This is a genomic window from Rothia sp. CCM 9419 (assembly GCF_048512815.1).
Classification (GTDB): Bacteria; Actinomycetota; Actinomycetes; order Actinomycetales; family Micrococcaceae; genus Rothia.
This window is the reverse complement of record NZ_JBLXXY010000004.1, coordinates 115,344-173,014: the sequence shown is the minus strand read 5'-3', so window position 1 is coordinate 173,014 and position 57,671 is coordinate 115,344. Positions and strand designations below refer to the sequence as shown.

Here is a 57,671-nt window from a genome sequence, read left to right as displayed (position 1 = left end):
ATGTTCTAAGCGTGTATCTGTAGGGTTCACCCATCGAGTTTCGACAATTTCTGCGGTCAACGAAAAAGATAGCTCTACGATATTTGAAACGTTCGGCGTATATCGAAAAACCTCCGCTTTTACAGTGCGATTCGGCTCGTTCAAAGCAGCTGACTCAAATACTCCAAAATATGTCAGCTCATTTTCGGTACATTTGACGCCTAATTCTTCAAAGACTTCTCGACAAGCGGTTTGTTCCGGGCTCTCGTGAGGTTCAGGTTTTCCTCCAGGGAGCATAAAACCGGTGGTTCCGTTTTTGCGGACTGTTAACACTTCGCCGTTCTGGTTCATCAAGATGACGGCACTCACGTAAATGGGTGGAGGAAAAGTCATAAGTCTTAGCATACCTCGTAACGATTGGGTAGCTGATATGGCTTTTTCTCAAGAGATAAAGTCATATACACGCTTAGTTCTCTGTGCTAGAGGACACATTAGAGTATTGTTGTATACAGCACAACCGTATACAACACACACGGGAGACGAAACCCATGTCCAAAATTATCTACACCCACACCGACGAAGCACCGCTTCTAGCGACCTACTCCTTCAAACCCATTGTTGAAGCCTATACTCGTCAAGCAGGTATCAACATCGAAACGCGAGACATCTCGCTCGCAGGGCGTATTCTTGCTCAATTCCCAGAACGGCTCACCCCAGAACAACACGTCGATGATGCGCTCACCGAGTTAGGTGAACTCGCACAAACCCCTGAAGCAAATATCATCAAGCTCCCTAACATCTCAGCATCATTGCCTCAGCTCAAAGCAGCTATCCAAGAGCTTCAATCTCAGGGATACGATATTCCCGATTATCCCGAAGAAGTACAGACCCCAGAAGACGCCGACAGACGAGCACGGTATGACAAGGTCAAAGGATCAGCAGTAAACCCTGTTCTCCGTGAAGGAAACTCTGACCGCCGCGCACCACTATCGGTCAAAAACTATGCACGAAAAAATCCGCATCGTATGGGAGCATGGTCTCAAGATTCAGCAACTTCAGTTGCCACAATGAGCGCTGGAGATTTCCGAGACCATGAGCAGTCTATCGTGATGGAAGCAGAAGACACACTGCGTATCGAACACGTCGATACCGAAGGTCAAGTGACTGTTCTCAAAGAATCCCTTCCCGTGCGAGCAGGAGAAATTATCGATGGAACGTATATGGATGTCGCAGCACTTCAAACGTTCCTTGCAGAAAGTATTGAACAGGCAAAGAAAGATCACGTACTCTTCTCCGTCCACCTTAAAGCTACGATGATGAAAGTCTCCGACCCCATTATTTTCGGGTACGTTGTTCGAGCATTCTTCGCGGAACTTTTTGAAAAGCATGGAGAAGAACTTAAACGTCTTGGGCTCAACGGAAATAATGGTTTAGGCGCTATTCTTGACGGTCTCGACCAGTTACCTGAACAAACACGCGAAGACATCATGCGCATGATTACTCGCCGATTGGCTGAAGGCCCCGACCTAGCGATGGTCAATTCTGATCGAGGAATTACCAACCTTCACGTTCCTTCAGACGTTATTGTTGACGCTTCAATGCCTGCAATGATTCGCTCCTCTGGTCATATGTGGAACGCTAGAGGAGAAGAGCAAGACACTCTTGCTGTTCTACCAGATTCTTCTTACGCGGGTGTATATCAAGTCGTTATCGATGATTGCACGAAAAACGGCGCCCTTGACCCCACCACGATGGGAACCGTACCTAACGTTGGGCTCATGGCGCAAAAAGCCGAAGAATACGGTTCACACGATAAAACCTTTGAAATTGAGTCAGAAGGTACTGTACGTATCGTCAATTCTGCGGGCGAAACACTCATGGAACACCATGTTCAAGCTGGCGATATTTGGCGCGGATGCCAAACCAAAGACATCCCTGTTCAAGACTGGGTCAAGTTAGCAGTTACTCGTGCCCGTGAATCTCAAACCCCCGCAGTATTCTGGCTCGACGATTCTCGCGCCCATGACCGTGCACTAGCCCAAAAAGTACGTCACTATCTCAAAGAGCACGATACTGAAGGTCTTGAGATTCACATTCTGTCTCCTCAAGAGGCAACACAATTTTCTCTGGATCGTATTCGTCAAGGGAAAGACACCATATCCGTCACAGGAAACGTTCTACGTGACTATTTAACGGACCTCTTCCCTATCCTTGAGCTAGGTACCAGCGCAAAAATGCTCTCCATCGTCCCACTCATTAATGGCGGTGGGCTCTTTGAGACAGGCGCCGGTGGTTCCGCTCCCAAGCATGTTCAGCAGGTCATAGAAGAGAACCATCTACGGTGGGATTCTCTCGGTGAGTTCTTGGCGTTGGCAGCATCTTTAGAACATCTGGCAAAAACAACCGGTAATGCTCAAGCTCAGGTGCTTGCCGATACTTTGGATCGTGCAACAGGAACGTTCCTGACCGAGAATAAGTCTCCATCACGTCGTGTAGGAGAACTTGATAACCGTGGTTCTCACTTCTATCTGGCGTTGTTCTGGGCTCAAGAACTTGCCCAGCAACAGCAGAATACACAGCTGGCAGAAATTTTTGCCCCTGTTGCTCAACAACTAGAACAGCATGAAGGCACCATTGTTGAGGAACTTCTCCAAGTACAAGGTCATTCTGTTGAGCTAGGTGGGTATTATCGTCCACGTTCGTCGCAGGCAGAGACTATCATGCGTCCTTCGACGACGTTCAATCAGGTTCTTGAGACCCTGATGTAAAAGCTCCTTGTTGATACAAGAAACCGTTGCTACCACCATATATGCGAGGTAGCAACGGTTTCTTCTTTATTCTGGCAATAAAACGTTCTGGGATTCTTCTAAATAGCATTTTGCACATAAGGATTCATACCCGACGTGCACACCATCAATAGCGACTTGAGATCCAGAAAAAATAAACTTTCCATCAACGGTACGGCCGTTGAAGAGTGCTTTGCGTCCGCAACGACAAATAGTTTTAAGCTCTTCAAGGGTATGCGCTATTTCTAATAATCGTGCTGAGCCAGAAAATGCTTTTGTTTGAAAGTCTGTACGGATTCCGTAGCACATGACCGGAATATCATCGAGTACGGCAATTCGCATTAAATCGTCAACTTGTGCACTGGTCAGAAATTGCGCTTCGTCTACTAAGAGACAAGAGATAGGAAGCGACACTCCGTTATCTGCTGTTTTTAAACATGCTTGAGTAAAGAGTTCTCGTACGTTTGCTTCCATTCCGATAAGAAAATCTACTTCACGGCTAACACCTAAACGAGAGAGAATTTTTTGGTCGCCTTTAGTATCAACTTGTGGTTTGGCTAGGAGAACTTTCTGTCCTCGTTCTTCGTAGTTATAGGCAGCTTGCAATAGTGCAGTAGATTTTCCAGAGTTCATTGCACCGTAGCGAAAATATAGCTTTGCCATCTCATCTCTCGTTCTTTTAGAATTATGCCTCACTTATTCTAACGGGTATTTGAACACATCAAAGCCCCAGTCTCTTAGACCGTTGGTATATAAGCTCAATGCTGTTCTTCGCCGGATACTACACAGCAAGCACCTACGACACCACACCAAGATGAGCAGAGGGCAACTATACTTATATGTGAGCTGTCCGTAATCCCGAGCTAAAAGAACAGACTAGAGGTGTTCAGATGATTTCTACTAGCGACGTTGAAGCGTTATTGGCGCCCCCTGTTAGAGAGACTGACCCTCTAGACATTATTATGGAGCAGAATAAGTCTCGTTTAACGGAGCTTGTTCCGGTACGTATCGGGCGTATGTCGGAGTCTCCTTTTGCGTATTATCGCGGCACCGCGGGACCTATGGCAGCAGATTTAGCGACCCGTCCCAATTCGGGGGTTTTCCCCTTAATCTGTGGAGACGCACATATTGGAAATTTCGGGTATTTCGCTTCTCCCGAACGTAATTTGCTCTTTGACCTCAACGATTTTGATGAAGCAGGTCGAGGCCCCTTCGAATGGGACCTCAAAAGATTAGCAACATCGGTGTACCTAGCAGCTATAGACAACGGCGAAAACGAGCAGACAGCAACAACTCTCGCTGAAAAAACTTCTAAATATTATCGACGAACCATTTTGCGGATGAATCAGCAAAGCGCATTAGACCGATACTATGAGCGTGTTAACACCGATAATCTTGAAGAACTGATTAAAGAAGAATATCAACCAATCTTTAATAAATTTGAGCGCAAAGCACGTAACCGTAATTCAGAGCAGGCACTTCATAAATTCACTGTCACAGATGACCACGGCAATATCCGCATTGTTGATCAGCCACCACTCACCTTACACACCGATGAGATGAGTCTTGAGGCCATGGGCGAATTATGGCAACAGTACCTTTATTCTGCTCGCCCAGATATCCGTTATCTGCTCAGAAACTTCCGCATGAAAGATCATGTTCTTCGTGTTGTAGGGGTTGGTTCTGTCGGAACGCGTTGCTTTATTACACTTCTTCAAGACCAGCTTGGTAATCCCCTCTTCATCCAAGTTAAAGAAGCACAAGATACGGTGTTGCACACGTACGGAAAAATTGAGCAGACCTCAGAATCTCTTGGCTTTCCTGACCGCCCCATGGGTAACGGCTTCCGCGTTGTCGCCGGACAGAGAGTGATGCAATCACAATCAGATGCATTCCTCGGGTGGATTACTGATGTTCCGACTCGACAAGGAACAACCACCGATTATTATGTGCGTCAGTTCAGAGATATGAAAGGTTCTATCAATATTTCTGCATTAGACGCTGAAGGTCTTAAACAGACAGCGAAAGTGTGCGCATCGCTTCTGGCGCGAGCGCATGCGCAGTCACGTCATATTGACGATATCGCGGTATATTGTGAGGCCGATAAAATATTTGATGTGCATATGGGGCGTTTTGCCCACGCCTATGCACAAATTTGCACCCAAGATTTTCACCGTTTGCACAGCGCAGTTGAGGACGGAAAGTTACCTATTCAATACGCACTCTAACCCCTAATATAAGGAGCCGCCCATGAGCGATTTTGTTCCCTACCTTGTTCTTCCTGTCCTTTGTGGAGTAGGAGCTAAATTCCTAAGACTTCCCCCGATGCTCGGTTTTTTATTGAGCGGAATTATTCTGAACATTCTAGGGTACGAACCAGTAGAGGCTATCTCGAAACTTGGTGATTTGGGTGTGACTCTTATGCTCTTCACCATTGGTTTGAAGTTAGACCCTCGTTTACTTTTTAGAACTGAAGTTTGGCTCACTAGTGCTGTTCATCTTGTCATTACCACGGTGTGTGGGGCATCTTTCATTCTTTTTCTGACTGCTTTGGGCTTAGGTGTTCATGAAGTTATCCCTCTAGAGCAAGCAGCTATTTTAGGTTTTGCGCTCTCTTTTAGCTCTACAGTGCTTGTGGCAAAGACTCTTGAGGAACGTTCTGAAACGCGTTCTTTATATGGGCGCACGGCATTAGGTATCCTCGTTGTTCAGGATCTTTTTGCCGTGTTATTTGTGGCTGTTTCTGGTGAGCATTCACCGACGTGGTGGGCTTTAGGACTAGTTTTCTTAGTTCCTGCTTCGTGGCTTTTCAAAAAAGGTCTTGCGCAGATGGGGCATGGTGAGTTGCTCGTTCTGTATGGCATTGTTCTGGCGTTTGTTCCAGGTTATTGGCTTTTTGACGTGGTTGGTGTCAAAGGTGATTTAGGTGCTCTTGTGATGGGGATGCTGATTGCTTCTCATCCGAAGTCTAATGAGCTTTCACGTATTCTGTTCTCGTTGAAAGAGCTTATGCTTGTTGGTTTCTTTGTCTCCACCGGACTTGCCGGTGTACCGTCGTTGAGCCAGTCATTATTTGCGTTCTTGCTGTTGTTCTTGCTCCCTATCAACACTGTGGCATATACAGCAATTTTGCGGTGGGCGGGTCTTTCTCCACGTACGTCAGTATTAACCTCATTGACGCTGACTAATTTTAGTGAGTTCTGCATTATTGTGATTGCGATGAGTACCAGCGCTGGTTTACTTGACCCATCGTGGACTATTACTTTCTCATTAGCAGTATCGTTGAGTTTTGTTCTCGGAACCATATTAAATATGCGTGGTTCTTCGTTGCCGTCTCGTCTTGCGGCGTTGGTTCCGCCGGTGCCTGTTCATCGACGCCACCCTGAAGAACGCCCCGTTGAGTTGGGTGATGTTCAAGCTGTTATTTTTGGTATGGGCAAGATTGGTCGTGCGACCTACGATGATTTAGTTCAGAACTATCAATTGCCAGTTGCTGGGGTTGATACCTCGGAGCCTCGTGTGAGCGCCCTTGCAGAGCAGGGCTATAACGTGATTGAGGCTGATGCAACCGATGAGAAGTTTTGGGAGCGCGTTACGGACAACCCACAGGTACATCTTGTGATTCTTGCGATGCCGGTTCATGGTACGAACGTTGACGCGATGCGTCATGCGATTGAGGCTCACTCTCATTGTGCTTTTGTGGCGGTGTCTCAATATGCTGATGAGATTAAAGAGCTTAAAGAGTTGGGTGCTGATACTGTGGTGAATCTTTATGACGGTGCAGGTTCTACTCTTGCAGAAGCTGGTTATAAGTCTTTTATTGAGAAGTTCCACCCGCGTACGGGTTCTATCACAACAGCATCTTCAGAGAGCTAGTTTGAGATAATAGAAAAGTCCTGGTCAGCAAATGCTGTCCAGGACTTTTCTCTATTTTAGAGGGTATTAGTGTTTTCTTTTGTCTACGCGTAGGCCGGATACGTCGACATCTTCTAGCGGAATCATGGTAGATTTAGTGACCATTTTGTGGATGAGCCAGACGGCAATAAAGATTGGCAAACCGATATATGCGCTGGTTACTTCAAGGAGCTGTCCGTTGAATACTGCTTGGTAGTTTTGTCCGAGGATAACGATAACGCACATAACGAAAGCGACGATAGGACCTAGAGGGAATAGCGGAGCGGTGTAGGGAAGATCGGCGAGGTCTTTTCCTTGTGCAATGTAGGCACGGCGGAAACGGTAGTGGCTGATAGCGATACCGACCCAGCAAATGAATCCGGAAAGGCCTGAGATGTTAATAAGCCAGGTGTAGGCGGAGCCTTCACCGATAATAGCGGTGAGAAAACCGAAGATTCCAACGGCGGCGGTGGCTAGCAAAGCGGGCATTGGTACGCCACGGCTGTTGACCTTTGCGAAGATTTGAGGGGCTTTTTTCTCGATGGCAAGTGCGTAGAGCATGCGTGAGGAGACGTAGAGTCCTGAGTTGCCGGCGGAGAGAACCGCGGTGAGGATTACAGCGTTCATGAGTCCTGCCGCAAAGGCAATGCCGGTACGTTCAAAGACAAGAGTGAATGGTGAGTATGCGATGTCTGTTGCGTCAGTACGTAGGAGGTTTGGGTCGGTGTAGGAGATGAGGAAGCCAATGACGATAATCGCGCCGATATAGAACAGCATGATACGCCAAAAAACAGATTTAATGGCTTTGGGGACGTCTCGGCTGGGGTTCTCTGCTTCTCCTGCTGCGACGCCAACCATCTCGGTGCCTTGGAAGGAGAATCCTGCAACCATGAAGATGGAGATGATGGAGAGCCATCCGCCGACGAAGGGAGCTTCTCCGTTTGTCCAGTTATGGAATCCTGGGGAAGTTCCTCCGATAATTCCAAAAATCATGGCAACGCCGGCAATGAGGAAGACGATGACGGTAATAACTTTGATGGTTGCTAACCAGAATTCCCCTTCTCCGTAAGCTCTGGAGGAAAGTGCGTTAAGGGCGGTCAGTAGGATGAGGAAGGTTGCTGCCCAAACCCATCCCGGTACTCCTGGTAGCCAGAAGTTCATGACGATACCGGCTGCGACGAGTTCTGCGGCGACGGTGATGGCCCAGTTGAACCAATAGTTCCAGCCCATGGCGAACCCGAAGGAGGGTGAGACGAAGCGTGCGGCGTAGGTCTGGAAGGAGCCTGGTACTGGTAGGTGTGCGGACATTTCGCCGAGGGATTGCATGAGGAGCAATACCATGAGTCCGATAAGTGAGTAGGCGACGATAGCACCGCCGGGACCTGCTGTGGCGATGGTTTCGCCGGAGGCTACGAATAGTCCGGTTCCGATGGCGCCGCCGATGGCGATCATTTGCATGTGGCGGCTTTGTAGGCCGCGTTTGAGTTGCTTTTCTGAGGTGGGCAACTCGTGTTTGGTTTCGGACATAGTTTTGCCTTTAACGTTGTGAGGGGAAATGTGCATCAAAGGTACATAAGAAAATCTTATGTACCTTAAGTTATTTTTCAGATTACCAGTTATGGTCTTTAAAAACAGGGGTATATTTGCGTAATCCTCAGCACGAAACCCATAGAAAACCATAAAAAAGCTTTCACACACCACAGAAAAGAACCGGCAATGTGCAACACACTGCCGGTTCTTCACCCCATATGTTAAAAGCTGATAGCTCTACTTATTTTTGAGTATCTTTACGCACAAACTTTACTGAAGTCTCGTGCTGAACAGTACGAGAGACCGTGCAATCTTTCTCATGAGATAACTGCAAAAGCCGCTCAACCAAGGAAGCAGCTTTCTTGCCACCTTGGTCTTCAGGAAAAGCAAGATCAAAAGCTACCTGAACGTCCTCAAGACGAACAGCACCGTTCTCTTCAACACGCATTGCAGAAGGAGTCACCTTAAAAACCTCTGGTTCAGTGTGTCGAGAAGTCACCACATCAACATCAATGGACGCGCACCCAGCAATAGCAGCTAATAGCAAGTCCACGGGGCTAAGCAGCCCCTCTCCTCGTCCGAACTCAAGAGTTGCACCCTGCGCATTGATTGCACGGTAGTGAGAAACCCCTAAGCGTTCAACCTGAACAGCACGATAGTTTGGGTCCTGTTCACGGGCAGGAGTATTGGTTTTAGTATTTTCTGGTTCACTCATTTTTATCTCCTCACTGGGGAAAACATACAGACTAGGATCTCCTGTCAAATACAACATTAGCTGGTAGCATTCTATTCCAGTTTCGGTAGAACCTCTCTAGAATATCTATATGCCCGATAACACTACGTCATCTCAGCCTGCAGAAGATGAGACACCTCCTATTCACGGAGCTTATCAGCAGACATTCCCCCACGAAACTAGCTTTCAAGAAGCGTTCAGACTCACCGGAATCATCTGGGGAGGATTCGTTATTATGGGCATGGGGTTAGGAATTCTCCTCACCTCTTTACATCTTCCATGGTGGCTTGCTCCGGTGATTTCTTTCTGTGTTTTTGCAGGCTCTGTTGAATTCTTGTTAGTAGGAATGATTGCCTCGCACGCACCGCTACTTTCTATTGCCACCAATACTTTTCTTGTCAACGCACGGCATCTTATCTATGGTCTATCTTTTCCTCTACATCAGGTCAAAGGAAAACTCGCAAAAACATATTCGATATATGCTCTAACCGACGAAATATTCGCTCTGACCGCAGGAAAAGATGCAACAAAGCTACGTTCATCTAGCATTTTATGGATGCAAGCAATGCTTCATGTGTGTTGGACGGCAGGCAGCGCTATGGGCGCTGTTATCGGGGCGAGTTTCCTCTCCCACATTAAAGGTGTTGATTTTGTGATGACAGCACTTTTTATCATTCTTGCAATAGATTCTTATCGAGCAACACACGATCGGGTATGCGCAGTCCTCGCATTGTTCTCTGCTTTAGTAGCGATTGTTTTCTTCCCGACTTCGATGCTCACAGCTGCTCTTTTGTTGTATGTTCTCTTACTGATTTTGCGATATTTTGCTCTCGAATTTGCAGAGAAGAAGGCTCACCATCATGCCTAGCGTTGAATATATGCTACTGGCCGTTTTAGTAGCTAGCGCAGTAACTTTTGTATTACGGGCAGTTCCCTTCGCCATTAAAAATGCGCTTAAAGATTCACCTCTTATTGACCATCTCAGTCGTTGGATACCTTCAGGAGCGATGATTTTATTAGCCGTCTACGCGCTCTACCATATTGACTATTCTTCTTCTGAGAGTTTTCTCCCGTATCTTTTAGGAGCTGTTGTCACAATTATTGTTCATGTGAGCACCCGTAACATGGTGGCGTCAATGGTCAGCGGAACGGTCGTGTGTGTCCTTCTGGCAAATCTTGTTTTCGTCTAAAAGATTCAAGGAGTTAAGACGTTAACGTCGTAGGGTGGTTGTGCAGATGATTTGCACAACCACCCTACGAGCATTATAGGTGAGGGAATATTTTCTTATGCTTTGAGGACAGCGAGCGCTGCTTCATAGTTTGGTTCGTCGTGGATTTCTTCAACGAGTTGTGAGTGAAGAACAACGCCTTGAGGGTCGAGGACAACGACGGAACGAGCTAGTAGACCAGCAAGCGGGCCGTTTTCAAGAAGGACACCGTAATCTTGCCCAAAAGTGGAACGGAAATCTGAAGTTACTACCACGTTTTCGATGCCTTCTGCACCGCAGAAGCGACCTAGTGCGAAGGGAAGGTCTTTAGAAACGCAGATTACAACGGTGTTTTCTAAGGAGGCAACTTCTTTGTTGAAGGTGCGTACAGACTGAGCGCATACACCAGTATCAACAGACGGGAAGATATTAAGAACGATGTTCTTACCTTCGAAGTCTGCACTAGTAATCTCAGAGAGATCTGCCCCGACAACGGAGAATGCTGGTGCTTGTGCGCCAACTGCGGGAAGTTCACCAACGGTGTGGACGGTATTACCTTTTAGTTTTGTTTCTGCCATGGTTCTATTCTTTATCACGTACCTGATAAACGGCAAGGAAAATGGCTAAAGTATCTCTCAAAGCGTCATATTTTTCTGCAGAGGTGTACCTCTAACGGATGTTGTTCTTCTTGCCAGAAACCGATAAGAGTTGTATAGCTTATCTAGAGGAGTACGTCTTAAATGAACTTAGGTCTACCTAAGAGACTCAAAGCTCTCTAAGCTAGAAGTATGAGCAAAACTTATCACTACGAACATAAAGTCCCCGGCGGAAAACTTGTTGTTGCAGACCTTTGCACTGACGGCGCAGAAGTGACCAAAGCACAGATATCAGGTGATTTCTTTATCGAACCTGATGAGGCATTCCTCGCTGTTTCCCCTGCACTTGTAGGGATACCGGTACGAGCAAGCGTGGAAGAAATTAGCGGTTGTCTTGAGACAGCACTTGAAGGGTATCCAAACGCTCAGATGCATGGAGTGAGCTGTTACGATATTGCCTTTGCGGTGCGTCGAGCATTAGCTGAAGCAAAAATCTTTTCTGACTTTGAGTGGGAAATAATTGACCCAGGTGTTCTCCCCACTCCGCTTAACGTTGCTTTAGACGAGTATCTTCTCGAAGAAGTTCGACAGGGGCGACGCAAACCGACCCTACGTTTTTGGCATTGGGATGATTGCGCAACCGTCATTGGTGCATTCCAGTCATATCAGAATGAGTTGCACCCCGAAGGTATCAAAGAACATCATGTGCAGGTAGTACGTCGTGCAACCGGTGGCGGTGCCATGTTTATGGAAGGTGGAAACTGCATCACCTATTCCATCTATGCACCAGAATCTCTTGTAGCAGGTCTTTCTTATGAAGAGTCGTATGAGTTTCTTGATCAGTGGGTGCTTCAGGCGTTAGCGGAGCACGGGGTGAATGCTTGGTATCAGCCTATTAATGACATCACCTCTGATGCCGGAAAGATTGGTGGTGCAGCCCAGAAGCGAAGCCACGGCATTATCCTGCATCATGTCACGATGAGCTACGATATTGACGCCGATAAAATGCTTGAAGTTTTGCGTATTGGTAAGGCAAAAATCTCTGATAAGGGTGTACGTTCGGCAAAGAAACGTGTAGACCCACTACGCCGGCAGACGGGTGCTACTCGTGAAGAAATTATTCAGACCATGAAAGCGGTGTTCGCTTCTCGCTATGGGGCAACAATGGGTGAGCTCACGGCCCAAGAACGTGAACAAGCCCAAAAACTTGTTGATGAAAAGTACGGCACGACTGAGTGGACACATCGAGTACCCTAAAGGTGAGGTAGGCGCTGAGCTGTCATAGGGGTAAAGGCTCTGGGGCGGCAACCTTGTAAAGAAGGTTGCCGCCCCAGAGAATCCTGTTGGTAGAAGGTGTTGAGGTTAGTGCGCAAGCCCTGGGAAAGCGCCGAGCATGCCGGCAATGAGCATCTGCATTCCGATAACACCTAATAGAAGCCCCATTAAACGGGTCATAATATTCAGACCATTTTGACCTAAGAATTTTACGATACCGCTACCGTAGCGGAAGCAAAGATACGTCACCACGCACAAGAGCCCAAAGGCAGCCAAGGTGATGGGGATATCAGTTGAATTTCCTTGAGCAGAATAGTTCATTGCAGTGGCAATAGTTCCCGGTCCAGCAAGTAACGGCATACCAAGAGGCGATATTGCCACTGATAGCATCTGCTCTTTGCTCGCTTCCTGATCAGATTGACTTGGGTGAGCAAAAGAAGAATGGTTCCCTTGTAGCATGTGGTAACCAATCAAGAAGACGAGTATGCCTCCGACAATCCGTAGAGCGGGCAACCCGATACCGAATTCTTCAAAGATGAGCTTTCCAGAAAGTGAAAACACCACGACAATAGAGAAAGCAAAAAGTAGTGAACGGGCCGCCACCGAATTACGTGTTTTAGTGTCGTCTCCTTGAACGAGGCTAATGAACACTGGCAAATTTGACAGTGGGTTCATGATGGCAAAAAATGCCATAAAGATGGTCATGAATTGAGCAAGCATAGTGTTTTTCTGTCGATTAAAATCTTCTTTAGCACCGCTTATTATACCGTTCATGAGCTACCGTCAAGAAGTAACTCTACGCACCTCATTTGAGCATGAGTATTCCGTTTGAGGATTTTTTCTTTTATTCTAGATATTAGGGAATATAACAGAATACTCATCCATATTTTTAGGGGAATATGATGAACGCTCAGAAAAGGACGTTAGGGATTATTATTCTTTTCCTAACATTGTTCGCAACATTTTTGACACCATCTCAAGCAGCTGAAGTAACTGCCCAGACAGTAGATTATTCTATCGTGCAAGCTCTCAATGAAAGTGTTGTACAGCAGACGACCGAAGCTCATGCCACAGTAAGCACGTTTAATACGATGGGAATCGTTTTTGTATTGGCTCTTTTGACACCGTGGCTAGGGGTTGCCCTCTACCGCCGTTTTCATGAGAACTGTATTCCTTAAACACTGAAGATATAAAGATGACGGTAGTAAAGCGCCCCTCTTTATACGGGGTGCTTTACTACCGTCATTTTTATCGGAGTTCTAGAAAAATTCTAGTTTGATTTTTTGACGAACTGAGATTTGAGGTACATCTGCCCTGCGCCTGGAACTTTTGCTTCGATATCGTGACCGTTCACGGGGCTTTCAAGAAGACGAATGCTCTTGACTTTCGTGCCGCTTTTAATATCGGCACCACCTTTGACTTTGAGACCTTTAACAATGGTCACAGCGTCGCCATCTGAAAGTTCGTTACCAACAGCGTCAAGAATTTTAGCAGCCTGTTCGGTGCTCTCTTCGGCGTTTTCTTCGGCAGACCACTCGTGTCCACACATGGGGCAGACCCATAGGGTGCCTTGCTCGTAGCTATATTCTTCGGTGCATTCTGGGCATGCGGGTACGGCGGACATGACTGTCTCCTGTCATTCGTTAATCTGTGTTCGCCCCATTATCCCATAAATTCTTCATCTTCGTTGATACAGGTAGAGGGCGCGCAAACTCCTTGAAGCTTGCGCTCCCCCTACAGATAAAGTCTCGGCGTATAGAGAAACAAAGATTAATCAATAGATTCTAGAGAACGGCCTTCTTCGTGTGCTTTACGTTTAAGCTCACGTACACGAGCACGCTCGCGCTTATTCCTGTCCGTACGAATACGTAGCACCGTATACGCTACAAACAGCGCACTATAAATAACAAGAGAAACATACGTATCAATCAACCACGGCAGGTTCTCGGGTTCATGCAACCGGTCAGAGAACACAAGGAATCGTCGAATAAACACAAAAATCACGTTTGCATACAGCAAGAAGTAGAAGAAATACGATGCTTTATGGAGCTTCTGCCAGTTCGCAGCCTTCATAGAGAAACGAATCTTTTTGAAGGACGTAATAAACAGCGGCAGTCCAACAATAAGCAACAGGAGTGATGTCCAGAAAAGAATGTCATAAGGAACTTCTGCTTCGCCGTGGTCGATGAGCCAGCTCAAACCATAGAGCAGAAGATGGCAGAACGAGGTGATGCACGCAAAGATAGAAAGTTCGCCACGGATAGCATATAGCTCTCTCGTTGCCTTATTCCATGGTTTGATAACACCTTGGAACATCACAATAGTGAAGAATACGAAGCCAACCGAGCCACGCTTCATCTGACTCATAAAAGGCCACCACCATTCATCTACAGGGTAGCTATCGGTTAGTGCCCAGTGAATCCACAGACCCGAAACAATAAAGGTGATGACGGTGATTCCCAGATAATACAAAACTGCGTGAGAACGAATAGAACGACGCAATATAAAGACCAAGGGAACGATGACGGCGAAGCCTATAATCACCAAGTTCTCATGGACTAAAAAGTCTAAAACAGAAAGCATGAAAGGCTCTTCTCAACTCATTTTACAGAACTTAGGCAAGCCTAACATAAGTTATAAAATTTTCAGTGTTTTACTAAATACTACACAGGGAAGCAGAAGGTATACGACGTATACTCACCCACAGCGCGTCAGCAATACCCCAACGACTAAAAGCTATCGCACTGTTTTCATCTGAACAATATTGTCAGCTAACGTTTCAGCATCGTCATGATCATGAGTTACCAACACCGAAGTCACTTTCGCAGCCTGCAAAAGCGATTTAATCTCTTCTCTCACGTTCTGCCTCAAATGAGTATCTAGATGAGAAAACGGCTCATCCAACAAAAGCACCTCAGGTTTCGGTGCTAATGCTCTAGCTACAGCAACACGTTGCTGCTGCCCGCCAGATAACTGATAAGGATAACGATTCTGGTAGCCACCCATACCAACTAACTGCAGCACCTCATCAACACGCTCTTTACGTACTGAACGAGGGACACCTATCAAACCATAAGCAATATTTTTCTCAACCGTCATATGAGGAAACAACGCATAATCCTGAAAAATCATGCCAATATTACGATGCTCAGCCTCCACAAAACACCTCGTATCAGAAAGCACCCTATCCCCCATTCTGATAACCCCAGAATCTGGTTTTTCAAGTCCTGCAATCAGACGCAACACCGTTGTTTTCGCACAGCCACTAGGACCCAAAAGAGCAGTACACTCACCAGAAGGAATCTCTACACTAAAACCATCTAGCTGACGGATACGCGAACCAGGGTACGAAAAAACAATATTAGTGAGTTTGATGGTTGTCATCGTAAAGTCTTATCTTTCTTGTCCGTAGATGAGCCACGTGCCACCAGTAAAAGAACAGGTATAAACGCCAAACCAATAATGAGAAGACTTGCCAACGCTGATTCTGGAATCTGCTCATCATTAGCATATTGAAACACCGTCGTTGAGAGCGTCGAAAAATTATACGGTCGAAGAATTAACACAATAGGAAGCTCTTTAACCATGTCAATAAACGCTAAAAGAAAAGCACCATATAACGCAGTTTTCATCATCGGAAGATCAACACGAACTAATGTTTTGGTTGGCCCGTGCCCCAAACATCGAGACGCTTCAGTAAAACGTGTACCAATACGTTCAAAACCAGATTCTATCGGTTGCATCGACACCGCAAGATAGCGAATCAGATAAGCTAACACAATCATTGCTGGGCTTAACGTCAGAGGAAGCCCCCACGCATTTGCGACCCAAAAAATAAGAGACAAAACAGATAAGGCGATAACCGTTGAAGGAATAGAATACCCAACGACAGTAATGCGAGCCATCAACTTTGAAAACCGTGTAGGCCATATACGTTGATGTTCAGCCACAATCACCGCGCACAAGGTGGTCAGCAGTGCACCCACAAAAGCAACACTCAAGGTGGCGCTAAAAGCTTCGACAATTCCGCTACGACGAATATTATCCCACGATAAAACAGCCCAATACACCATCTGCCCAACAGGAATCACTAAGGCAACAATGAAAGTTCCCCAACACAGTGCAGGAACAATAATTTTGCGCCACCCGTCAAGAGCAACAGCCTGAATAGGTGTGACCTGAGCAGAAGCATACGCATAAGAACGCCGCCCACGAAGAGCCTTCTCCCCCATGCTCACAGAGGTCACCACAATCAGAAGAATAGCAGCAAGTTTAAGACCCGAAGCAACATCGTTAAAACCAAGCCAAGCCTTAAAAATTGCGGTCGTAAAAACATTCAACCCAAAATGAGACACCACACCATAATCGCTCAGCACTTCAAACGCCATCAGCGTCGCACCAGCAACAACAGCGTTACGAGTCAACGGCAAAATGACCCGAAAATACGTGTAAGTTCTTGAAGCACCCAACATACGAGACGCTTCGAGTAACTGACCGGCTTGACGGTCAAGAAAACTTCTGACCACCAAATAAATGTATGGGTACAGAAAAAGTGTAAAAACAAAAATTGCGCCATAGATATTTTGGATATCCAAAAACCCTGGTGGAGGAGTCCACCCTAAATGTTCTCGGAAGAAGACATGTATCGGACCGGTGTACCCCGTCAGCGATACATAAGTGTACCCCCCAATATAAGGCGGGATAGCTAACGGCATCACCAACGCTACCGATAAGAACTTACGCCCAGGGAATTGGTAGGCTGTCACAAACCACGCCAAAGCACTAGCTAAAATAATCCCACATAAAACACTGCTGATAGTTAAAAGAGCAGTTTCGATAAGGTAATCAGCCAGTAGATACTGTTGAATATGCCGCCAAGTATCGTTAACAGGTGAGAAAAGCCCCATGAGCACACCAAGAATCGGCAGCGCCATCACACATACGATGAGGCTACTTCCGGTGAGCCATCCGATACGGGCTTTCACAGTTAGCTGTCCTTTCAACAAGGTTCAAGACAATAACAGATGTGCCGGGCACCGTTTAAGGTACCCGGCACATCACAGTGAATGGTGTTTACTTCCAGCCAACCTGATCAAAGATGCGGGTTGCTTCAGGCTTATCCTTACCAAAGGTTGAGAAGTCTAAGTCTTGAGTGGTGAACTCGCCCCAAGATTTCTGTGGCTCAGGAAGACCAGTCTTAGGATTCAGAGGGAACTCACCGTTCTCTTGTGCAATAAACTCTTGAGTCTTTTCGGAGGATAGGAATTCAAGGAACTTAATAGCATTGTCCTTATTCTTAGCTCCCTTAAGTACGGAAGCATAAGAAAGGTTGAGGTGAGTCTTCTCAGGGAAGATCATGCCTACTTTTTCGGTCACTTTAGCAACCTCGGGGTCAGATGAACGGTTCATCAGAGCCCAATAGTAAGAGTTCATGATAGCGAGATCGCCTTCACCTGCTGCAACTGCTTTAGCTTGGTCGCGGTCGTTACCTTTAGGTTCGCGTGCGAAGTTATCGACAACGCCTTGTGCCCATTCAGTAGCCTTTTCCTGACCGTCAAGAGCAACGAAGCTTGCTAGAAGAGCTTGGTTATATGAAGAGGATGAGGAACGTGCTAGAACTTTACCCTTCCATTCTGGTTTAGTGATGTCCTCATAGGTTTTGATGGTTGAAGGGTCAACGGTGTCTTTGTTATAGGCAATGACACGTGCACGGGAGACAATGCCCATCCAGTTTTCCCCACGATATTTTTCGGGGATGTTGTTTGCAATGGTCTCAGAGGTGGAGTCTGCGATGACTCCTGCGTCGTTGAGCTGTGATATAGATTCTGCGCCAACGGTCAAGAAGACATCAGCTTCAGGGTTGTTGGCTTCTCGAGTGACTCGTTCGATGAGTTCACCAGATTTGCCTTCAACGACGTTGAGTTTAATTCCGGTCTCTTCCTCAAACATTTTGTAGACTTCTTTGTCTGCATCATAGTGACGTGAGGAATAGAGGTTGAGGACTTTGGTATTGCTCTTATCTTCACTGGGAGCAGCCGTAGTGGTGTCAGCGGCCCCAGAGCAACCGACTACTCCGGTTGCGAAAAGGGCAGTGGCAAAGGTTGTAGCCAGAAAGCGACGCATAGAAACTCCTTAGTTTTGTTAGGCGTCAAAGCAAGATGGCTTCATATTATCAACTGTTTTTCAGGTTTGCCTAACCTCAACCCACAAGGCGTGTTGCACATTACTATACCAATAAAACAACTTATGACATGCTCATTCTTTGACACACACCTCTTGCAATTAAACATATTTAGTTGTGATAAAAAGTAAATAAATTTTCTTCATCAACTAAAAATTCCAAGAAAAGCCTGACAACCACTTTCGTCAACCCACAGATGACCAATGGTGTCAGTTACCTAGAAGTTCTTAGCAAGAATCACCCAAGTAATAATCAAAATAAAGCTGAAACATAATAATGTGTTCTAGGATACATAAAATAAACCTAGCCTCAAATATATCGAGATTATTCGCTATCCTCAATTGGTTTCAGCAACTCTGCAAAAACGCTCTGTTCAAGATTATGTTCTCCCTGCTCGTTCAAGTAAATCACAAGTTTCTTCCATTCATTGGCAACTTCATCCGAAGAACTAATATCGCAATACAGACTTTCTAAAGAACTCATACAATTGAAAGCGGATGATACTTGGGAACGGTGCTTTTCATCGTTATATTCAATTGCCTCACGTAGAGAGTTAATACTTTCAGCATCCATGGACTTACCATATCTCACGAGAATCTTCCATTGCGCTCTAGCCTCTACAAAACTGCTAGCCTTTTGCAGGCGTTTGATAACAGACGGTCCAGCCAAACTGTATTCATCGGTAAGCTCTACTAATTCAGCAAAGTCCGCCGCTTCCGCATTCTCAAACATTTTCCTTAAAGCATTAGAAAATTCCTCAAGGCAAGGTACACCATAAATAATCGGTTTTATTTCCAATAAAGATTTAGACAGCTTCACAGATTCCATCTTAACAAAGTATTGCTCCAGCTGAATCTTGTTGCCGTTTCCTAGCGCTGACCAAAATTCTGGAAAACTCCCATACAACCCAAACGCTTTAATTAGCTTTTCAAACCCAAAGGAGCGAGCCCCCAACACGCTCTTCAAAGCATCTTCAAAATCACTCCGAGATTCCTCAGCTATCCAATACACTGCTTCTGAGGACCGTTCAACCACATCGCCACCTTCGTCAGAAGACACACTCATATTAATTAGTGATTTCACGATATTGCTTTTAACAGTACCTCTCGCAGGAGTGAAAAAAATGTCAAGAAAAGATTCCTTGCTATGCGCCCAGTGAAAGCCCCTGAGCTGCTCGTGAAGCTGCTCTATCAGAGCTTTTCCAGCTATCGGCCTCTGTGAAAATACTATTCGATAAGCAGCAGCTAAATGAGCACGAACTTGTTCAGCATCTGGGACGAAAAGGTCTAGATTACTGTCATAGGCAGGATGGGCACAACGGTTACGATCTTTAGATAGACGGTCAAGCTGCTCTTTTTCATGCTTCAAGATAATTTCAAGCTCTTTTTCCGCCTTACTAAGCAGTTCTCTTTCGTAGCTTTGAACAGACGGTACATTATCCTCGTCAAGCCCCTTTATAAGTCTATCGAGAATCTTTTTGGCATTTCTATCACCAGTATCAGAAAGGTATTTAATCTTATAAGTCAAGTCCGACACAACCGCTACCCATAACGACACCAATGATGCACGGTACAAACCGTTTTGGTAGCATTTAACAGCCTCAGCCACCAGTACCCGAGAACGCGGATTTTCAACCGAACGCTGCATTTCTTCTAAATCCAACAAATGCATTCAAATACCTCATAATTAAATATAACTCTATTACGCTTCAAAAATGAAAGATGTAATTCTATTATATCAAATAGAGATCCAATCACCCCTCTACCAGTAGCAGAAGCCACCACTCCATGCAACCTGCGTTGCAGGCTTAGACGTTAAACCTGAACTCGACAACATCACCGTCGTGCATCACGTATTCTTTGCCTTCCATACGTACCTGCCCACGAGATTTGGCTTCTTGCATTGAGCCGGCTGCATCGAGGTCAGCAAAAGATACAACTTCAGCTTTGATGAATCCGCGTTCAAAGTCAGTGTGGATGACGCCAGCAGCCTGTGGTGCAGTGTCGCCTTGGTTGATGGTCCATGCGCGGGCTTCTTTCGGGCCAGCAGTAAGGTATGTTTGTAACCCAAGGGTGGAGAAACCAACACGAGCGAGTTTGTCGAGACCAGATTCGTCTTGTCCGCTCATCTCGAGCATTTCGCGGGCTTCTTCTTCGTCAAGCTCTACCATGTCAGCTTCGAGTTTTGCGTCCAAGAATACTGCTTCAGCTGGTGCAACAAGGTCACGCAGTTCTTGCTGTTTCTCAGCTGATTGCAAGATACCATCATCAGAGTTAAAGACGTAGATGAAGGGTTTAGTGGTCAGAAGGTTGAGTTCTTTGAGGTAGGACAGTTCAATACCTGCGGTTTTTGCTTGAGAGATGACGGTCTCCCCCGCTTCAAGAACTTTTTGAGCTTTACGGTATTCTTCGAGCTGGGCGGGGTCGCCTTTTTTAATTTTGACGGCTTTTTCCAGACGTGGAATAGCGTTTTCGAGGGTCTGCAAATCAGCAAGAATCAGCTCAGTGTTAATCGTTTCCATATCGGAGGCTGGGTCGACTTTGCCGTCTACGTGAATGACGTCGGGGTCGTCGAAGGCGCGCACAACTTGTGCAATAGCCTGTGCGTCACGAATATTGGCAAGGAACTGGTTACCGAGGCCTTCGCCTTCAGATGCACCACGCACAATACCGGCAATGTCCACAAAGGATACGGTTGCGGGCAGGATACGTTCTGAACCAAAAATTTCGGCTAGACGGTTCAGGCGGGGGTCGGGAAGGTTAACAACACCGATGTTTGGTTCGATGGTTGCAAAGGGGTAGTTCGCTGCAAGAACAGTGTTCTTGGTGAGCGCGTTGAAAAGAGTTGATTTGCCGACGTTGGGCAAGCCTACGATGCCAATAGTTAAAGCCACACTAATACCTTTATCTTGTGAAAATTGTTGGAGTCTTGCTCATAAGTCTACTCGCTCTTTAGCGTTCCTTGTTAGTGGCTGGCAGCACCTGAGAGGTTAAGAATCAGCACACCAGCAATAATGAGCCCAACACCAATAACTTTAACGACGCTCAGAGGCTCACCGAGGAACACTGCACCGATACCAACGATGGCAGCTGTGCCTAGCCCGCTCCACATTGCGTAGGCAACACCGACAGGGATATCTTTGACCGCGTGTGATAGCCCAAAGAATGATAGTCCGTATAAGCTCAAGCACCCTAATGTGGGCAGTAGGCGGGTAAATCCTTCGGTAGTTTTGAGCAGTGAGGTTGCGATGAGTTCGGCGCCAATGGCAAGAAAGAGAAAGAGGTAGGGCATGGAATTGTCCTTCAATAAGGGTTATGAGTAAGACGTTGAGCGTAAAATCTTTTCCAGTGTAGCAATAGCCTGCCATGAGAGCCGAAAGTTCGAGGTAGGGTCTCTAACCCTGACATTTGTCATGGAATACTTCGGTGGTATGACACTGGTTGAGCGCCGCCCTAAAACGAGATGATAATTGCATGAAAACACAAAAAATTACTCAAAAAATTTTAGCTCCTCTTCCTAGCCTCATTTTTCTAGGTTTTCCTATAGCCGTCCTTTTTCATATAGCATCCACCCCTTTTGAACATATTATTGGGTGGGGTTTGCTCCTGATCTTTGCCGGAATCTATCTTGGCAATTTTGTGGTTATCGGTAAACATCCAAAGCGTTCATCAGCCACCATCATTCCCCTCATCTATGGTTCGCTTTTACTTTCTCTGCCTATTAGCGCCTTGGCGTGGATATTTGGTGTTGAGATGTTCACGAGCTTCCCTTATTTCGTTGCATTGTGGATGTTTTTGGCTCCGTTAACGGTTGCAATGGGCGTTTCCTTAGTCCTTAGCGTATTTTTTATTGGACTCATCATCATGATTTCCCCTGATTCTTGGCCTGTAGCAATTAGCCCGATGATCGGTGTTTTTGCTATCTATTGTGCTGGGATTGCCGATGTCGTAGGGACAAAGCGTCAAGAACGAAAAACTCAACTAACTGTTGAGAAAGAGCAATCTCGTATTGCCCGAGACTTACACGATTCGTTAGGTCAGACTCTCACCACGATTAATCTCAAAACACAACTCATATCAGCCTTCCTCGATAACGACGCCCCAAAGGCCCGTGAAGAACTCGAAAATATTAAAGAGCTCACCAGCACCGCTCTAGCACAATTACGGTCAACGGTCACGCGTCTTAAAACCCCTGGGCTATCTGGAGAGTTAGAAGATCTCAAAGTTTTGTTCTCTCATTGTGATATTCAGCTTCAGTTACCCGAAAAATCTATGGCAGACCAACGTTATGACATACTCTTTGGGTGGGTGCTCAGAGAAGCCTCAACCAATATTTTGCGTCATGCCAAGGCTTCTACAGTGACAGTTCGTGTCACGGAGAAGACCCTAGAAATTATTGATGACGGAGTCGGTATTGCGAAGACTACCGATGGTCATGGAATACTGGGTATCAAAGAGCGTGTAGCAGAATCCGGTGGCGTAGTATCTATCACCAACGCCACCGATCGTCCGCGGCGCCCTGGTACACGCGTATTTGTTGATATGTCTGGTGCATCAAACTAGATGCACTGCCCAGTATCTGTTCTAAGGAGAGCGTGATGATACGAATTGTTATTGCTGACGATCAACAACTCATCCGTGAAGCTCTGCGCACACTTCTAGAATTACATGATGATTTGACGGTTGTTGGGTTAGCAGCTGATGGTTTTGAAGCGCTAACTCTAGTAGAAGAGGAGCAACCTGATGTTCTTCTACTTGACCTTGAGATGCCGCGTAGCAGCGGGTTTGATGTACTCGAAAAACTCGCACAAGTCCATAGTTCTACAAAGTCCCTCATCATTACGACGTTCTCTCGCCCAGGATATTTACAAAGGGCATTAGAGAATGATGCACGCGGGTTCATCGTCAAAGACACTCCAGCTGAAAAGCTGGCACAGCACATTCGTGCCGTGCACACTGGAGAAAAGGTTATCGACCCTCATCTTGCTGCGCAGTCTTGTATCGTCGGCAATAACCCGTTGACATCACGCGAACAAGAGGTGCTCAGCGTCGCTCATCGCGGTGATTCTATTCAGGCTATTGCCGCAATAGTTCACCTCAGCGAAGGTACCACCCGCAATCATCTGTCTTCTGCTATTGCAAAACTTGGTGCAGCTAACCGGCACCAAGCCTCGCAGATGGCACAAGAACGCGGGTGGATTACCACACACTACACATAAACACAGCGTACGGGAACGTCCATCACCAATAGCTAACATCGGTAGAAAAACACTAGACTAGTAGTTATGACTGATGCGACGTTCCCTCTTGCTCTTACCCTTGTTTTTATCCTTGGACTTTTCTTAGGCTGGTATCTTGGATACCTCAAATCAGGGTCTATCTCATCGTTGCGAGAGCATAATGCCCGTCTTAACGCCCAGCTCACCGCATCTGAAAAAACGCAACAATACCTCACTCAACAAGTTCAGGCGCTACAAGAACGTTCACGAGAAGACGCTGATGTCCTTCAAGCTCTAGCACCGGTCAAAGTGCAACTTGCCACGATGGAACGTTCTGTTCGAGCGATGGAGTCACAACGTTCAGAACAATACGGTGCAGTGTCTGAAGCGCTCAAAGCCTCAGCCCAAGTACAAGAGAATCTACGCACCGTCACACAGGGGCTATCTAGTGCGTTACGTTCATCTAGCGCACGCGGAGTTTGGGGTGAGACGCAGCTCCGTCGAGTTGTTGAAGCCGCTGGTATGACTAGACATGTTTCTTTTCAAGAGCAAGTGAGCGCAACGATTACGCCTTCTCATGAACGAGAACGCATCATCCGGCCTGATATGTTAATTCATCTGCCTGGGGAAAAGATTATTATCTTAGATGCGAAGACCCCGCTTAATGCTTATCTTAAAGCTCAAGAAGCCGGTGACGATGAGAATCTTGCACAGCAGGCTCTTGCTCAACACGTCAAAGAAGTTCGTGCCCATATCGACACTCTTGCTCGTAAGAAGTATTGGACAGGTTTTTCGTCTTCTCCGGAGCTTGTGCTCTGTTTCATCCCGTTAGAGTCTGCGCTATCTGCCGCGTTACAAGCAGATAGTTCACTATTAGATGACGCTTACGCAAAAAATATTGCTCTGGTCTCCCCCGTATCGTTGTTATCTTGTCTGAAGGCTATTTCTTTCTCGTGGCGTCAAGAGACTCTGACCGATAATGCAAAAGAACTTCTATCGCTCTCACAAGAACTTTATGAACGTCTTGGCACCGCGAGCGCACATCTACAGGGTATGGGCAGGTCGTTGAATAAGGCTGTTGAATCGTATAATTCTTTGGTTGGTTCTTTAGAGACCCGCGTTTTTGTGACGGCCCGTAAAATTGCTGATTTAGATTCGTCGTCTATTTCATCTTCTCTGCGCAGTGACCCTTTAGATTCTTTTGCCAAGCCTCTTGGCGCACCAGAATTTGTAGGGCATGACTCCTCGTGGGAAGCTTCTTCTGCTGAGGATGAAGATGATTCGCCGGCTGTGATGATTGAACGCCCTACCCCACGCAATATGACGCCGAATGCTTCTTCTCGTGTTTTCCCGCAACGCACAAACCCCTCAGATGAGCCTTTTGACTATGATTCGTGGAATAACTAAAAGCGTCTGAGGGGTTTGAAAATCCCGCTAATGGGGTTGGTAGGTTTTAGCGGGTAGGTTTAGCTCCACGTCCGCCAAGTTGTCGCCCAGCGTTCTCGTCATTTTTTAGTGCGGCACGAAGTTCTTTGGGCAAGGAGAAAAGAATGTCTTCTTTAGCTGTCTCGACTTCTTCGACTTTGTGATAACCGTAGTCTTGTAAGAGGGCGAGGACTTCTCGCACGAGGACTTCTGGGACGGATGCGCCGGAAGTTAGTCCAACGGTTGCCACACCTTCAAACCAGCTTTCGTCTACTTGATGCGCGAAATCAACGCGTTCAGCTTTTTTTGCACCGTATTCTAGTGCTACTTCTTTGAGTCGAACGGAGTTTGACGAGTTTGCACTACCAACCACAATAACGAGGTCGGCTTGGGGTGCAATTTCTTTAATGGCGCCTTGACGGTTTGAGGTTGCGTAGCAAATGTCGTCGGATGGTGGGTCTTGTAAGGAGGGGAAGCGTTCACGTAAACGTGCTACGGTCTCTAACGTTTCGTCAACCGATAGTGTTGTTTGTGATAGCCACACAACTTTGTTAGGGTCTCGGACAGTGACTTTATCGACTTCGTCGGGTGAGTTCACAATCTGGATGTGTTCAGGTGCTTCGCCGGCGGTGCCTTCGACTTCTTCGTGTCCGGTATGTCCGATGAGCAGAATATCGTAGTCTTGCTTTGCAAAGCGTATTGCTTCACGGTGTACTTTGTTGACGAGCGGGCAGGTGGCGTCGATGGTGTTTAGTTCACGTTCTGCGGCGGCGTTGACGACTGCTGGGGACACACCGTGGGCAGAGAATACGGTGACGGCTCCTTCGGGTACTTCGTCCACGTCGTCTACGAAGATTGCGCCTTGTTCTTCGAGTGTTTCCACTACGTGACGGTTATGTACGATTTGTTTACGAACATAGACGGGGGCACCGTAATGGTCGAGAGCTTTTTCGACCGCGATGACGGCGCGATCGACGCCTGCGCAATACCCGCGGGGTGCAGCAAGAAGAACTTTCTTCTCCCCTTTGATAGGTGCTGCAGCCTCTATCTCTTCACGAGTTCGGCGGGTACGGGGCATTTGAGGCAACCCGAGAGAAACTGTTGAATCAACCTGTGTTGTGGACATAGATACTATGTTACGTGTTTCCGCTATATTCTGACACCTGCTGTGCGCTCTCTCGCACCTAGCGAAACTATGGAAAATGCCACACCCAGCAAAATTAGTACTATTCCGATGACCATCAGAGGAATAGTTAACGAGTTCACATAGTTCGTAGCAGAGTCAGTTATGATGCTGCTGAACCTTTGCACAAAAATTTTACCTATTTCAGAAGAAACTGCTTCATCTGCCTGCGCTAGAGGTTTTGTGCCTAAAAATATGCTTGAGCACCAAGATATTGCACTAAGTGTTAAAAAGATGCACCCCGCATAGATGCTTCGGTTCCTACCCCAGAGGATAACTCCTACAAGCAACGACAAGGCGCTAAGCCCGCAATATAGTTTCCATTGCTGGGCAAAGTGTTTTATCTGGTGGAGGTATTCTGCGGTTCGTGAGTGGGAGCTATCAAGAACAATTAGGTGCTCGCCGGGGTGAAAAATACTGAGTTTGTCGCCTAAGAATTGGCCTAGTTGGCTGTTGACCTGCTCATAGACGGGGTCAATATCAAGGGCGATATTCTGATGTTCTTCCCCCACGTTATAACGGTGGGTACGAGTGACAATATCGTTCCACATATGTTGGTAGGATTCTTGCGAAGTCACCGACTGAGCAGCCTTTTGGATATTCTCTTTGACGCGTTCACGCAACCAATTTTTGATAGACCCGAAAAAACCTTCTTCTTGACCTTCTCCAAGATAATTTTTGACGGTCTGGTCTTTCATAATGTCCGCAACAACAGCGTCAGATAGCGCTTTTTGAAAGGACGAGTCTTGCCCTAATGGGCTCGCTAAAGAACTAAACCCTTGCTCTGAAATGATGTTTTGTTCTGCCCAATATCCAACACCACCAGCAGCACCTAGCACGATAGAACATAGTGCACAAAGTACTGCGATAGTACGACGAACCATCAACCACCAGCTGTAGCTATTATCCTCAAGGTAAGGTATCTGATGATCAGCAGATGCAGACGGTGAACCCGAAATATGCCAATTACCATCGACAGATTTTCCGTAGTCTTGGGCAATCTCATCCAACACAAGTTTTTGCGTCGGAGCATCATCCCCTATGAGTTGTATAGTAGGGTCGTCTTCACCATTAGATGTGTGCTGGTATTGATGATTTCTCATAGGTGCCCCTTCTACATTCTTTCTCATCACTATACTGTGATGCCGTTGGGCAAGAAAATATTTGGTGGACTAGAAGAAGACTCTCAACTCGTGGGAGACTACCTATATGGATATTTCTTTAACTCCGCAGCTGATTCCGGCTGCTGAGGAACGTACGAAGAACCGCCCGCTTCCAGAATACGGCGCTCAAACTGATGAGTATAACCCTTGGCCGGTACATCATTATTCCCAAAAACTTGCCGGTTATATTCATCGGTGCCCAGCAACATGGGTTGAAGGACAAATCATCGAGCTGAATCCCCGCGGTCGAGTCACCTATTTGACGTTACGCGATGTGGAACAGGAAAAATCTATTCCAGTATTGTTGTATTCTTCAGTACTTACAGGGTTATCTTCACCGCTCAAGCACGGACAGCGAGTAGTCGTTCGTTTAGAGCCTAGCTTCTGGGAGAAGACAGGGCGCCTGTCCATGCGCGCTAGTGATATTCGCACAGTGGGCAGAGGAACGCTTCTTGAGCAGTTAGAAAATCTGCGAAAGTCTTTGGCGGACGAGGGTCTTTTCGACCCTGCGCACAAAAAGCCCCTACCTTTTCTGCCTCAACGTGTTGGTCTCATTACGGGACGAGACTCTGACGCTTGCAAAGACGTGATACGTAATGCTCGTTTGCGGTGGCCGGCAGTGCAATTCGAGATACGAGAAGTCGCGGTACAAGGAGCACAAGCACTACGCCAAGTCACACAAGCGCTTGAAGAACTTGATGCTTTAGAAGATGTGGATGTGATCGTCATTGCTCGTGGTGGTGGCGCGATGGAAGACCTCTTACCGTTTTCTGAAGAAGCTCTGATTCGAGCCGTCTATCGGGCACAAACACCAGTTGTCTCCGCTATCGGGCATGAAGCGGATAACCCTATTCTTGATGAAGTCGCGGACCTTCGTGCATCTACACCGACGGATGCCGCGAAACGTATTGTTCCTGATATGGCTCAAGAACGTCTCTATATTACGCAGCTTCAAGCGTCGTTAATGCGGATGGCGTACCAAAAGATTGAGACAGAAAAATATCATCTGGCGCAGGTGCGTTCACGCCCCGTCTTAGTATCTCCCCAAACCACTCTTCTACGTTATGAGGAGGAACTACAGCACCTACGTAATCGGAGTTTTACAACAGCTCACTCGTTGTTGTTACGTTCGCGTGAGGTTCTTTCACAATTGCGTTCACGTGTTCAAGCGTTATCTCCACAGCAGACGCTTGAACGTGGATACGCTTTGGTTCAAGACTCTTCGGGGAAACTTGTAACCAGCGCACAAGACCTACACGAGGCAGATATCGTCACCCTTCGCTTTGCACAAGGTTCTGTCCAATCACAGATTCTCGGTGACGCTAACTCAAAAAAATAATTAGCCGATAAAACTCCCATATTTTGACTCTCTCGAAGGAGAACATCATGACCTCTAAATCTTCAGAAAACATTACATTTGCATCATCTATTTCCAACGTCCCGGTAGAAGACCTTTCGTATGAGCAAGCTCGTTCAGAATTAATGAACGTCGTGACGGCGATGGAATCTGGAACTTCTAGCCTTGAAGAAATTATTGCGCTATGGGAGCGAGGAGAAGAGCTTGCAAACCGTTGTGAGGCATGGTTAGACGGAGCACATCAACGCCTTAACGCTGCACGACAAGAACGCTTAGAACAGAGTTCTTCCGAATCATAAATCAGCGCACTTTGGGATATAAACATCAGGTGGTGGGGTACAGAACCTAGCGTTCTGCACCCCACCACCTGATAGTTCTCTTACCTAGTATTTTCTACTGTCGGTAATCTGCTAAGAAGTTTCCGAGTTTCTCCAACGCTGTTGCTAGTGTTTGCGTATCAGGTAAGAACACTAAACGGAAATGATCTGGTTTAGACCAGTTAAAAGCTGTTCCCTGACTAATAAGAATCTTTGACTCTTTAAGCAGGTCAAGAGCAAATTTTTCGTCATTAGAAATATTGAATTTCTCGATATCTAGTTTGGGAAATAGATAGAGAGCGCCTTGAGCAGGTTGACAGCTCACCCCATCCATGTCGTTGAGCAGATGGTATGAGAGGTCACGTTGTTCTTTGAGTCTGCCACCTGGAAGTATCAAATCATTAATAGATTGGTACCCGCCTAATGCTGTTTGTACAGCGTGCTGTGCAGGCACGTTAGCGCATAGACGCATTGAAGCCAGAAGTTTAATACCTTCAAGGTAGCTTTCTGCAGCCCATTTGGGTCCGGTAATCGCAACCCACCCAGAACGATACCCCGCTACGCGATAGGCTTTTGATAAGCCGGAGAATGTTAGGCAGAGAACATCGTCTTTGGTGAGGGACGCCATGTGCACCATTTTTGCGTCATCGTAGATAATTTTCTCGTAAATTTCATCAGCAAAAATAACAAGACCGTACTCGCGGGCAATATCAACAATTTGGGATAGAACATTTTCGGAGTACACGGCACCGGTGGGGTTATTCGGGTTGATGACGACGATACCGCGAGTTTTTTCTGTAATTTTTGAGCGGATATCTTCAATATCTGGTTCCCAACCATTTTGTTCATCGCAAAGGTAATGTCGGGGGGTTCCTCCTGCGAGCGCAGTGGATGCTGTCCATAGTGGATAGTCCGGCGAAGGAATAAGAATTTCGTCTCCATCATTACAAAGTGCTTGTAGCGTCATGGGGATGAGTTCGGAGACGCCATTGCCGAGGTAGACGTCGTCGGGGTCTAGGTTGAGGATTCCTTCGTTTTGGTAGTACTGGACGATGGCGGTTCGTGCTGAGTAGAGGCCTCGTGAGTCGGAGTATCCTTGGGTGACGGGTAGGTGTTGAATAATGTCACGCATGATGGCGTCGGGTGCTTCGAATCCGAAGGGTGCGGGGTTGCCGATGTTGAGTTTGAGGATTCGGTGTCCTTCAGCTTCCATGGCTGTTGCTTCTTCGAGGAGGGGGCCGCGGATGTCGTATAGGACGTTATTGAGTTTTTGAGATTGTTGATAAGTTTTCATGTTGCTTAGATTACTCTCTTGATGTTTTTAACCAGAATTTTGCAACGTCTTCGTTGCTGATTGCGCCTTGTCCGGAAGTGAGTCGGTTGAATTCTGTGAGATCTGTTGAGCTAAGTCGAGATGACACTGAATCAATTGCTTCTCGTGCGCTTTGAGGTAGTTCTTCTGCTCTAACAATAGGAACTATCTGTTGTGAGATAAAGATACCAGCAGGGTCTTCTAAAACGGTGTAGGCGTTGTCTTCAATTGTTGCTGAGGCGGAGAATATGTCTGCAATATGGACGTTATCTGATGCGAGTTCTTCTGAGAGTTTTTCTTGGCTGTTGATGGGTCGGAAGTTTTTAGGAACGCAGTGGTAGTAGCGTTCTAGCGCCTGCAGACCGTAGGAGCGGTGTTTGAAGCTTTCTGGTGCTCCGAGGGTGAGCTCTTTGCAGTGTTGAGCGATGTCAGCTAGGGATTTGAGTTGGTATTTTGCGGCGGTTGCTTTGGTGATGACGAGGGCGTCACGGTTTTGAGCTGAGGCAGGTTTGAGGGTGCTCAGCCCGAATGGTAACACTTGTTTGATGGCGTTGATGATTTCGTTATCGCTTAGCCCTTTAGCGTTGAGTCCTGTGGGGGTAGGTGTTGGTGTTGGGGTGCTTTGGGATGGTGTCTCGTTGTTTTGTGGTGTGAGTTGGTCAAGGTTCGGGTCGTATTCTTGTGCGGTGGGTACAGATTCTTCTCCGGCAGCTTGATCATTTTCGCCCCAACCGTAGGTGTACATGGCGTTGGGGTTTTCTTCTGATATTTTTTGGCGTTCTTGCTGGATATAGGCGGGGCTAAATTTTCCGTCGTTAGTGAGGTAGAGGAGTAAGTTTCCTGAGTAGTCCGGTGTGATGTCTACGGTGCTGGGGTCGTTATAGGGGATGTCTTCGTTGTTTTCTGGTGTTGGTTCTGGGGTCTGTTCTTGTTCCATCGCTTTGAGGTATCCGGCTCTGTCAGTACCGGTGTCTACAAGTTCAGTTGTGTACCCAGCTTCTTGTAGTGCTTGAGAGTATATGGTGGCGATGAGTGCGGTTTCTTCTGAGATTCCAGTAGAGATACGGATTTTTCCGTAGGTTGGTGCGGAGGGGTCTGCCGTAATTTTTGTAGGGGTTGAACACCCGCTTAAGGCGATAGCGCAGGTGGCGAGTGTGGCTAGCCACGGGGCTTTAGCTTTCATGTGCGGTGCTCCTTTCGTCAGAAGGTTGGGTTTTGGTTTGGTGCTGTTGTACCCAATCTGTGATGTTACGGTATCCCATCATACGGGCGGTGTCTTCGAGGAGGGAGAGTTTGGGAATGTTATCGAGTTCTTCGATGGGTATCCAACGAGCTTGGTCGCTGCTGCCGTTGGTTTCGTGTGTTAGTTCTCCTGAGATAATGTGTGCACGGTAGACCGTTCTCAATGCACAAAAAGGCATTTTCTGGTGTTTTTCGAGGGGAAGGTGGAGTGCATGGACGCCTAGTATTGTATCGGTTTCGATGAGGTATCCGGTTTCTTCAAGGACTTCTCGACGTACGGTGTGTTCGGGTTGTTCTGCTGGTTCCATTCCACCGCCTGGCAGTGTCCACGCGGCACGTTCGGGCGCGTTTTCTGGGAGGAATCTGGTGAGCAGAATTTTTCCTTGTTCAATGATGACAGCGTATGCTGCTGGTCGAGTTTCCATGACGATAGGCATAGTTTCTATCCTATCTGGTTGGTTGTGTGACAAGACATTTTTTCTTGGTTTCTTCCTCAGTTAGGGTAGAGAAGAGATGATTTTGTTGTAGATGACGAGAGGAGTGGTGCAGTGATGTTTATATGGCTGTTTTCTTTAGTGTGGTGGGATTCTATCGGTTCTGTAGAGTTTTGGTTGAGTCATCCTTTACGGATTTTGTTGATTATTCTTTTTGCAGTTGTAGTCCGTAGTGTTTTGGAGTTGTTGATTCGTCAGCTGACTCGTTCTCTTGCCCGAGGTACACGAGTACGGGTTATCCGCACTGAGCATGAGAAGAGTGCAAAGGTCGCTCTTCCCACATTACGTTGGGAAGAGGACGATTCTATTGCTCGTTCACGTCAACGCCAGCGTGCTCAAACAGTTGGTTCGGTACTACGTTCGGTGTCTTCTATTGTGATTTGTGCTGTTGCGCTCGTGATGATTATTGCTGAACTAGGTTTTAATATTGCGCCGGTGCTTGCCTCTGCCGGTGTGGTCGGTGTGGCATTATCCTTTGGGGCACAGTCTTTGGTGAAGGATTATTTGTCAGGTATTTTTATCGTCGCTGAAGATCAGCTCGGGATTGGTGATTGGGTTGATTTAGGTGAGGCCTCTGGCACCGTGGAGTCTGTAGGTTTACGAGTTACGTCAGTTCGTGATACCAGCGGAGTGCTATGGCATGTTCGTAATGGTGAGATTCTTCGCGTCGGGAATTCTTCTCAGGGGTGGGCTCAGACAAATATTGATGTCCCCGTTCCTTATACTGCTGATGTTGAGGAACTCAGTACGTTCCTAGTGTCTCGGGTGCAAACGGCATTATCTTCGGACGAGGTATCGGAGAGTGTTCTTGGCAGTCTTCAATTTTTGGGTGTGGAATCTCTCAGCGGTGAAGCTTTGACCTTGCGTTTTTCGATGAAGACAGCTCCGGGTGAGCAGTGGCGTGTTGGACGTATTTTGCGTCTTGAGTTGAAGAAGGCTCTTGACGAGTATGGTGCGCAGATTCCTCTGCCTCAGCATTCAGTGGTACATAGCACCTCCCCTGCACAGGATTCAGCAGTGGGCGAGGTATCTCCTCAAGAGTAGTGTCGTTCTTTGTTTTAGGTTGTCACAAGAATCATGATGGGGTTAAGCAGAAAGTTTTCTGTTCAACCCCATCTTCTAATCAGTGCCGCGAAACAACGAGTGATTTTCATATTCTCACGACGTATCAGGTTGGTTATGATCTGCGTCGTTGGCGTCGTTTTTTACGGTCTTGTTGTTCTCTTTTAGCATTTGCTACACGTTTTTTGTGTTTTTCACGGGCTTTTTCACGTCGTTTTTGTTCTGCTTGAGCAGCCACGCTTTGGCTACTGCGAGCAGAGTTTTCTTTTCGTCCTCGTGTAATTCCCACAAAGTCTTGGATAATTTGTTCTTCGTGGTCTTCGCGGTTGTAGCGTTTCCAGACTAGTTGTACAGGTGTTTCTTTGATATCTGGAATCACACGGTAGGTGAGGTCTTTACGATGGTGCAGACGCGCAATACTCATGGGGACGATGAGAAGTCCAAGCCCTGCTGCAACGAGTTCAATCGCATCGGCGGTGTTTCTCATCAATGGTAGTTTTTGTTCTGTCTGCTGCCGATAAGGTTCAGAGATTTCTTCCCATTCAGGGACGGTGTGTGCCTGTTGTAGGAGAGTTTCTTCTGCAAGTTCTGCAATGGGGATTTCTTCCAGCAGGGTCAAAACATGGTCAGTGGGAAGAACTACCACGTTTTTTTCGCAGTAGAGTGTGATGGCATGGAATTGGTCTTTTTCGAAGGGGTTTTGGTGAGCTGCTACGCGCGTCAACACCATATGAGCCAATGGAGGCTCACCTTCTAGGCTTTCCCGTGTAGCGTCTTCCTTTAGCGCAAGTTCTTTGAGAGGGCAGAGTTTTCCGTATCGTTCTTGCCATCGAGAAAACCACTTGCCAGGCATAATTCCTGGTACGTACCCGACACGAAGCTCTTGCCCTTCGTCTTTGAGCTCTAGAGGGTGTTCTTGGTCTTTGAGGTGAGCGAGCAGTTCGAGTTGCTGTTCATGAGCGTATGAACCAGTTTTTGTGTGGTTCTCGCTAGTGTGGGCTGTCATAGCTTACAAATTAGCATGTCTTGAGCGGTTATGAAGAGTACGCTTACCAAGATAGATGAACAGTGAGAGAGCTATCAAAAGAATGATTGCTGTGATAAGAACAGTTGGTTGTTGAATCCAAGCCCAGATGACAGCCATACCAACGGTGGAATAGATACAAGCCCACATTAAAGTTCCTACGAGCATGGCAGGAATCCATCGTTTCAAGCTCATGCGAGTAAAGCCCGTGGTGAGAATGACGGCAGTTTGAAAGCCAAGAGTTAAGAAGCATAAGGGAACGGCAAGTACTCCCCAACGGTTGATGAAGTGTTGCGCACGAAGGTACATTGGGGTTTGCATCAGGTGCCGGATACGTGCCAATTTAGCACTACCGGCGGAGGCAATCCAGCCAAGCATGAAAACTAGGCTCGTTCGAATAATCCCCACAATCCAGAAGAAGAGGAGCGCCCAGTGCCATTGTAGGCTTTGTATCCATTCAATCACGGCTATTAGTTTATCCGGTTTTGAGGGTACCGCGTTCGAACATCATATGACTATGAGGATTTTCTCAGTAGCTCACTAGTTTCTTGCCCTTTGAGCGCATTTTTACCCGTAAAACTTAGGGTAGCCTTTGTTCTTTTTTAGGTAATATAAATTTTTTCTTCAAAAGACTAGCCAAGCACTATTCAATTAGGTTATATTTTTATTACCAAATAGTTGAGAGCTTGTGGGAAGCAATCAACAATATGGTTTCGAAGACTTTTCTTCCTGTGTGTGATGCAAGTGCCTAGTCAAGTAGAAATACTTGACTAGGCACTTCTTTTTTAACTGTCTTAACATGCAAAATGAGCCGTTGAAAACAACACCAGAAAATATACGCATCAGGTAGTTTTTCAACGGCTCACAGGGTGAAGAACCTCCCCCCTCCCGATAGGAGGAAGAAAAATCAGGACTTCTTCTTAAATTTCAGTTTCTTCAGCTCCAACATCAACTCAGGAATACGAGAAAGTTCCTTTGCACGAAGCTGAACAATACGAGCATCACAGCCACCTAATAAATACCCGATAGCAAGACGATCATTCTGACGACGAGTCGCACGACGCAAAGCAACCTCTAGCCACGTTGCAATGACTTTTTCATCAGAAAGAATCGACAAAGAATCATAGAAGCCATCACACATGCGCCATAATTTCTGCTCAGAAGTATTGAGTGGCATCCCAGCAGATTCAAAAGCATCCAAACAGTACTTTGCTCCTTGACCAGCACGTCGAATCTTGAAAAGTAACGTATCGCTCTGCTCAGCAGAAACCACCTCATCTACTGAAGGCTTCCAGATATGACGATACTCTTTACCGACATATGCACGAAGAGCTTTCCGCAAGTGCTGAGCAACTTTACGAGTATATTCGTCAGAATCTTCAGGAAGCTGCACAAGAGCTTTGAGATTATTCATTAAGTACACTAAATCTTTTCTCAGCTGAAGATACTCTGGAGAGTCAAGAACACGAATTAAAGCCTTTGACGCAACCTCGCTATCGGAGCTCAGGTATTCGTCAAGCTCCCGACGTGCGGTCTCACTAATAAGCCCCGGGCGAGTGTCAACAGACCACATAAAGGTTGTCAAAATCTCAATATCCCGCGCAGAGGCAAGACCTCCCATCAGATGCTTCAGATAACGAATATCGTCTTGAACTTTTTGGCAAGACGTATCATCACTGATATAGGGCAACACTGCATAGCGCAAAATCGCCTCAACTTGGCGAGCGCTCTTTCTCATACCGTGCACCGCATCAGGTGCATCAGAACGCAGTTTCATTTCCCAAATCATCAAGTCTGAGGTTAAAGAGTGAAGAATCTGACGTAAAAATTTCTGAGAACTCTTCGGCCGAGACGTTTTCTTCTTAGACTTCTTCTTCGCTGCAGAAGAGGCTGTCGTGTTCTTTGTAGAGGCACAACCTTCTAGACCTTGACGTCTCGCTTCAAAACATTCATCTTTACCCAGTGCACGAGCAATCTTTGCAGTAGATTTTGAAAGAGTGATACCTAGATTGGTGAAGATAACTTCACAAGCAGTAAAAATATCTGCGGGACTGACAAGCCCCGAATCAAGTAGTTCAACTTCCCATTCTGTCCAAGAACGTTCAATATCCGTCGAAAAATCTAGTGCACGGACTTTGTCTTTGCAGATTTCGGCAACTTTAGTTCCCTCAGCGTCCACCAATACTGTACGTTCACGTTCTGTCGCAAGAGAGACTGTCTCGTATAAGTCATCACCCAATGTCACGGCACGCACAAACTTGTTGACAGCGGCAGGCATACGCTGGTGGTCTGCCAGTAGTGAGAACCCGATTTCGTGGCGGGCTCCAGCACGGTCGTCAAATTTAATATGCCATCCCTGGTCGTATCCGCCAAGACGGCGACGTAAAGCGACCATATTACGACCTAAGTCAGCGTCTTGAGTGTCAAAATATGTTGCTTCGAGGTGCTCGGTGATACTTTCAGAAACCTCAAAATTTTCCAGAACATTCCAATCGATAGGAGCAATATCTGCTTGGGGGTCAGCCAGCTCATATTTACGTTCTACTTCTAAATGATGAGTTGCCATCGGATCATAGACTCCTGAGTCAGGGGAAGTTAAAAGTAAGGAATAGCACCGTTATTTTCTTGTCTATAACGGACAACACCCACTATCAAAATCATAGCGGGTGTTGGTTCAAAATATTAGGCTCTACGCCGTTTAAGAATCTCGTCTAAGGTCTCTGTAGCTCCGCGCAGTTGCTGAGCTCGTGCCAAGGACTGTGTCTGGCTTTTAGGATATGAAGGTTTCTTGAACGGTTGTGGCTGTTCCCGTTGGACAACAGGAACTTGCAAGTACGTAGGAATGGGTGTTGGTGTTGGCTCCCACGAAGAAACCGCTGGTTCAAAAGGTGGGTCTAGTTTTTCTTTATCAACCAAAATACCGCGTGCAGTGCCCTCAAGCTGAGGACGTTTCGAGGTGTCTTGAGTGCGTAGATAACGTAAAGATTTCGCAGCGTACACGCTAGGTTTTTGGCCTTGACGAGAGACAGGCTTTACCCGTCGTGGTGACGGTGAAGCAGCTGTTGCTGCCGGTGTAGAAGAACTGCGCTTTGCCGCAGGAGAAACAGCAGGTTTTCTCTTCTCCAAAATAACAGGAGAGCTAACTGCCGAAGATTGTGCACGTTGTTTTCTACGTTTTTGAGCGTCTCGTATGGCGAAGAATCTCAACGTTGAGATACAGCTCAAAGAACAGAAGAAGGAGATTCCTCCGATGAGCCACGATCCACTTCCCAGGAGGGCGAGAAGGGCTTCTCCTAGAGAAAAGAGGAAGAAAGCTACAGCCATCACAAAAATGATAATGCGCCCATAACGCAAAGTGTAGGTTGATGCACTTTCAGTTGGGATCCGAGGTGCAGAAGTTAATGTTGGAGACGGCTGTGAGGTTGCATCAAGGCATACATCGTGAGCATAGCGTTCTGCAGAAATCATCGTTGTCAGAGCTTTTCTGTTCAGCATACGAGGCACCGCAAAAATAAGCAGTACTGCAAGAATGACTAAGGCGCTGGTTGCGCCCAAACCACTAAGCTCCATAGTCCACCTCAACAGACCAGCTATCACGTGTTACACCGACGAGATAAATGGTTCTAAAACTTTTTACGTAGATACTAAGAATACGTTATATAACCGCTGGGGAACGTGTAATACACGTTCCCCAACAGCACTAAAATGTATTTTTATTTATTTTTGACGAAGTCTTTGAGCCAGCCGAGAAGATTTGCACCGAGGTCTTCACGTTCGGAAGCAAGAATAACATTCGCTTTAAGATAGCTGAGCTTATCGCCAGTATCGAAACGACGTCCTTTGAAGACAACACCGTAGACGCCTTCAGATTCATCTGCAGCGAGAGTCTGCAAAGCATCGGTAAGCTGAATTTCGTTGCCACGACCAGGTGCAGTATTCTCAAGAACTTCAAACACCTTAGGGCTTAGAACATACCGACCAATGACAGCATAGTTTGAGGGTGCGTCTTCGGCAGAAGGTTTCTCAACAAGTTCAGAAACCTTGAAGAAATCTTCGCCTTCTACCTGCTCAATAGCGGCAGCACCATATGCAGAAATCTGTTCACGTGGAACTTCCATTAGTGCAACAACAGATCCCCCAGTCTTCTGCTGCACTCGAACCATTTCAGATAGTAAATCTTCTTTTTCGTCGATGAGGTCATCACCCAGAAGAACTGCAAAAGGTTCGTCTCCGACGTGGACTTTAGCACGCAACACTGCATGCCCTAGGCCTTTCGGATCGCCTTGGCGAACATAGTGTAATTCTCCAAGGTCATTAGAATCAAGAACAGTTTTCAGCAAGCTATCCTTGCCTTGCTCAGCGAGCTGAATTTCAAGGGTCGGAACACGGTCAAAATGGTCCTCTAACGCTCGCTTGTTACGTCCTGTAATCATCAAAACATCGTTAAGCCCAGCTTTAACAGCTTCTTCAACAACATATTGAATTGCAGGGCGATCTACTACAGGAAGCATCTCCTTAGGAGTTGCTTTAGTTGCGGGAAGGAAGCGAGTGCCTAGACCGGCTGCAGGTATTACTGCCTTTGTGATAGTTTTTTTCGGGTCAGTCATAAATACAACAATACTCTAAGACCGTCGTCTCTTGCAGAAAATGACGAGAGAAAAAATGGCGACAAAACGTTAAAATTATTTCATCACATGAACCTAACAATGAGGACAAGAATATCTTTATGATGGGATAGATATTTTCTATCATTTGTTCTTTCTTCACATTATGAATATGCCTTTTCAACAACACCACTTAGCTGCACACAAAGCAGAACTACGCTCAAAACTCAGGGAACAACGCCGAAATTTTTCGACACGTCACGAAGCTCAAAAAAAATTAGATCATCATCTCAACAAACTCGTTGAAAGTTTGGCCTTACCACAAAACTCAATCATTGCAGCTTTTTTACCTTTGCCCACAGAACCACCTATCATTCAAGGTTTAAAAACCCTAAATAACCGCGGGCACACTATTATTGTCCCGATAACAACACCACAGAAAGCTCTCCTATGGGCTCCGTGGACACCTCAAAGCACCCTACGCACCAATGCTTTAGGAATATCAGAGCCATCTCCTCCATATCAAACATCACAGGCTTTCTATGATGCACAGCTACGACTTATACCTGCGCTAGCTATAGGAGCAGACGGGCGTCGCCTCGGACAAGGTGGAGGATACTATGACAGGCTCCTAGAACAGGACCCCACACCAGAAAAGAACTACGGAACAACCTATTCTTGGGAGATACTCCCCTCTGTCCCAGCAGAGCCATGGGACGCAAAGTTGTTCCATGCCCTCACCGAAAATGGTCTTCACAAATTATCCGTGCAGTAGAATATTCCACGACACATAGACTATTTTGAGGAGAACCCCATGCCGGTTTATCAATACCAGTGTAAAAACTGCGAATACCTTTTTGAAGAACACCAATCGTTTACAGACAAACCACTCACGACCTGCCCTCAATGCAAGGCTGAACAGCTACGGAAAAAATATGGAACAGTAGGAGTAGTCTTCAAAGGCTCAGGTTTTTATACTAACGATAAGAGCAGTTCCTAAAAATATAAGATGTGGGGAGGGACAACGTGATGTGAGCGTTGTCCCTCCCCACATCTTAGATAGACGACCTAAAATCGTGGTGAGGAGGACGTTGTTCTTTCAACCACTGGGCACGATAATCTTCTTCAGAAGAAACATCCTGGGTTTCCTCAGCCGATTTCAGAACACCTAATATTGTGGGCTCTTCACCGTACGAAGGGTCACCAGAGACCACCCGACGATACCCACGCCGTTTTTTAGGAGTTGAAGAATACTGCTCCGCCATAAAAATATTATTCGTCCTCTACACCAAGATACCGGCACATCCGTTCAGCCACCGCATGAGGGTCCGAGAAAACTTCTATAGTCCACAACGTCATATAGTTCCATCCAGTACGAGCTAAACGATCTGGCAGAAGACGAGTTCGTTCTCGAACGCTCATGCTAGCAAACTCGTCAGAACCATCAGAACAAGCAGCAAGAGGAAAATTCAACGCAACAGCCTCTTGAGAGTTTCCGCTCTTACGGCGGCGAGGGCTAGGTGTAGAACCTGCCATCAACGACTCATGCTCAGAATAAGCAACCAACGAAATACCTTGCGTTCCATGCTCACGCAAATGTACACCACGGTTTCCTAAACGACGTACCATATCATTCAGTAACCAGTCCCCCATATCAATTGCCTCAATATCGGCGTTACGGAGAAACTCATTCTGAGGGATTCTATCGGTAATAGTTGCAGTCTGCTCTTCGTGACGAATCTTCTGCCAGTTTTCGTGCTCCCGCAACATCTTATAGAGATCTAAAGCCCCATACTCAAGCAATGCCGGATCGAGATCTTCGATAGAAACGCAGGACATTAAACGGGTCAGGTGACGTGCACGAGTCATCCCTAGTACAAAATATTCACGACCATGAGGTTCAGAAAGCTGACCAAGTTTATGGTTCACAACCCCGTTATGACCTTTGCCCGTACCGAGAGAGAAAATAACAACGTCACGTTCAAGTCCTGAAGCTCTCGACAAATCTACAACACGGAATGGTTCACCGTGCTGGGCGTTGTTGAAGAAAGGTAGCATCTGCGGATATTGAACGAGCAAAGAACGCACAGCTTCGGCAATACGACGCGCATGACGAGTACTCGCTGTCACCACTGCCAAAGACTGATTAGGGTTCTTATACGCATGTTCAAGGACACGTTTAGCGACGCTATCAACCTCAACAGCAGGAGAATCAAGATTTGAGTTATCACTAATCTTTCCAGTGGCGTCAATATACTCAGCGATGAAGGCAGGAATGTCCTCAGATATTTCTTCACCCCAAGGGTAAAAATTCAAAGCACCAGAATAAAAATTATCATTCAAGTAGCTGAATACTGCCGGATCAACAGTCCGCTCAGAAAGAAGAGCTAAAGTCCGTGCAGGGAGAATCTTCGAAAGCGCACTATAAGTACTCTCAATTTTTGGGTTCTTCTCCAAGGGAGCATTCTTTGCCACAGCAGAAACCATGAACGGTGCAGGGAAACCGCTGTGGGGGTCCCCAATAGCAATAACCTGTTCGGTCCTAATGATAGCCGGAAGGTTTGCTGCTAATGGGGTCGATTCTGCGTCAAGAAGAATCACCGCATCAAAACGCACCGTATTAGCCAGTCTGCGAGTCAGTGCAAACGGGCTCGACGTCCATAATGGGTACAGGGCATGAACGAGCGTACTGGAATGTTTGAGAACCGCATCAAAATCAAAGTGATGTCCACGAAGCTGGCTCTTCAGATACGCTGCAGCATCAGGATCTGCAACAATACGATTATTCCAAATATCTCGGATAGAAGAACCTAGTCGCGCCGGAGTTGCCGCAATATGAGCTTGATCAGCGGTACGGAACTCTTCTTCAAGAATTCTCAAGCTATCGCCATCAAGAATTTCAATCTCATCGCTATCCAACATTTTTTCAAGAGCGCTCTGCCACCAAGCAAGTTCAAGTTCTGCACTAACATGTTCTGCTGGAACTTGGCGTTTGAGGAGGTCTGCAAGAAATTCTTCTAGGCCCAGTTCGTAGAGTTCACGGCGAATTTCTTCGCGTTCAGGCAAGGTATATAGTAGCTCTTCGTCGGCGTCTAGCATGGTCAGACGTTCAAGAAGAACACTATATTCAGTGTTTAAAAAGTCATTTCCGTCGGGGTGGTCTTCTAGAACGATGGCAAGACCCGAGAACTCATCTGCTAACTCCGCAAGTTGTTCTTGTAAACGTGTTAGGTTCGCAGGAACCTGTGGTTCACGAGGAGAAACAGCACGTGCAATCCATTCTTCTCGTTCTTGTTGAACGATGAGAAGATTCTCGTGTAGGTCGTTAATATGCACGCCAGGAACAATATATTCTTTCGCCGCTTTGCGAAGACGAGAGCGTTGAATACTGCTCATTTCTATACCGTGTTCACGACGCCATGCGCTGCTTGCGGTAGCAGCAATAAGGTCAGTCACTGGGCGGTCATAAACATCTACACGAAACTTTGTAAGAGTCTGACGAATGCGTTCTAGGAGTTGAAGTTGAGCGTCCCATTCATGGTAGCTTTCTCCCATGCGCAAACCGGTTTGTTCGCTTAGCTGGCTCATCTTCGCGTGCATTGATTGCAGAGAATCTATCAAAGATTTTACGAGACGGTGCGCAGCTTTACATTCTTCTTGATCATAGAGTTTTGCCCGATGCCAAGAAGACAGCAAAGTAGAAGGACGGAACGCGCGTAGTTGCGCAAAACGTTCTATTTTCTCCGTAATTTTTGCGCGATGAGAGAGCGCGTCCATGACGTGACGGTTGAAGCGAACCGTCGTAGTAGGTGCAGGATTTTGCGTCATTAAAGCGGCAAGGGTCTGCAACGCATCGTACACTGAACAACCCCAACGTGATTCCGTAAATTTGAGGGAATTTGTGTGAGAAATAAGTTTATTGCGAGAGGAGACGAGTCGCTCGTACACATCGCTCATATTCGGGCAAGCTGCGTTCTCATTGCGAATAATGGCTTGTACCAGAAGTTCTCGCAACTCTTCTGAAGAATGTTCCTTCAAAAGATCAAAAGTGAATTGGTCAAGGCCAATATTTTTCAGAAGTGACGCAAAGTTTTCGACGGTTGAACTACGCTCCCCCACAACTAGAACAGATTTACCGTCGTGGATAAGAGTTGTAGCAATATTGGTTGCCATCTGTAGCGGCTCGGTACCAGATGGTGCTGTAACAACCAGAGAATGTCCAGAGCGCGCCAAGTCAATAATTTCTTGGGCCGAGGAATCAGCGTCAAAAGCTAACATCTCGCTATGGGGCGCTCTCTGATCAAGGGGAGCTGCAGAATTGTTAACAAAGACTTCTGGGCGTGTAGTGTCTTCAGGCTCTAACGCAAGTTTTGCCAGTTTACGAACAAGAGGTGTGAAAGAGTCTTCCGGAAGTTCTGCCGCATTTTCCTTGATGTCAGCAAATGTAGAAATAAGATATTTTGACTCAATCAACATTCCAGGAACGTGGCCGGTGCTGGTGCGCATACGGTCAATCACAGGTTCCGGGTCAAGTTTTGACATAGAGTTTGCTAATTGCGCAACATCCATGGAACCAAGGTCAATACCGTATTCTTTATGGATTTGACGCACCATAGCAGGGTTTAATTTCGCTGATCCCGATAGACGGATTTCAAAATCTTCACTGGTTGGGTGAGGTGTGATGACAATAGGAGTCAAAAGAACTGGCGCAATAAAACGTTTTTCTGGTGCACCTTGAGCATGGTGAACATCTCGAGAAAGCCAGGAAGCAGTACCTGCAGCAAAATAACCAGCAGAAAGCCCGTGCTGGTTTTCAAGCTCAAAGATTTTACTACGTAAAGCTTGAGCTGCACGCATGGCAGATTCACGTTTGTTTTTATCACGAATAATCGTAGAAAGTCGTGTTTTACGCCCCATCATCAGCTGAGCTAAGCCTGAGGGGTTAGCATCAGTAATGTCGATATGGACATAATCAATCTGATTAAAGTCAAGGAGTGCATCTGGACCGGTATAAAGGTCCATTTGGCGGTTCCACGTTTCTAACCCTTTTTCATAGTCGAGAATCTCTACGACGTTCTCAAGTTGTTCACTCACTGAGGGTGCAGAGGTTCCTAAGGCGCTACTACCGGCAGATTCCCAAGATTGAGCCGGTTGAGGGGTAGCTGATTGTTCGTTCACGAATGAAAGCTCTTTCGATACTGTTTAGGGTGCGGTTTTACTCTAGTTATCCATCATACGGGTCAAGGCCCTCAGGAGTTAAGCCATCGACAAGTTCCAATAAGAAATCATCACCAAAACTGTCAAAACAGAAATCAATGCCATGCCTGCCCAAAGAATCCATCGTTGAGGTGTAGAACATGCTGCAGGAAGAGCACCCCAACGAGAACGAGTGAAGAAAAATGCTAAGAAAACACCCAAGAGGTTTCCTACGAGAAGTTGCTGAACCATTGCAAAAATACCAAAGTTACGTTCAACATAGTCCCCCTCATCTTTGATGAGGTTAAGGAGGCCTGCTAAGAGGATAGTCATACAGGCGATAAGAAAAGTTACCGCAATCAACGGCGCGTTAAGAACTTCTTCTAACGGTAATTGAGTTTGGGAGCTGAGTAAAAAAGTGTATAGAAAATAGCACAGTGGAGAAATAATCCAATACCAAAATAAGTATTTTTTGGTGGAGTCGGGGTCGTTAAGCCGGTACAGAATACTATTCACTATTGATCCTCTGTGTCTAAGAAATTCATGTATTGCCGAACGATATAGTCTAGTAGAACGCTCAACGCAACAAAAGAATGATAGGGGTGTTTGCTATGGTCACCAATATGAGTGGGAGTTGCTTCATAGCGCAAAGAATAGGTTGCATGAGATGAAATGTAGTTCAGACTTTGAGCTGTAATTGCAAGCATCGGAATCTTGCGTGAGGAAAGAGCATTGATTGTTTCTTGTACAGATTCCGTATTACCAGAGAGCGATACCACAATGACGAGGTCGTCGGTGGTCATACTCGAAATACTTCCAGCAAATTCATTTTTAGCAGGAATAACATGCGCAAATTTTCCGCATACTAATAAAGATTTAGAAAACTCTTGAATAGCGTTTCGTTGAGCGTATCCGGTACCAAAACAATACACGGTACGGGCACGATGAATATGGCTCAAAATATCTTCTAAATCGGTGTTTTGAAGTGTTTCAAGAGTCTTCATAATGTCTTCAACGCCGGAGCTCACAAAGTCTACAGGACGTTCAGAGGCCGTATTCAACGAGTTTTTGATGAAATACTTTAGCTCTGTAAAACCTGAGAAGTTCAGTTTTTTGGTCAGCCGAATAATACTCGAAGTAGACGTATACGTACGATGCGCTAAAGAGTTAATAGTCGACTCTGCAACAAATTCTTCATGCGTTAACATGAAGGCAAGAATTTCACGTTCAGTATTGCTGAGGTGATGCTGATGCGCGTTAACTATTGTCTGAAGATCCACGAAGGCTCCTGAGCCGAAAGATGATGTACCTATCTCTAGATAATACATGTGTATTCGGTTCAGGAGCCTTCCTCATCTCAAGAGAATGTCATATGACGTGTTCTCTTTATGATGGTTCGTTCACCATGGTTTCGAAACGGTCTCGAACCTGTGGGACATCCATCCCAACAATAACCTGTAAGGCTTTACCCTTATTGACAAGGCCAAGGGCACCAGCAGATTTGAAATCTGCTTCAGAACCTACAAGTTCTGGGTTCTCTACCGAAACGCGCAGACGCGTAGCACAGTTGTTGACGGAAGTGATGTTTGAAGCCCCGCCTAAGAGTGCTAAGAAGTCTGTTGCACGTTGAGTATAAGAATCAGTAGTAACAGCTACCGTTGATTCTTCAGCAGAAGCTTTAAGAGTTCCTTCTTTCTTCGCTTGGCGGTACTCAGCTTTAGAGTACAACTTAGCTTCTTTTCCGTCTTCTTCACGGCCAGGAGTCTTGAAATTGAACTTGATAATCAAGAAACGGAAGATGAAGAAGTACAACGCGGTGAAGCACAGACCAATCACGATTTGAGCAACATAGGTTGGCCAGTGATTTGCCCACAAGGGAACCCAGTTCTGGAAGACAAAGTCGATTAAGCCGCCGCCCATGTTGCCGGATAGTCCGAAGAAGTACATGGTTGCAGACATGGTCGCCGCAAGAATTGCGTGTACCAAGAACAGAGGAGGAGCAAGGAACAAGAAGGTAAATTCTAGAGGCTCTGTAATGCCGATAAGCATCGCGGTGAGGCAGACAGGAACCAATAGCGTCATGAGTTCTTTTCTCTTCTCTTTACGTGCTGTGACGTAGAATGCGGCAGCAATACCGATAGGAGCAAAGACTTTCGAGTTACCGTGAAGTGCAAATCCGCCACCGGGGAAAAGTTCATTCAACGGTGCAGAAGACTGGGAGTACTCGTTAAGGTGGGCTACCCAGTGCTTGATAATTCCGTCAGGAACCACTGCTGGGCCAAAAATAAAGGGGGTATAAATGAAGTGGTGCAAGCCCGTAGGAATCAAGATACGCTCAAGGAAGGTGTATAGCCAAACACCAAAGACGCCGGTGCTCAGGAAGAACCCTTGCATAGAACCAATTGCATGCTGAACGGAAGGCCAGACAAGGCAGAACACTAAGGCTACCGGCATCATCAAGAAGAAGCCAAGAGCATATACCCATTGTGTTCCTTGGAAAATACCGAGGAAGTCGGGGAGCTTAGTGTCGAAATAACGGTTGTGAAGCCACACGACAATAGCAGAAATGATAATAGCGCCGAAGATACCAGTATCGAGAGTCTTAATACCGGCAATCATCTTCAATCCAGTGCCAGCTGCACCTTGGGAAAGATCAACATCATAATCAACGTTGAACGCAGGGCCCCAAATAGAAAGAATTGTTGCGATGAAGTAATTGAAGGTCAGGTATACCATCGCAGCTTCAAGTACTGCACGAGCATTAGCGGTCTTTGCTAATGCGATGGGCAGACCCAAGACGAAGAGTAGTTCCATCTGGTTGAAGACGGTCCATGCGCCAGACTCCCATACAGACCAGAAGTTATACCAGCCAGTGCCTTCAGCAGCGATTGAGCCAAGAAGTTGCTCATTCTTGCAGATAATTGCGATGCCAACGACAAGACCAGCAAAAGCAAAGAGGAGGACGGGGGCAAGCATTGCCGAGCCGAACCTCTGGATTTTCTCCATCATTAGAGAATCCCTTTCACCGTAATTGAATGTATATGTAATGGATGTGTTTGTTTTACACCACACTATATGTGTATTAGTACGCTAAAAACATACTTCTTTGAGAGAAGAAGCACTTCTGGTACGTTTTTCAGAAACTGGAAAGAAATTCCATGAGATGGAAAAAGTTCCTCTCGCTGAGTTATAAAAACTATCGCTTTTCGTCAAAAGTACTTTTAGGATTTTTCATAAGACCGTACCCAAACACACCAAAGGTTTTAGCTCTTGAAGATTTTGACGCTTAATACACATAGCTGGCTAGAACTTCATCAACTCCACAAGATACGAGTCCTCGCAGACTTCATCTTGTCAGAAGATATCGACATTATCGCGTTACAAGAGGTCAACCAGCTCATCAAAGCACCTTTTGTTGAGACAGACCATTTATATCGCCCACTCACAGAACGCCCTATCACCTTTGATAATTTTGCACTCTTGCTGGCACAATTCCTCCAAGAAGACGGAAGAACCTATTACTGGAGCTGGGCAGAGTCCCACGAAGGATGGGGAATCTACGACGAAGGTGTAGCGCTCCTGAGTAAACACCCCTTCAATACACTGCACACCGTGCACATGAGTGACCCGCAATACGACTATAAAAATGTGTACCGTCGTTGCGCTCTAGCAGCATGTATCAATATCAATCAACAAGACTTCTGGTTCGCTAGTACACACATGAATTGGTGGGAAAGAGAAGGAAAACAGCTCTTCCGCCACGATTTTGATGCACTTAACCAACAACTTCAAGCCTTAGCCCATCATAGCCCCATCATCCTCGCCGGAGATTTTAATAATGATGCAGGTATCCCCTCAGAAGGATACGCACAAATGCTCGAGGCAGGGTGGGCCGATACTTACACTCAGGCAAAACACGTTGACGGAGAATACACCGTTCATAAAAATATTGCAGGATGGGAAAATTCGACGGAGGCTAAACGTATTGATTTCATCCTGACCAAGGGATTGAACGCTCCAGTATTACGCCACCGAGTAGTCTTTGCCGATAACACTCCAGAAGCTATCTCTGATCATTCTGGAGTTCTCGTAGAGATAGCTCTCTAACATTCAACATGTTCCACAGTCCCCCAACCATCACCCACTTATTCTTAAGGAGTTCTCCATGAGTTCAGCAGCACGTACTTGGTGGAAAGAAGCTGTCGTATACCAGATTTGGCCACGTTCTTTCCAAGACTCTAATCATGACGGTATCGGCGATCTTCCCGGTATCACACAACGCCTTCCATACCTTGCACAACTAGGAATTAACGTCATCTGGCTTTGCCCGATGTTTTCTTCCCCCAACGATGACATGGGGTATGACATCTCCGATTATCAGGGCATTATGGATGAGTTTGGCACGATGGAAGATTTTGATACTCTCGTTGAGACCGCCCATAGCCTCGGTATTAAGATTCTCTTAGATATTGTCGTCAACCACACCTCCGATGAACACGAGTGGTTTAAGCAATCTCGCTCTAGCCGAGAGAACCCCTACCGTGATTACTACTATTGGCGTGACTCTTCAGGTGTTGACGAAGACGGCAACCCACTACCTCCAAACAACTGGGGCTCAGAATTTGGGGGGCGCGCTTGGGAATACGATGAACACACCGATCAATGGTATCTACACATCTTCTCCAAGAAACAGCCCGACTTGAACTGGGAGAATGAAAAGGTTCGTGAAGAAATCTACACCATGATTAACTGGTGGCTCGATAAAGGACTCGACGGTTTCCGCCTCGACGCTATCAACATCATCTCTAAACCAGAGGGACTACCAGATGACCCCAATATTGACTTCGATAAGCATGGTTCATCTATCCCGTTCGTGGTCAAAAACGGTACCAAAGTGCACCAGTGGATGCACGAACTTAATCTCAAAACCGCAGCGAATTATGATGTAATGACCGTCGGAGAGATGTCTCAAACCTCAGCAGAAGACGCCGTACAATTTGCGGGATTTGATACTGAAGAGCTCAACATGATTTTCCATTTTGAGCATATGGGTGTAGATACAGACCCCGCCACCGGTATGGGCAAGTGGTCTATCAAACCCTACGATCTCGTTGACCTTAAAGAAGTTCTTAATACGTGGCAGACCACATTACAAGGACGAGCTTGGGGATCATTGTACTGGAATAACCATGACCAGCCTCGACTGATTTCTCGCTTCGGTGATGATTCACCACAGTGGCGTGTGCTCTCAGGCAAAATGTTAGCGACAACTCTTCACGGTATGCAGGGCACCCCCTATATCTATCAGGGGGAAGAGTTCGGTATGACAAACGTCCAATTTGAAGAGATTAACGACTATCGAGATCTCGATTCGTTGAATCTCTACGAAGATATGGTCGTAGAACGTGGCAACCTTAGTCACGACGCGTGTATGGAACTCATCTACGCTAAAGGACGAGATAACGCGAGAACCCCCGTGCAATGGGATGCAAGCGATAACGCAGGCTTTAGCGCCGTAGAACCGTGGATTAAACTTAACCCTAATTACCAGAACATTAACGCAGAAGAAGCTCTTGCTGATAGTGATTCTCTGTTCTATCACTATCAAAAGCTCATTCAGCTACGTCGTGGTGAGCTCAAAGACCTTCTTGTGTATGCAGATTTTATTCCTCTTGATGTTGAGGATGCTCAGGTTTATGCCTATGAGCGTCATGCACAAGATGGTTCTAAGCTACTTGTTATCTCGAATTTCACCGATCAACAGCTCACTCGTGAATATGAGCTACTAGATCAAGGCGAATTAGTACTTTCAAACTATGAGGACGATATGCGTCAAACATTACGTCCTTATGAATCGAAGATGTACCGCATAAACGCATCCTAAAAAAGAACATACATGGATATCTGAGGTTTGCCCGAGATCCTCACAATGAGGCGAACTCTTATATACGTTTGGCTCATCGGCTTACAAAAATATCGTGGTATGCGTAGCTTCTGCGCATACCACGATATTTTTCTATTCACTCAGACATTTCGGTTTAAAGAATACTTTGCTTAAAGAAGAAACGTCTTCTTGAACCATGCGTTAACAAGTTCAAGAAGACGTTGAGGGGTTTATTCCCACTCAATAGTTCCTGGAGGCTTTGAAGTAACGTCCAGAACGACACGGTTCACTTCAGAGACTTCATTAGTGATACGGTTCGAGATTTTCGCTAATACGTCATACGGTAGACGAGACCAGTCGGCGGTCATAGCATCTTCGGAGGATACGGGGCGTAGCACGATGGGGTGACCATAGGTACGGCCGTCACCTTGCACGCCGACAGAACGAACATCGGCAAGAAGCACAACGGGGCACTGCCAGATTTCGTCGTCAAGACCAGCATTTGTGAGCTCTTCACGAGCAATAGCGTCTGCAGCTCGTAGAATCTCTAAATTCTCGTATGTTACTTCACCAACAACGCGGATACCCAGGCCGGGGCCGGGGAAGGGTTGACGAGCCACAATCTTTTCGGGAACACCCAGCTCACGGCCGATAGCACGAACCTCATCTTTGAAGAGGGTACGTAAAGGTTCGACCAGTTCAAAGGTCATGTCTTCAGGTAGACCGCCTACGTTATGGTGAGACTTAATATTTGCGGTACCTTCTCCCCCACCTGATTCAACAACGTCAGGGTAGAGAGTTCCTTGTACTAAGAATTTAATATCGCTGCCATCATCGTGTGCCTGTTCAATCAGTTGACGCTGTGCAGCTTCAAAAGAACGAATAAACTCACGACCGATAGCTTTACGCTTCGTTTCAGGGTCGCTGACACCAGCAAGAGCGTTGAGGAAGCGTTCGGACTCATCAATGGTAATGACCTTGATACCCATAGTGCTAGCGTAGTCATTTTCGACTTGTTCGCGTTCGCCCTGTCGTAAGAGTCCATGATCAATAAAGAAACAAGTCAGTTGGTCGCCTACTGCTTTATGTACTAGTGCCGCTGCTACAGAAGAATCAACACCACCGGATAGGGCGCAGATAACGCGGTCTTTACCGACCTGCTCACGAATCTTCGCTACTTGTTCTTCAATGATGTTACCGGTAGACCAAGTCTTCTTTAGTCCTGCAATGTTGAAGAGGAAGTTCTCAAGCGCAACCTGACCATAATCAGAATGTTTGACTTCGGGGTGCCACTGGACGCCACCAAGTTTACGGTCTTCATCCACCATTGCGGCAACAGAAGCGCCAGGTGTCTGCGCAAGTACAGTGAAGCCTTCAGGTGCTTGTGATACAGAGTCGCCGTGGGACATCCAGACGTTCTGAGTTGTTGGGGTTCCGGTAAGGAAGGAAGAGTTTTCAGCGCACACTGATGCATCAGTTGCGCCATATTCGCGAAGCCCTGTTTGGGCGACAGTTCCGCCAAGGGTCTGTGCCATCACCTGGAAGCCATAGCAAATACCAAAGATGGGAATACCCGACTCGAAGAGTGCGATATCGCCCTTAGGAGCGCCTTCTGCATATACCGAAGAAGGACCACCAGAGAGAACAAGAGCAGCTGGGTTCTTAGCTAGAATCTGCTCGGTTGGCATAGTATGCGGAACAATTTCGGAATAAACACCGGCTTCACGAACGCGACGAGCAATAAGCTGCGCGTACTGAGCACCGTAGTCAACCACCAAAACTGGACGCTGTTCTAGCTCCGTATGAGATGTGTTGGTCACGAGTCACCTTAACAGTTGATATGAGGAACTTTTTCACCGAGAAGGCAGAAAAAGCGAAGAATATATCTTCATTCTAAAACACAATGTTCAGATACCGGCAATAATCTATCCGGACAAGAGCAAAGGGAATATTTATCACTACCGGTATTGAAGTGTTAGTAACGTTTTGTGGCTTGCGGATTTGCCCGCAGTAACGCTAAAGTCTCACGGTGAATACGGCTCTCAACAATAAATGAGAGGAAAGGAACGACACCGCCTAATGCCATCACAATAAGTTGTGGTAGTGCCCAACGCATCAAAAGCCATAGACGGAAACAGGAGAAAAGATATACAACATAGAACCATCCGTGGATAATCAGAATCCATGTTGAGATGTTAATTCCTCCCACCAAGTTATCTGTTTCAAGGTTCAATAAGCCCAGAGGGACACTCTGACCAGTGTGTGCGTCTTGAGCGCCCATCACAAGGTCAAAACGGAAAACATAACGAGTAATCATCTCGAGAACGAGCAGGAGAAGGAACGTACCAGAAATCCACGCGCACCATTTATAAAAGGTCAGGGAAGATCGAATCTGAGATTCTGTTCCACCGAATTTTTTGCGGATAGTAAATCCACCTTTACCGTCAGCTGTGCCTTCTCCGGTAAGCACCACTTTTTTGCCGTCTTGACGTTCTTGAGGTTTCTGAGGTGACGAGTCATGATGATGCATGTTTATTCGTTCTTTCTTCTAGTATCTGTTGCTGTGAAATATCGTCAAAAAAGTAGTATTGTTCTTCGGCTGGATCCCAGTAATAGTATCTTCCGGAGTCTTCATCTAACCAATACTGTCCCTCATATTCAAAATATTCAGCAGGGTCTTGAGCTTTTTCATAAGAGTCTTTAAGCATCCGCCACCAGAGGAAGAACGCAAAACCAGCAAAAACAAGCCACTCCAGCGCATAAAAAATATTTAACCAGTTCACGTCTTCATGGGTCACTTGAGAAGCTCTCACCCCGTGTAAATCTCTAGTCTGCCCCACAATAGTAGCTGAGGATAGTAGCTTTCCTTCAGCATCCAAAGGAAGCGGAGTGCCTTGAGGTGTTTCAGCATCGGCAGTAATAATCGCACCGTAGAGGGGTATATCCCACAGGTTTGTCAGTTGAGCGCTAGCTGCAGTTCCAATCATACGCTGTGAAGTGATCTGTTCAGCAGAGTATTTCTGCTCGATATCTCGAGAATAATAAGGAGCATCATTAGAGACGATACGACCAATCACGGTAAGAGTGCCTTGAGGCTCTGCAGGAAGTGAGTCCTTGGCAGTCCATGCTCGTGCAATAGCAAGAGCTCGAGGTTCAGAATCTGTTGCAGGTGTTGCTTCGGGAAGGAAAGCACTCACTACCCAATATCCTTGGCGTCCCTCATTAAGTTTATCGGTGACCAGATAGGAAGAACCTGCAATATAGTGACCAGTCACCTTAACCATATGGTCAGAGTTCTCAATAGTTAACGGTTCATGTGCTGAAAGAAATTTTTCCCAAGGCTGCACAATTTCTTTGGCGGGATCAGCGGTGCGTTGCCCCCAAGTTGCGGAGGAAAGCTGCCAGTGGCTGAGCATCACAAACCCCGTGCTCAAAGCAATAACCAAGAGCAAACCGGCAATCCATCGAGGAGTAAAAGCTAATTTCAACACGATATCTACCCTATAACGTTTGATATCAAAAAGCTCTGACACCACCGCCACTATCGGTGATGTCAGAGCGTTCTTTAAGGCTTATTGACGTGAAGACACGTTCCTTTATGTTAGGTGTCTATCCTTAGTCGGCTAGTACTAATTCGCTTCGTTGGAAAGATTTCACATCGGTAAAACCGCATGTTGCCATAGCCCGTCGCAAAGCACCAACAATGTTGGATGTGCCATCAACGTGATGGGAAGGACCATACAAGACTTCTTCGAGAGTACCAACCGTACCGAGGTTTGTGCGAATACCTCGAGGGAAGTTCACTGAATGAGCCTCATTGCCCCAATAGAGTCCGCGGCCAGGTGCTTCACTTGCGCGTGCGAGAGGTGCACCAATCATCGCAGCATCTGCGCCAAGAGCAAGAGCTTTAACGAGGTCCCCTGAACGTCCAAGTTCTCCATCAGCAATGACGTGTACATAGCGTCCGCCAGATTCATCAAGGTAACGAGAACGTGCAGCTGCCACATCAGCAATAGCTGTGGCCATAGATGCCTGAATGCCTAGACCACGTCGAGTGGTCATCGATGAGCCTCCACCAAACCCAACAAGAACACCTGCCGCACCCGTTCTCATCAGGTGCAACGCTGGAGTATACCCAGCTACACCACCAACAATCACCGGAACGTCAAGTTCGTAAATAAACTTTTTAAGGTCGAGCGGTTCACGGTTTTCTGAAACATGCTCAGCAGAAACAGTAGTCCCGCGAATCACAAAAATATCGACACCAGCGTTAACAACAGTTTCGTAGAACTCTTGAGTATGTTGAGGAGTCAAAGAGCCTGCAACAATAACACCAGAATCACGAATTTCTGAAAGGCGTTTAGTAATTAGCTCAGCTTTAATAGGCTCAGCATAGATTTCTTGCATGCGGCGAGTAGCAGCAACAGGATCGTTAAGCTCTAAAGAAGTAATCTCATCCAAATAAGGTTGAGGGTTCTCATAGCGTGTCCACAATCCCTCAAGGTTTAAAACGCCTAATCCACCCAAACGTCCCAACGCGATAGCAGTTTGCGGAGACATCACCGAGTCCATCGGTGCACCGATTAGGGGTGTTTCGAAGGTAAAAGCGTCAATACGCCATGAGGTACTCACGTCTTCAGGGTCGCGAGTACGACGAGAAGGTACTAGAGCAACATCGTCGAGCTTATAGGTGCGACGAGCCCGTTTTGATAAACCAATTTCGATATCGGACATGGTTCGTTCCTTTCGTTAGAGGCAATACCCCAGCAAGCGCATAACGCTTATGGGGTATACCACGCCGAATGATTTAGCGACGGTAGTTTGGTGCTTCAACCGTCATCATAATGTCATGAGGGTGAGACTCTTTGAGTCCTGCGGGGGTGATACGCACAAACTTACCCTCATATTTCAATTCTTCAATGGTGCGAGCACCAACATAGAACATTGTCTGACGTAGACCGCCTTCAAGCTGATGCAAAACAGAGCCGACACGACCGCGGAAAGGAACACGTCCTTCAATACCTTCAGGAATAAGTTTCTCTTCAGAAGAAACATCCGCTTGGAAATAACGGTCTTTCGAGTAAGACTTGTGGCGTCCACGAGAAACCATTGCGCCTAAGGAACCCATACCTCGATATGCTTTGAATTGTTTGCCATCAACAAAAATTAGGTCGCCAGGAGATTCTGCGGTACCGGCAAGCATGGAGCCCATCATCACAGAATCAGCACCAGCAACAAGGGCTTTACCGATTTCACCGGAATGTTGCATACCGCCGTCAGCAATCAAAGGAACGCCTGCCGGAATAGCAGCCTTAGCAGCTTCGTTAATGGCTGTTACCTGCGGGACACCTACACCAGCAATAATGCGAGTAGTGCAAATAGAACCAGGGCCAACACCAACTTTAACGCCGTCTGCTCCAGCGTCAATAATGGCTTGTGCACCAGCACGGGTTGCTGCCTGTCCGCCGATGATATCGACGTGATCGGCAGCAGAATCTTTTTTAAGACGGGCAATCATATCGAGTACGCCTTGTGAATGTCCGTTAGCGGTATCGATAAAGAGTGCATCAACACCAGCTTCTACTAAGGTCATAGCTCGTTCGTAGCCGTCACCAAAGAATCCAACAGCCGCACCAACGCGAAGACGGCCTTCATCGTCTTTGGTGGCGTGAGGGTATTGTTCTGTTTTGATAAAGTCTTTGACTGTGATCAAACCGGTCAATTTGCCGTTTTGATCAACAAGAGGCAGCTTTTCAATCTTGTTAGAAGCTAATAGGTTGTAGGCCTCTTCTTTGGACATCCCCTCATAGCCGGTGATTAGTGGCATAGGGGACATAATCTCACGAACGGTACGCTGTGAGTATTCAGATTCGGGTAAATAACGGATGTCACGGTTGGTGATGATACCGACCAAAATACCGTTTTCGTCAACGACGGGAAGTCCCGAAACTCGGAAGTGTCCGCACACGGCATCAAATTCTTCAATTGTTGCATCTGGACCGATAGTTGCGGGATTAGTAATCATTCCAGATTCGCTACGCTTTACACGGTCTACGTGAGTGGCTTGATCTTCAATGGAAAGGTTGCGGTGTAGTACGCCCAGTCCACCCAGACGAGCCATTGCAATAGCCATGTCAGATTCAGTGACGGTGTCCATTGCAGCAGAAATAATAGGGGTGTTCAGGGTGATACGCTTTGACAATTTTGTGGAGGTATCAGCATCTGCAGGGTTGACGTCGGTATTACCTGGTAGCAGAAGAACGTCGTCGTAGGTGAGGCCGGTGAAGCCAAAAGGATCTTCAGACAATGCGGTGGGCGTAGCCATGAACGAATCGGACCTTTCGGTTGTGAGAGTTATTCTCTGGAGGAAAGAGAAAAAGGTTATCCAATTGTTAATAGTAAACCCCAGAGGGTGTGAACCCTAATAGTTCCACGATAAAAAGGGTATACGTCTCACCGATTCAATATTTTCTGTACCTGATGAGCTTACCGAGTTTATGTATCTGAATATTCCGGTACCGAAGATTCATCAACCGTATCGGCATGTTCAGTACCTTCAAGTGTTTCAAGCATCCGTTGAATGAAGAAATTTTCTGCAGAGATGACGAATGTTTGTGTTAGATGTGAATCATCACGATATACGTACACGTTACCGACAGCAGAAGGGCACTCTGCGTTGGGGCAAATCAAGTCTGTCATATCGACAGTGCCGAAGTTAGGGTATTGTGCTGCGTATTCTTCTAAGGGGCTAGGTTGTTGAGCAAGTTCTGAGTCGAAGGTGCAGAGCTGATGGGTTCTTGTCTCACAATCTGCATGAGTTGATTCAAAACGAGGGTTATCCCGAAGAGCAATAATCTCAATACCTTCGTGCTCAAGATGTTCAATAAACTCTTCTAGCCCGTCAGGGACGTACTCCCCCGAGCCTTCGTACACGGAGATTGTTCCAATGGTGATGACGAGGTCAGGTTTTTGCTCATCGATATAGCGTTGTGAGTTCTCAATCCAGCGTTGGCATCCTTGATTTGTGGTATTACGGGCAGGGTCGAGTAGGTAGCAGTCGTTAAATTGTAGGAATTGAAGATCCCAATTTTCTTGTGTTGCTAGTGAGATAAGCGGATCGCCCCACTGATCCATATGAGAGTTTCCAACAGCGATGACTCGGCGTGTGGGCTCTTCAGAAGTTGTCAGTTGATGACAGTTCCATTCTTCAAAATGGTATGTTTCTAGAAGGCTCGGCGCACAAGAGGTGCTATAGAGGGGACGGTCGTCGAAACGGTCAGCAGAGCTAGGGCGAATACCAGCATTTTCTTCACCTTCGTAAATGAAACCTGCTTCAAGGGCAAGGGCACCAGGGTTATCGACGATAGGTTGAGCGTTCAGGCGTTGTTCTGCACGCTCTAAAACGACATTCCATAATGTTGTACTTACGAGGACAACGGTCATACAGCATCCAACAACCAGGACAGAAAAACGTGCATTGCCGTCAAAACGCTGAGTGCATGTTAAAAGTTTTTTATTCGCCTGAGTAAGAATCCAAGCGCATCCCAACGATACTGCAAAGAGTATGATTCCAGCGCTGGTACTGGCCTTTTCTTGGTCGACGGTGTAGAGGTAAAACACAAGAAGAGGCCAGTGTATAAGATAAAGCCCATAAGAATATGTCGCAAGCCATAATAAAGGTTTGAGGGAGAGTAAACGCTCCACACCCCATCGGCTTGCACTATCTCCGCTAACCAGTACAGCAGCGGCTGCTAAAGTAGGCCACAAGGCATAATACCCAGGGAAATTACCTTCAACATCTAGGATAAGGCCACATAATACTATTGCGATAAGGCCCAGCCAGCCCACCATTATTTTGATGGTTGAAGGGAAACGAAGATACGGCAGCCCGATAGCAATCAAAGAACCTAAGGCAAATTCCCAAAGGCGAGTGTACGTAGAAAAATATGCAAGCTGTTGGTCAAGATGTGTGTAATAGACCGAGTACGTCAATGAAGCAAGAAAAACA

The 57,671-nt window shown here is 46.5% G+C and carries 52 protein-coding genes (2 of these 52 cut by a window edge); 17 read left to right on the top strand and 35 right to left on the bottom strand.

The genetic code is table 11. The features are described from left to right. Positions 1–372 carry the 5' portion of an NUDIX hydrolase gene (locus ACN08W_RS05455; protein ID WP_419108982.1) on the bottom strand. It extends 84 nt beyond the left edge of the window, so only the first 372 of its 456 coding nucleotides appear in the window; it begins with the start codon at positions 370–372; its stop codon lies beyond the left edge, outside the window. A 155-nt stretch (positions 373–527) separates the two neighbouring features. On the opposite strand from ACN08W_RS05455, the gene ACN08W_RS05450 reads away from it, so the two are divergent. Next, positions 528–2,747, top strand: a complete 2,220-nt coding sequence (locus ACN08W_RS05450; RefSeq protein WP_419108981.1) for an NADP-dependent isocitrate dehydrogenase — start codon at positions 528–530, stop codon at positions 2,745–2,747. Positions 2,748–2,813: 66 nt separating this feature from the next. On the opposite strand, the gene ACN08W_RS05445 is transcribed toward ACN08W_RS05450, so the two are convergent. Then, positions 2,814–3,428 (bottom strand): thymidine kinase, encoded by a 615-nt coding sequence (locus ACN08W_RS05445; protein WP_419107011.1) that lies wholly within the window; start codon positions 3,426–3,428, stop codon positions 2,814–2,816. Between the two features lie 227 nt (positions 3,429–3,655). Between ACN08W_RS05445 and ACN08W_RS05440 the strand changes: the two genes are divergently transcribed. Next, positions 3,656–4,993 carry a DUF2252 domain-containing protein gene (locus ACN08W_RS05440; RefSeq protein ID WP_419107012.1) on the top strand — a complete coding sequence of 446 codons (1,338 nt, stop codon included), beginning with the start codon at positions 3,656–3,658 and terminating at the stop codon, positions 4,991–4,993. A 22-nt stretch (positions 4,994–5,015) separates the two neighbouring features. Continuing rightward, complete coding sequence (locus ACN08W_RS05435) at positions 5,016–6,641, top strand: cation:proton antiporter (protein WP_419108980.1); 1,626 nt, start codon at positions 5,016–5,018, stop codon at positions 6,639–6,641. 66 nt (positions 6,642–6,707) lie between these two features. On the opposite strand, the gene ACN08W_RS05430 is transcribed toward ACN08W_RS05435, so the two are convergent. Then, on the bottom strand, positions 6,708–8,186 hold the full coding sequence (locus ACN08W_RS05430; RefSeq protein ID WP_419102840.1) for an amino acid permease: 1,479 nt from the start codon (positions 8,184–8,186) through the stop codon (positions 6,708–6,710). Between the two features lie 244 nt (positions 8,187–8,430). Next, the gene (locus tag ACN08W_RS05425; RefSeq protein ID WP_419108979.1) at positions 8,431–8,904 is read right to left on the bottom strand and encodes an OsmC family protein; all 474 of its coding nucleotides are present in this window, start codon (positions 8,902–8,904) and stop codon (positions 8,431–8,433) included. Between the two features lie 109 nt (positions 8,905–9,013). On the opposite strand from ACN08W_RS05425, the gene ACN08W_RS05420 reads away from it, so the two are divergent. Together ACN08W_RS05420 and ACN08W_RS05415 are read left to right on the top strand one after the other, a co-directional pair. Continuing rightward, entirely contained in the window at positions 9,014–9,790 is a 777-nt protein-coding gene (locus ACN08W_RS05420; RefSeq protein ID WP_419108978.1) for an AzlC family ABC transporter permease, read from the top strand. Then, positions 9,783–10,112 carry a branched-chain amino acid transporter permease gene (locus tag ACN08W_RS05415; RefSeq protein ID WP_419102843.1) on the top strand — a complete coding sequence of 110 codons (330 nt, stop codon included), beginning with the start codon at positions 9,783–9,785 and terminating at the stop codon, positions 10,110–10,112. Before ACN08W_RS05420 ends, ACN08W_RS05415 begins: the two co-directional genes overlap by 8 nt. A 95-nt stretch (positions 10,113–10,207) precedes the next feature. Here ACN08W_RS05415 and tpx read toward each other — a convergent pair whose 3' ends face one another. Further along, a complete protein-coding gene (gene tpx, locus ACN08W_RS05410; protein ID WP_419108977.1) occupies positions 10,208–10,708 on the bottom strand; it encodes a thiol peroxidase in 501 nt (166 codons plus the stop codon). 210 nt (positions 10,709–10,918) lie between these two features. On the opposite strand from tpx, the gene ACN08W_RS05405 reads away from it, so the two are divergent. Beyond that, complete coding sequence (locus ACN08W_RS05405) at positions 10,919–11,983, top strand: lipoate--protein ligase family protein (RefSeq protein WP_419108976.1); 1,065 nt, start codon at positions 10,919–10,921, stop codon at positions 11,981–11,983. Between the two features lie 105 nt (positions 11,984–12,088). On the opposite strand, the gene ACN08W_RS05400 is transcribed toward ACN08W_RS05405, so the two are convergent. After that, on the bottom strand, positions 12,089–12,721 hold the full coding sequence (locus ACN08W_RS05400) for a MarC family protein (RefSeq protein WP_419107018.1): 633 nt from the start codon (positions 12,719–12,721) through the stop codon (positions 12,089–12,091). A 182-nt stretch (positions 12,722–12,903) separates the two neighbouring features. Between ACN08W_RS05400 and ACN08W_RS05395 the strand changes: the two genes are divergently transcribed. Then, positions 12,904–13,179 carry a hypothetical protein gene (locus ACN08W_RS05395; protein WP_419108975.1) on the top strand — a complete coding sequence of 92 codons (276 nt, stop codon included), beginning with the start codon at positions 12,904–12,906 and terminating at the stop codon, positions 13,177–13,179. Between the two features lie 92 nt (positions 13,180–13,271). On the opposite strand, the gene ACN08W_RS05390 is transcribed toward ACN08W_RS05395, so the two are convergent. The 8 genes from ACN08W_RS05390 to ACN08W_RS05355 form a co-directional block, all read right to left on the bottom strand. After that, complete coding sequence (locus ACN08W_RS05390; protein ID WP_419108974.1) at positions 13,272–13,625, bottom strand: zinc ribbon domain-containing protein YjdM; 354 nt, start codon at positions 13,623–13,625, stop codon at positions 13,272–13,274. 146 nt (positions 13,626–13,771) lie between these two features. Then, a complete protein-coding gene (locus ACN08W_RS05385) occupies positions 13,772–14,584 on the bottom strand; it encodes a hypothetical protein (RefSeq protein WP_419108973.1) in 813 nt (270 codons plus the stop codon). Between the two features lie 153 nt (positions 14,585–14,737). After that, on the bottom strand, positions 14,738–15,385 hold the full coding sequence (locus tag ACN08W_RS05380; protein ID WP_419108972.1) for an ABC transporter ATP-binding protein: 648 nt from the start codon (positions 15,383–15,385) through the stop codon (positions 14,738–14,740). Continuing rightward, entirely contained in the window at positions 15,382–16,986 is a 1,605-nt protein-coding gene (locus ACN08W_RS05375; protein WP_419108971.1) for an ABC transporter permease, read from the bottom strand. Before ACN08W_RS05375 ends, ACN08W_RS05380 begins: the two co-directional genes overlap by 4 nt. A gap of 88 nt (positions 16,987–17,074) precedes the next feature. Continuing rightward, positions 17,075–18,124: an extracellular solute-binding protein gene (locus ACN08W_RS05370; protein ID WP_419108970.1), complete on the bottom strand. Its 1,050-nt coding sequence runs from the start codon at positions 18,122–18,124 to the stop codon at positions 17,075–17,077. A 382-nt stretch (positions 18,125–18,506) separates the two neighbouring features. Then, positions 18,507–19,844: a hypothetical protein gene (locus ACN08W_RS05365; protein WP_419108969.1), complete on the bottom strand. Its 1,338-nt coding sequence runs from the start codon at positions 19,842–19,844 to the stop codon at positions 18,507–18,509. Positions 19,845–19,989: 145 nt separating this feature from the next. Further along, a complete protein-coding gene (gene ychF, locus ACN08W_RS05360) occupies positions 19,990–21,075 on the bottom strand; it encodes a redox-regulated ATPase YchF (RefSeq protein WP_419100786.1) in 1,086 nt (361 codons plus the stop codon). Positions 21,076–21,146: 71 nt separating this feature from the next. Further along, a complete protein-coding gene (locus ACN08W_RS05355) occupies positions 21,147–21,473 on the bottom strand; it encodes a DMT family transporter (RefSeq protein ID WP_419102864.1) in 327 nt (108 codons plus the stop codon). A 182-nt stretch (positions 21,474–21,655) separates the two neighbouring features. Between ACN08W_RS05355 and ACN08W_RS05350 the strand changes: the two genes are divergently transcribed. The 3 genes from ACN08W_RS05350 to ACN08W_RS05340 all read left to right on the top strand — a co-directional run bounded on the left by ACN08W_RS05350 (position 21,656) and on the right by ACN08W_RS05340 (position 24,807). Then, positions 21,656–22,744, top strand: coding sequence for a sensor histidine kinase (locus ACN08W_RS05350; RefSeq protein ID WP_419108968.1), 1,089 nt, complete (start codon positions 21,656–21,658; stop codon positions 22,742–22,744). Positions 22,745–22,779: 35 nt separating this feature from the next. Continuing rightward, the gene (locus ACN08W_RS05345; protein ID WP_419108967.1) at positions 22,780–23,400 is read left to right on the top strand and encodes a response regulator transcription factor; all 621 of its coding nucleotides are present in this window, start codon (positions 22,780–22,782) and stop codon (positions 23,398–23,400) included. Positions 23,401–23,466: 66 nt separating this feature from the next. Continuing rightward, positions 23,467–24,807: a DNA recombination protein RmuC gene (locus ACN08W_RS05340; protein WP_419108966.1), complete on the top strand. Its 1,341-nt coding sequence runs from the start codon at positions 23,467–23,469 to the stop codon at positions 24,805–24,807. Between the two features lie 46 nt (positions 24,808–24,853). On the opposite strand, the gene ACN08W_RS05335 is transcribed toward ACN08W_RS05340, so the two are convergent. Together ACN08W_RS05335 and ACN08W_RS05330 are read right to left on the bottom strand one after the other, a co-directional pair. Beyond that, on the bottom strand, positions 24,854–25,951 hold the full coding sequence (locus tag ACN08W_RS05335; RefSeq protein ID WP_419105581.1) for a 4-hydroxy-3-methylbut-2-enyl diphosphate reductase: 1,098 nt from the start codon (positions 25,949–25,951) through the stop codon (positions 24,854–24,856). A 23-nt stretch (positions 25,952–25,974) separates the two neighbouring features. Further along, a complete protein-coding gene (locus ACN08W_RS05330) occupies positions 25,975–27,111 on the bottom strand; it encodes a hypothetical protein (protein WP_419108965.1) in 1,137 nt (378 codons plus the stop codon). 106 nt (positions 27,112–27,217) lie between these two features. Between ACN08W_RS05330 and xseA the strand changes: the two genes are divergently transcribed. After that, positions 27,218–28,510, top strand: a complete 1,293-nt coding sequence (gene xseA, locus ACN08W_RS05325) for an exodeoxyribonuclease VII large subunit (RefSeq protein WP_419108964.1) — start codon at positions 27,218–27,220, stop codon at positions 28,508–28,510. A gap of 47 nt (positions 28,511–28,557) precedes the next feature. Beyond that, positions 28,558–28,827 (top strand): exodeoxyribonuclease VII small subunit, encoded by a 270-nt coding sequence (locus tag ACN08W_RS05320; RefSeq protein ID WP_419107030.1) that lies wholly within the window; start codon positions 28,558–28,560, stop codon positions 28,825–28,827. A 94-nt stretch (positions 28,828–28,921) separates the two neighbouring features. On the opposite strand, the gene ACN08W_RS05315 is transcribed toward ACN08W_RS05320, so the two are convergent. The 3 genes from ACN08W_RS05315 to ACN08W_RS05305 are packed head-to-tail and all read right to left on the bottom strand — an operon-like array spanning position 28,922 to position 31,836. After that, positions 28,922–30,139, bottom strand: a complete 1,218-nt coding sequence (locus ACN08W_RS05315) for a pyridoxal phosphate-dependent aminotransferase (protein ID WP_419108963.1) — start codon at positions 30,137–30,139, stop codon at positions 28,922–28,924. Positions 30,140–30,149: 10 nt separating this feature from the next. Then, positions 30,150–31,340 carry a glycine betaine ABC transporter substrate-binding protein gene (locus tag ACN08W_RS05310; RefSeq protein ID WP_419102872.1) on the bottom strand — a complete coding sequence of 397 codons (1,191 nt, stop codon included), beginning with the start codon at positions 31,338–31,340 and terminating at the stop codon, positions 30,150–30,152. Continuing rightward, on the bottom strand, positions 31,330–31,836 hold the full coding sequence (locus ACN08W_RS05305; protein ID WP_419107032.1) for an NUDIX hydrolase: 507 nt from the start codon (positions 31,834–31,836) through the stop codon (positions 31,330–31,332). The genes ACN08W_RS05310 and ACN08W_RS05305 overlap by 11 nt, the downstream gene beginning before the upstream one ends. 114 nt (positions 31,837–31,950) lie before the next feature. On the opposite strand from ACN08W_RS05305, the gene ACN08W_RS05300 reads away from it, so the two are divergent. After that, positions 31,951–32,937: a mechanosensitive ion channel family protein gene (locus ACN08W_RS05300; RefSeq protein WP_419102874.1), complete on the top strand. Its 987-nt coding sequence runs from the start codon at positions 31,951–31,953 to the stop codon at positions 32,935–32,937. A gap of 133 nt (positions 32,938–33,070) precedes the next feature. On the opposite strand, the gene ACN08W_RS05295 is transcribed toward ACN08W_RS05300, so the two are convergent. The 5 genes from ACN08W_RS05295 to galU all read right to left on the bottom strand — a co-directional run bounded on the left by ACN08W_RS05295 (position 33,071) and on the right by galU (position 38,586). After that, positions 33,071–33,961 (bottom strand): LysR family transcriptional regulator substrate-binding protein, encoded by an 891-nt coding sequence (locus tag ACN08W_RS05295; protein WP_419108962.1) that lies wholly within the window; start codon positions 33,959–33,961, stop codon positions 33,071–33,073. Positions 33,962–33,964: 3 nt separating this feature from the next. Beyond that, the gene (locus ACN08W_RS05290; RefSeq protein WP_419107034.1) at positions 33,965–34,444 is read right to left on the bottom strand and encodes a DedA family protein; all 480 of its coding nucleotides are present in this window, start codon (positions 34,442–34,444) and stop codon (positions 33,965–33,967) included. Between the two features lie 442 nt (positions 34,445–34,886). Then, the gene (locus tag ACN08W_RS05285; RefSeq protein ID WP_419108961.1) at positions 34,887–36,545 is read right to left on the bottom strand and encodes a CYTH domain-containing protein; all 1,659 of its coding nucleotides are present in this window, start codon (positions 36,543–36,545) and stop codon (positions 34,887–34,889) included. 116 nt (positions 36,546–36,661) lie between these two features. Beyond that, positions 36,662–37,549 (bottom strand): hypothetical protein, encoded by an 888-nt coding sequence (locus ACN08W_RS05280; protein WP_419108960.1) that lies wholly within the window; start codon positions 37,547–37,549, stop codon positions 36,662–36,664. Positions 37,550–37,692: 143 nt separating this feature from the next. Continuing rightward, positions 37,693–38,586 (bottom strand): UTP--glucose-1-phosphate uridylyltransferase GalU, encoded by an 894-nt coding sequence (galU, locus tag ACN08W_RS05275; protein WP_419108959.1) that lies wholly within the window; start codon positions 38,584–38,586, stop codon positions 37,693–37,695. 169 nt (positions 38,587–38,755) lie between these two features. On the opposite strand from galU, the gene ACN08W_RS05270 reads away from it, so the two are divergent. Next, entirely contained in the window at positions 38,756–39,358 is a 603-nt protein-coding gene (locus ACN08W_RS05270) for a 5-formyltetrahydrofolate cyclo-ligase (protein ID WP_419102880.1), read from the top strand. A 39-nt stretch (positions 39,359–39,397) separates the two neighbouring features. Then, on the top strand, positions 39,398–39,583 hold the full coding sequence (locus ACN08W_RS05265; protein WP_419102881.1) for an FmdB family zinc ribbon protein: 186 nt from the start codon (positions 39,398–39,400) through the stop codon (positions 39,581–39,583). 55 nt (positions 39,584–39,638) lie between these two features. Here the strand turns inward: ACN08W_RS05265 and ACN08W_RS05260 are convergent, their stop codons facing one another. The 5 genes from ACN08W_RS05260 to ACN08W_RS05240 form a co-directional block, all read right to left on the bottom strand. After that, a complete protein-coding gene (locus ACN08W_RS05260; protein WP_419108958.1) occupies positions 39,639–39,848 on the bottom strand; it encodes a hypothetical protein in 210 nt (69 codons plus the stop codon). Between the two features lie 7 nt (positions 39,849–39,855). Beyond that, entirely contained in the window at positions 39,856–43,761 is a 3,906-nt protein-coding gene (locus tag ACN08W_RS05255; protein ID WP_419108957.1) for a DNA helicase, read from the bottom strand. A gap of 78 nt (positions 43,762–43,839) precedes the next feature. Further along, positions 43,840–44,295, bottom strand: coding sequence for a hypothetical protein (locus tag ACN08W_RS05250; protein WP_419102884.1), 456 nt, complete (start codon positions 44,293–44,295; stop codon positions 43,840–43,842). After that, positions 44,295–45,059, bottom strand: coding sequence for a MurR/RpiR family transcriptional regulator (locus ACN08W_RS05245; protein WP_419102885.1), 765 nt, complete (start codon positions 45,057–45,059; stop codon positions 44,295–44,297). Before ACN08W_RS05245 ends, ACN08W_RS05250 begins: the two co-directional genes overlap by 1 nt. A gap of 106 nt (positions 45,060–45,165) precedes the next feature. Beyond that, a complete protein-coding gene (locus tag ACN08W_RS05240; protein ID WP_419100810.1) occupies positions 45,166–46,788 on the bottom strand; it encodes an alpha-glucoside-specific PTS transporter subunit IIBC in 1,623 nt (540 codons plus the stop codon). A 261-nt stretch (positions 46,789–47,049) separates the two neighbouring features. Between ACN08W_RS05240 and ACN08W_RS05235 the strand changes: the two genes are divergently transcribed. Beyond that, a complete protein-coding gene (locus ACN08W_RS05235) occupies positions 47,050–47,886 on the top strand; it encodes an endonuclease/exonuclease/phosphatase family protein (RefSeq protein WP_419108956.1) in 837 nt (278 codons plus the stop codon). 58 nt (positions 47,887–47,944) lie between these two features. Continuing rightward, entirely contained in the window at positions 47,945–49,663 is a 1,719-nt protein-coding gene (locus tag ACN08W_RS05230; RefSeq protein ID WP_419108955.1) for an alpha-glucosidase, read from the top strand. Positions 49,664–49,893: 230 nt separating this feature from the next. Here the strand turns inward: ACN08W_RS05230 and guaA are convergent, their stop codons facing one another. The 6 genes from guaA to ACN08W_RS05200 form a co-directional block, all read right to left on the bottom strand. Further along, positions 49,894–51,483, bottom strand: coding sequence for a glutamine-hydrolyzing GMP synthase (guaA, locus tag ACN08W_RS05225; protein WP_419108954.1), 1,590 nt, complete (start codon positions 51,481–51,483; stop codon positions 49,894–49,896). Between the two features lie 155 nt (positions 51,484–51,638). After that, positions 51,639–52,193, bottom strand: coding sequence for a DUF3817 domain-containing protein (locus ACN08W_RS05220; RefSeq protein WP_419108953.1), 555 nt, complete (start codon positions 52,191–52,193; stop codon positions 51,639–51,641). Beyond that, complete coding sequence (locus ACN08W_RS05215; RefSeq protein ID WP_419108952.1) at positions 52,180–53,196, bottom strand: SURF1 family protein; 1,017 nt, start codon at positions 53,194–53,196, stop codon at positions 52,180–52,182. Before ACN08W_RS05215 ends, ACN08W_RS05220 begins: the two co-directional genes overlap by 14 nt. Before the next feature lie 82 nt (positions 53,197–53,278). Further along, entirely contained in the window at positions 53,279–54,397 is a 1,119-nt protein-coding gene (locus ACN08W_RS05210) for a GuaB3 family IMP dehydrogenase-related protein (RefSeq protein WP_419100817.1), read from the bottom strand. A 73-nt stretch (positions 54,398–54,470) separates the two neighbouring features. Beyond that, positions 54,471–55,988: an IMP dehydrogenase gene (guaB, locus tag ACN08W_RS05205; RefSeq protein ID WP_419108951.1), complete on the bottom strand. Its 1,518-nt coding sequence runs from the start codon at positions 55,986–55,988 to the stop codon at positions 54,471–54,473. Between the two features lie 170 nt (positions 55,989–56,158). Further along, positions 56,159–57,671, bottom strand: partial view of an acyltransferase family protein gene (locus ACN08W_RS05200; RefSeq protein WP_419108950.1) — the 3' portion only. Its footprint extends 551 nt past the window's final position; only the last 1,513 of its 2,064 coding nucleotides appear in the window; its start codon lies off the right edge, out of view; it ends in the stop codon at positions 56,159–56,161.

What these genes read in the sequence shown, in the direction of transcription:
- ACN08W_RS05450 (WP_419108981.1), top strand. Translation starts at nt 528, where the DNA reads ATGTCCAAAATTATCTACACCCACACCGACGAAGCACCGCTTCTAGCG.
- ACN08W_RS05445 (WP_419107011.1), bottom strand. Translation starts at nt 3,428, where the DNA reads ATGGCAAAGCTATATTTTCGCTACGGTGCAATGAACTCTGGAAAATCT.
- ACN08W_RS05440 (WP_419107012.1), top strand. Translation starts at nt 3,656, where the DNA reads ATGATTTCTACTAGCGACGTTGAAGCGTTATTGGCGCCCCCTGTTAGA.
- ACN08W_RS05435 (WP_419108980.1), top strand. Translation starts at nt 5,016, where the DNA reads ATGAGCGATTTTGTTCCCTACCTTGTTCTTCCTGTCCTTTGTGGAGTA.
- ACN08W_RS05430 (WP_419102840.1), bottom strand. Translation starts at nt 8,186, where the DNA reads ATGTCCGAAACCAAACACGAGTTGCCCACCTCAGAAAAGCAACTCAAA.
- ACN08W_RS05425 (WP_419108979.1), bottom strand. Translation starts at nt 8,904, where the DNA reads ATGAGTGAACCAGAAAATACTAAAACCAATACTCCTGCCCGTGAACAG.
- ACN08W_RS05420 (WP_419108978.1), top strand. Translation starts at nt 9,014, where the DNA reads ATGCCCGATAACACTACGTCATCTCAGCCTGCAGAAGATGAGACACCT.
- ACN08W_RS05415 (WP_419102843.1), top strand. Translation starts at nt 9,783, where the DNA reads ATGCCTAGCGTTGAATATATGCTACTGGCCGTTTTAGTAGCTAGCGCA.
- tpx (WP_419108977.1), bottom strand. Translation starts at nt 10,708, where the DNA reads ATGGCAGAAACAAAACTAAAAGGTAATACCGTCCACACCGTTGGTGAA.
- ACN08W_RS05405 (WP_419108976.1), top strand. Translation starts at nt 10,919, where the DNA reads ATGAGCAAAACTTATCACTACGAACATAAAGTCCCCGGCGGAAAACTT.
- ACN08W_RS05400 (WP_419107018.1), bottom strand. Translation starts at nt 12,721, where the DNA reads ATGCTTGCTCAATTCATGACCATCTTTATGGCATTTTTTGCCATCATG.
- ACN08W_RS05395 (WP_419108975.1), top strand. Translation starts at nt 12,904, where the DNA reads ATGAACGCTCAGAAAAGGACGTTAGGGATTATTATTCTTTTCCTAACA.
- ACN08W_RS05390 (WP_419108974.1), bottom strand. Translation starts at nt 13,625, where the DNA reads ATGTCCGCCGTACCCGCATGCCCAGAATGCACCGAAGAATATAGCTAC.
- ACN08W_RS05385 (WP_419108973.1), bottom strand. Translation starts at nt 14,584, where the DNA reads ATGCTTTCTGTTTTAGACTTTTTAGTCCATGAGAACTTGGTGATTATA.
- ACN08W_RS05380 (WP_419108972.1), bottom strand. Translation starts at nt 15,385, where the DNA reads ATGACAACCATCAAACTCACTAATATTGTTTTTTCGTACCCTGGTTCG.
- ACN08W_RS05370 (WP_419108970.1), bottom strand. Translation starts at nt 18,124, where the DNA reads ATGCGTCGCTTTCTGGCTACAACCTTTGCCACTGCCCTTTTCGCAACC.
- ACN08W_RS05355 (WP_419102864.1), bottom strand. Translation starts at nt 21,473, where the DNA reads ATGCCCTACCTCTTTCTCTTTCTTGCCATTGGCGCCGAACTCATCGCA.
- ACN08W_RS05350 (WP_419108968.1), top strand. Translation starts at nt 21,656, where the DNA reads ATGAAAACACAAAAAATTACTCAAAAAATTTTAGCTCCTCTTCCTAGC.
- ACN08W_RS05345 (WP_419108967.1), top strand. Translation starts at nt 22,780, where the DNA reads ATGATACGAATTGTTATTGCTGACGATCAACAACTCATCCGTGAAGCT.
- ACN08W_RS05340 (WP_419108966.1), top strand. Translation starts at nt 23,467, where the DNA reads ATGACTGATGCGACGTTCCCTCTTGCTCTTACCCTTGTTTTTATCCTT.
- ACN08W_RS05335 (WP_419105581.1), bottom strand. Translation starts at nt 25,951, where the DNA reads ATGTCCACAACACAGGTTGATTCAACAGTTTCTCTCGGGTTGCCTCAA.
- ACN08W_RS05330 (WP_419108965.1), bottom strand. Translation starts at nt 27,111, where the DNA reads ATGAGAAATCATCAATACCAGCACACATCTAATGGTGAAGACGACCCT.
- xseA (WP_419108964.1), top strand. Translation starts at nt 27,218, where the DNA reads ATGGATATTTCTTTAACTCCGCAGCTGATTCCGGCTGCTGAGGAACGT.
- ACN08W_RS05320 (WP_419107030.1), top strand. Translation starts at nt 28,558, where the DNA reads ATGACCTCTAAATCTTCAGAAAACATTACATTTGCATCATCTATTTCC.
- ACN08W_RS05315 (WP_419108963.1), bottom strand. Translation starts at nt 30,139, where the DNA reads ATGAAAACTTATCAACAATCTCAAAAACTCAATAACGTCCTATACGAC.
- ACN08W_RS05310 (WP_419102872.1), bottom strand. Translation starts at nt 31,340, where the DNA reads ATGAAAGCTAAAGCCCCGTGGCTAGCCACACTCGCCACCTGCGCTATC.
- ACN08W_RS05305 (WP_419107032.1), bottom strand. Translation starts at nt 31,836, where the DNA reads ATGCCTATCGTCATGGAAACTCGACCAGCAGCATACGCTGTCATCATT.
- ACN08W_RS05300 (WP_419102874.1), top strand. Translation starts at nt 31,951, where the DNA reads ATGTTTATATGGCTGTTTTCTTTAGTGTGGTGGGATTCTATCGGTTCT.
- ACN08W_RS05295 (WP_419108962.1), bottom strand. Translation starts at nt 33,961, where the DNA reads ATGACAGCCCACACTAGCGAGAACCACACAAAAACTGGTTCATACGCT.
- ACN08W_RS05285 (WP_419108961.1), bottom strand. Translation starts at nt 36,545, where the DNA reads ATGGCAACTCATCATTTAGAAGTAGAACGTAAATATGAGCTGGCTGAC.
- ACN08W_RS05280 (WP_419108960.1), bottom strand. Translation starts at nt 37,549, where the DNA reads ATGGAGCTTAGTGGTTTGGGCGCAACCAGCGCCTTAGTCATTCTTGCA.
- galU (WP_419108959.1), bottom strand. Translation starts at nt 38,586, where the DNA reads ATGACTGACCCGAAAAAAACTATCACAAAGGCAGTAATACCTGCAGCC.
- ACN08W_RS05270 (WP_419102880.1), top strand. Translation starts at nt 38,756, where the DNA reads ATGCCTTTTCAACAACACCACTTAGCTGCACACAAAGCAGAACTACGC.
- ACN08W_RS05265 (WP_419102881.1), top strand. Translation starts at nt 39,398, where the DNA reads ATGCCGGTTTATCAATACCAGTGTAAAAACTGCGAATACCTTTTTGAA.
- ACN08W_RS05260 (WP_419108958.1), bottom strand. Translation starts at nt 39,848, where the DNA reads ATGGCGGAGCAGTATTCTTCAACTCCTAAAAAACGGCGTGGGTATCGT.
- ACN08W_RS05240 (WP_419100810.1), bottom strand. Translation starts at nt 46,788, where the DNA reads ATGATGGAGAAAATCCAGAGGTTCGGCTCGGCAATGCTTGCCCCCGTC.
- ACN08W_RS05230 (WP_419108955.1), top strand. Translation starts at nt 47,945, where the DNA reads ATGAGTTCAGCAGCACGTACTTGGTGGAAAGAAGCTGTCGTATACCAG.
- ACN08W_RS05220 (WP_419108953.1), bottom strand. Translation starts at nt 52,193, where the DNA reads ATGCATCATCATGACTCGTCACCTCAGAAACCTCAAGAACGTCAAGAC.
- ACN08W_RS05210 (WP_419100817.1), bottom strand. Translation starts at nt 54,397, where the DNA reads ATGTCCGATATCGAAATTGGTTTATCAAAACGGGCTCGTCGCACCTAT.
- guaB (WP_419108951.1), bottom strand. Translation starts at nt 55,988, where the DNA reads ATGGCTACGCCCACCGCATTGTCTGAAGATCCTTTTGGCTTCACCGGC.